Below are 57,671 nucleotides of genomic sequence, written 5' to 3' on the forward strand. Positions count from 1 at the left end.
AAAAACAAAATGAAATTCTAAGAAAAACAAAGAAAACAAGAGAAAACGTTAGTATATAGAGGGAGTATAAAAATTTTAGCTTTGGGATAACGATATAAAGGAATAGCCACGTCCGGCGCATGAGCCCAGCAACTAGGCGACTTCACAAATCGCCCTCCGGTAAGTTATCATCGGTTCATGATTAAGAGGAAGGCCGACTAAAAATGGGCTTGCCACCCGACGTCGGCATACTCCTGTTGCAGGAGCATGATTCCTAAAACTTTAGTTGCTTCGTTCCAGTCGCTACGTTGCTAAACGGGCGTCCTGCGCCTTTGTTCAAAGATAAGAAAGTATAAAATTTATTACTTTGGCATAACGAATTAACCGAATAAGCCACGTCCGGCGCATGAGCCCAGCAACTAGGCGACTTCACAAATCGCCCTCCGATAAGTTATCATCGGTTCGTTACCTCACCGTGATTCCTTTATCTCAGTTGCTTCGTTCCAGTCGCTACGTTGCTAAACGGGCGTCCTGCGCCTTTGTTCTTTCGTAGGTGTTTGAAATTCTATATAAATCGTTTTAATTTCTTTTGGTTTAAATTTACCTAAGGGAATCGTTTGACTGTTTTGGAAATATTGTTCATCAATCGTCTCTTCCATTGTAGTAAACTGCCAAAAGTGAATATTTTCTCTGCAGATTAACTCACCACCATTTTGAATAGCCTGATTAACTGGATTGAAAAAGCGTATGATCATCCCCTTTCTATTACGTGCTTTCTTACATGAACTGAATACGACTTGCTTCACCTTTGTAGCATCAACAAAAGAATATGTTTTTGGAACTTGAAATGACAATGGATGCATGACAAAATATTTTAGCGTATTAGTAAATTGGTTCACGTTTTGTTGTTGGTAATAGGGAAAAGCTATGGCATGTTTTTGGTATTCACAGAATACACGTGCTGCGTTAAATGTGTGCTTAATCTGAATGGAGCACTTAAACGTTAATGTTTTTTGTAATTGGCTATCCGGAGTTTCAATATATTTGAATTGGTTACCGGAAGCAACGCCTGGACGTCGCTTGAGATCAGGCTTACCGAGATATCCTACTGCACGGAATAAGGTAAGCGCAATTATTTTCTCTTTGGACCCGATGATTTCATACTCTTTTATACCTTTTGTAAAAGCAGTAATACTTTTTTGTTGGTCATGTAAGTTGACGAAACTGAGCATAGGATAAAGACCAGTTGGTTCTTCTTTCCAGTTCCTTTCCTTCCAATCTTTTAAGTTAGGGTCGACAACAGGACGATAAATAGTTCCAAAAGGTGTGTCAGCTATACTATGTTCCGTCTTTACCCCGCCATTTACAAGTAATCGCATACGGTGATCCATTGCTTGGTTGTTTATTTCCAAATGAACATCCACTGCTTGTTTGTGAGCTTCTAACTCCAGTGTGCAACAGTAGGGAATTGATGTAGTAGCCTTTCTTTGTTCTCGTTCAGATTGGTTTTTCGGAATAATAAAGCAACCGTTTAGTTTTAATGAGCTTTTCCAATTTCCTTTGACGATAGAAACGTTAGCTCTATCAAATTTAAATTGCAATTTCCAGTCGTTTGCTGGTGGTGAGTAGTCGTAGTTGTCACCGTCATCTCCTGCATCCTCCATCATTAGGAAATCTGGGTAAAGGATGTTGCTTTCTTTATCAAAAACTTGAATACTTCCATTTTTGAAACACACTTGATAGTACTCATTTTCAATCGTATTTCCGTTTTCCTCTAGTTGCTTAGAAGCAGAGGTCGTTTCTATACTAGCTTCGTTTAATTTAATATCAAGTACTTCATAACCCAGTGGTGGTAGTTTTAAAGGCAAAACAATTTCAATTTCGTAATAATATGACTCTGGAGAAGGATGAATGTTTTTTCGAATAGGTGCATTCGAATGCTTGATTATTTTTCTGATGTCAAAAGTGACCTTTTTCCCTTCATGGTAAATCGTAAAAGCAGTTTGTGGTAGCGATAATGTAATGCCAATAACTTGCTCTCTTTCTATTGGTAATGTGTTAAAGACAGTAATTTGATTTTCTTTTAGATTTTTTCTTGATTCGCTAATTTTTCTTGTTAAGTAATCTACTACAGAATAGGACAGTTGATCCGCCTCAATGAACCGTTGTAAAATAGCTTGGTTCGTTTTATCACTATTACATCCACCTGCACTGTCATGAGCATGATTACGTAACGTCAATTTCCAAATTTTATCTACTAGTTCTTGCTTATAAGGTAGCCCTAGCTGATCTGCTAACATCATTAATGGTTCTAGTTGGTAAATCAGTCGGCGTTCTATTTTATCGTTTAAATACTTATGATCGTAGCGAGATGAGTAAATGGAGCGATGAATTTTGGAAACTTCTGCATTCAATAATTCTCCCTGCACAATTGGTAAAGTGTTAGCTTCTTCATTAATTTGTGCAAACAACTGATCGTAATTACTTTCCACTAATTGCTCATCTGTAAGCTGATCATTATAATACGCAATCCGTTCTTTTAAATTGAAATCGACATAGCGTTGATCGCCACCAACTGGTAACGCAATATGAGAGGATGTACTATCTTGCTTAATTTGATCCAATAATGGTTTAGTATAGTCTATTTCAATTAGCTGCACACCCACGAAATAACCATCTTTTATATTGTAGGTTAACAGTCTGGAACCATCCTCCGATTGCCAAAGGAATTCTCTTTGACTCAATTGATCGGATGATAATCCTCGCCAAAAAACAGCTTTATCAATGCCCATCTGGGAAAAGATTTTCGGCATATCAATGGATTGCCCGAACGCATCAGGTACATACCCTAAACGATCTGCTCCTCCTAATGCATCCCCTGATTCTAATCCGAGTTGCAAGTTACGAACAAGCGACTCACCACGAATGATCATTTGATCTGATTGTGTGTACCAAGGACCAACTTTTAATTTTCCTGTTGTAATAAGGGAATTGAATGTTTCCCTTTTATCTGGGTGCACTTCCAAATAATCTTCGACAATGCTCATTTGTCCATCCAGCATGTAATAGTCGAGGACTCCCTCTTGTAAAGCTTTTATTACTTCATCTACGTGATAACAAAGTTGTATAAATGATTCATTACTTGTAAAATACCACTCATAGTCCCAATGGGTATGAGCGATGACGTGAATTTTAGTTTTCATTTCAACAACACCCTAATCTGTTAATTGCCTTGAGTAAGTAATTTATTCTTAATAACGGTAAACATTTCTTCAGTGGTGGAAGCTTCTAGGATTTTTTTAGTAAATGCTTCATCAATTAATGCTCGAGAAATAGTACTGAGTAATGTTAAATGTTCTTGGTTCTTCCCTTCAGGAATTGCGAGTGCAAACGTAATATGAACAGGTTGATTATCCATGGATTCCCAATCGATTGGGTTTTTGAATTTTACTAATATAAGCCCAGGTTTTTTAACTGTTTTATGTTTACAGTGAGGAATAGCAATGGAGTTTTTAAATCCAGTTGTAACCTCTTCCTCGCGTTTTTTAAGACCTTTATAATAAGCCTTAGCGGATTTAACAATGCCCTGTTCCTTTGCGAAGTCCGCAATGAATTGCAACGCTTCATCTTTTGTCTTTGCTGCAGTTTGAAAAGTAATATGTTGCATATCTAAAATAGATGTAGTCATGATTTATTCCACCTTTTTCTTTGTGAATCCAATAATAACAGCTGTTACGAGAACTCCTGTCATGACACTAAATATCCATGTGACAAATGGAATAGGTTGTTCAATATAACCAATAAATGTGCCGAGCGGAGAGCCAATTCCACCATAGAATTTTGCACCTAATCCTGCAGCAAGGCCTCCAGCCACTGCTGATCCAGCAACAAAGGCAGGGATCATTCGGATTGGATCTTGGGCAGCAAAAGGTATTGCACCTTCCGTTACACCAACCATACCCATTCCAAAGGCGCTGTGAGCAGATACTTTTTCGGTTGGCGAAAATTTCTTTTTAAATAAAATGGAAGCAAGCCAAATGCCGAGCGGAGCGACTGAAATAGCAGCTTGAGTAGCTGTTTGTGGTACAAAATTGGCGCCTTCAATTCCGTATTTGGCAACGGTGTCAGTAAAGACTGCTGTCCCAAAAACAAGTGCTGTCTTGTTAATTGGGCCACCAAGGTCAAATCCGACCATTGCTCCGATAATAACACCTACGATGACTGGAGCAGCCGCATAATTTTGATTTAGTGTCGTTAACCCTTGATATAAAAAATCCATCATTGAAGCCATTGGAGTGCCAATCACATATAGAACAAAAATAGATATAATTAATGTACTTACTAATGGAAGTATCATAATAGGTACAATAGGTTGAATCATTTTAGGATAAGGAATCTTTTTAAGAACTTTTACTAAATAGCCAGCTGCGAAAGCTACAAGAATAGCAGCTAGGAACCCTCCGCCAGCTTCTGCGCCAAGCATTTCTGCATCGTTGGCAATATATGTTCCAATCATGGCAGCGGCAATAGCTGGTTTTCCAGCTATGGAGTTAGCAACAAATCCAGCAAATAATGGGATCATCAATAGAAAACCAACTTGTCCAACACTGAACAAGTTGGACATTAAATCTCCTATAAATGTCGAAGTATCAAACCCCCAGTTGACAATTCTTCCTGCTTCATCCTTTTGGAATGCGTATACATTGGCAATAGCTAAAATAAGTCCTGACGCAATAACCATTGGGATCATGTAGGAAATACCCGCCATAATATGCTGGAAGAAGCCACCTTCCTCCGTTTTACCCATTTTGGCTATCCCAGCTTTTGTTCCTTTTTCTCCGTAAGTCGTTGCTTGATTTAAAGCCCTTTCAATTAAAGTCTCAGGATTTTTAATCGCTTCAGCTGCCCGTACTCTTAATACACGTTTGCCTACAAAACGGGACATATCTATATTAATTTCCACAGCTAAGATTACTACGTCCGCTTCCTCAATTTCTAGAGGGGTAAGTTTGTTTTCGACACCGATGGAACCTTGTGTTTCCACTTTCATTTCATATCCTTTGGCAACCCCAGCTTTTTCTAAAGATTCTGCGGCCATATACGTATGGGCTATTCCAGCAGAACAAGCTGTAACACCAACAATTTTCTTTTTAGACATGGTAGCTCACCTTTCAGAGTTTGTATTGGTACTTATGGAAGTTATACGACATTATACGTGGTATTTCTTTTCTGAGTCTCCATGTATCTAGATACAATAAGAAAGACATATAGCTATACTTTTATTATATGGAGGTTGCATTATATTGTATATATCTACAGGTTATTCTGTATAAAGTATCTTTTTTATGCATTTTCATGAAAGTAATTTCAGTTTAGGGAAGAAAGTGATGGGTGGGAGACTTAAAAGGTGATACAAAGAGAAAGTAGGCGATTATGAACAGGGTAACAGGTAAGCAGTAAGTAAGAGGTAAGAGTAAGCAGCTCCGTCATAATTGCGAACAAGCTAGAATCAAGTCCTTTATGGCGATTATGGCGTATTCTGAAAATATACCCGTAGCTGGATGATGTTTGTTATAATAATAATAACTTCTAAACATGAAAGGTGAGACAATGGAAGCAATAAAGCTAACCAATTTAGAAAAATCGTATCGTAGGAACAAGGCGGTTAAAAATATTACACTTGAAGTGAAGAAAGGAGAGCTTTTTGGATTCCTTGGACCTAATGGTGCTGGGAAGACGACGACGATTAAAATGCTAACTGGATTGTTGGAACCTTCCAGTGGAACTGCTGCCATTACTGGTATTGATATATGGAAAAATCCGATTGAGGCAAAGAAGCATATTGCTTATGTGCCAGATCAGCCGAATATTTATCCGAAACTAACCGGTTGGGATTATCTTGAATTTATCGCTTCCGTTTATCGCATTCCCAAAGACGTCTTTCAAGAAGAAGCGAGGAAGCTTTTGGATATGTTCGGGTTAACGAATCGGGCTCATGATTTAATTGAAAGTTATTCTCATGGGATGAAGCAGAAAATTGCCATTTGTGGTGCTTTAGTACATCGTCCAGATGTGCTGTTTTTAGATGAGCCGACAGTAGGTCTGGATCCGAAAAGTGCCAGAACATTAAAGAATTTATTACGTGAGCTGTGTGATAATGGGATGACAGCCTTTTTATCAACACATATTCTGGAAATTGCTGAGCAAATGTGTGATCGTGTGGGGATTATTTTTGAAGGAGACATTATTGCATTAGGAACGTTGGAAGAATTAAGAAGTCGAGGCGAATATGCAGATAAGAGCTTGGAAGATATTTTCTTAGAATTAACAGGTGGCGAAGACCATCAGGAAATCATTCAAGGTTTAACGAATCAAGGTGACAGCCAATGATGAAAGTCTTGCTTGCTAATCAATGGAAGATCTTTATTAATACATTTAAATCCCAGTCTAGCAAGTCGTACGTTGGGTATCTCATCACATTTCTTTTAATTGGATTCTTTTTAATCTGGGTTACGAATAGTATTGTTGCATTTAGCGGGTCTTTATCGGGTTACATTTTTGAAGGCGTATTAGCATACGGTATGTTAGCAGTAATCGGATTTCTTATTTTGTTTGGGTTGCCGCAAGTATTTAAACAACTTTACTCAGCAACGGACTTGAATTTATTATTTACGATGCCTATTCCGACGAAATATATTTTTTGGACGAAATATATTCAGAGCTTTGCAGGTATACCCCTAATATTTTTTATTATCGTTATTGTTCCGATGTTCACATACGGAGCAACGGTCGGTGTGCATATGTTGTACTATCCTGTTTTTTTCCTTGTTTTGCTAGCGGTGATGGTGATTGGATTGTCGATTGCTTACTTGTTTAACTTATTACTTATTCAAATCATTCCAGCTAGCCGGGCAAATGAATTTATGACGGTTATGAGTGTTCTTTCTGGTGTATTTGTATATTTATTAATTCTGCTTCCAGATATGATGGCTGAACGTTCTTTAACGGAAATGATTTTAACTGGACTTCCTCTTTTTCCAGAATGGGTGCCCCTAACTTGGGCAAGTAAAGCTATCTCCGAAGCAAGTGCGGGGTCTTTTGGTTTTATTCTACCGTTAACTATGATGGTTACATTAGCAATTATATCTGTTTTATTTGCGTCCATATTTGTGGAAAAGGGTTTCCGAACGGGTTGGATTAAGCTAAGTGAAGGGGGAGGAAAAAGAAAGAAGAAAATTTCTGAAAAAGTGTCCAAGGCCGAACCAAATCATCCCGTTATTGCGATTGGTAAGAAAGAATGGTTGATGATGAAGCGTGATATGAGAGAGTGGCTAGTTTTTCTACCGTTACTTTTCTTTTTTGTCGGATATATCTTTACGGGAGTGATAAATGGAAGCGGCAGTTTGACTGATTTACGAGGCCCCCATGAAGTGACATGGCCCATAGCGCAAGTTATCTTTTTGTTGATTTATGCTATGTTTAATGGGCAGATTGCTAGTTCTTCTGTTGCTCGGGAAGCAAATAACCTTTGGATTTTGCGTATTCTTCCGTTGTCCGGAAAAGAAATAGCGCTTGGAAAACTGTGGATTAGCTGGCTCATCCCTTTTGTCGTGTTAACGGTTGTTGAGATTACTGTTGGTCTGTTTTTGGGCTGGACGGTGCTTCCATTTATTGCTGGGATAGCTATGAAAGCTGTTATGACTATTGGTATTAGCGGGATAGGTCTGTGGTTTGGAACCATTGGAGCGAAATATAATCCGGAAAATCCACAAAATAGGCTGAAATTTGGATCGTCATTACTTTTAATTATCGCTTCATATGTGTATCTGCTTTTAGCACTTATTCCATATGTTTTGCTACTTATTCCTACAAAAGCAAAAGAGTTAGCACAAGAGGTTGCAAGCGACAGTAGTGGCGTGTTTGGTCTAGTGGCAAATTTCGTTCATACAGTATTAGTATGGAAAGAGGCTAGTCCTGTACTGGTAACTTTGTTAGGGATTATATTATTGATAGTCGTTTCGGCTGGTATTGGTGCTATTTTTATGTCCCTCAGCGCTCGGAAAATGGAGCAAGGTATAGAAATTGAAATGGTGCAACATACGAAATCATTAAGGTTATAAGGATTTCTAAAATAATGAGGGACAAAAAAGAAAGGGAGCACACTGCTCTCTTTTTTGTTAGTATATAGAGGGAGTATAAAATTTGTTGCTTTGGGATAAGGGAATAACGGAATAGCTACTTCCGGCGCAAGCGCCCTGCAACTAGGCGACTTCTCGAATCGCCCTCCGCTAAGTCATCATTGGTTGTAGCTAAGAGGAAGGCCGACTAAATACGGGCTTGCCGCTCAGGCGTCGGCATACCCCTTGTTTTAGTGGCATGATTTCTAAAACTTTCGTTGCTTCGTTCCAGTCGCTACGTTGCTAAACGGGCGTTCTGCGCCTTTGTTCTTGAAAACTGTTTCGGTGTTGGCATGCTGAGATACAGGACGCCTCTTATGGTATATCTTGCAGAAAACGTAATGAGCTTGTAGTGTAGAAGTAAAAGAACAAGAAAAAATATTATTGACTCTTTTGCTTATTTTCAAACATTCTAGCTTTATATTTGTCTCCCCATTCTTTCATTTGCGTAATAATGGGTTCTAAAGTCATGCCAAATTCAGTCATTGAGTACTCGACTCTTGGAGGCACTTCCGGATATACTTTACGGCAAATTACACCATCTTGTTCTAGTTCGCTTAATTGTAAGGATAGCATGCGTTGGGTTATACCAGGAATTAAGCGACGTAATTCGTTGAAACGCTTTTTGTCATTTAGCAAATGATACAAAATAACGCCTTTCCATTTCCCGCCGATGACATCTAACGTTGATTCTACCGGACAGCCTTCTGGGCAACCGTATCCGCTTTTTCTGTTTCTCATCTACCCACCGCCTGTTTTAGTTTTAAATCATTTGCAGAAATGCATTTCTCGGGGATTGTGATACCGTAATAATCTCATATTAGAAATAACCTTATAGGTAACACTAATGTTACTATACAACATAAATGTGCCTTCTTACATTATTTTGCGTTTGTTTCTATAATAGGAACAAATAAATTAAAGGAGATGATCGCATGAAGGCAGTCGGATTATTGGAATATTTGCCAATTGATCAGGAAGATAGTCTATTTGATTTTGAAGCAACTAAACCAACCGCAAAGGATACAGATTTGCTAGTTAAAATAAATTCCATTTCTATTAACCCGGTGGATGTAAAAGTCCGTGCACCAAAAGAAAAGAAAGAAGAAATGCCTAAAGTATTAGGATGGGATGCTAGCGGAGTGGTCGTGGAAGTAGGAGAAGACTGTAAATTATTTCAGGTAGGGGATGAAGTTTACTATGCTGGTGCTATTAACAGACCAGGTACTTATAGTGAATATCATCTTGTAGATGAACGGATTGTAGGAAAAAAACCAAAAACATTATCCTTTGCAGAAGCTGCTGCAATGCCGCTAACGACCATAACTGCTTGGGAAGCGTTATTTGAAAGATTAGCAATTAACTCAGAGAATAACCAGAAAAACAATTTACAAAGCATTCTGATTATTGGTGGCGCTGGGGGAGTAGGTTCGATTGCGATCCAACTTGCTAAGTGGGCTGGTTTGGAAGTGATTGCTACCGCTTCTCGTCCAGAAACGGTAAATTGGGTTAAACAACTTGGCGCTGATCATATCATCAATCATAATAAGGCTTTGAAAGCACAAATAACAGAGAAACAGTTGCATGAGGTAGACTATATTCTTTGCTTAAATAATACGGATCAGCATTGGGAAGCTATGGGAGAAGTAATTAAACCTCAAGGAAAAGTATGTTCCATTGTGGAAAATGAACAACCGCTTGATTTAAATGTATTAAAAAGTAAAAGCGCCACTTTCGTTTGGGAATTTATGTTTACACGTTCATTATACACAACACCGGATATGATTAACCAACATCTTTTATTAAATAAAGTAAGCGAATTGTTAGATCAACGTGTACTAAAAACTACGCTGCAAGAAAAGCTATCTCCGATTAATGCGGCAACGTTACGTAAAGCGCACGCTACTGTAGAATCAGGAAAAATGATTGGGAAATTAGTCGTTGAGGGATTTGAAACTAAGGAAGGGTAATGAATTAGCTTGGCTGCGGACTTCTTAATATATGAGAAGCCCACAGCCAGATTTGCCCTACCAAAGCAAATTACTTATCCCATAAAACTAGCAGTAAAGCTCCACACCCCCTATGGGACTAACATCATGGTGAGGGATGGGCACACCATGTAAGCCAAACACCCGACTGTTCATAGGTATTTAGGTCATACTCAGGCGGGTCTAACACACAATGGTGGATAAAATATCCCCACTGTTGGAAGCTTTACTTTAAGCCTTTGCCTTCTCCAATAACTTAATTATTTTATCAAATCCGCGATCTTTGGCATGCTCTAATGGGGTAACCCCTTCCTTATCCGTAATCGAAACATCTGCACCATGTTCAAGAAGTAATTGGACAATCTGTTGATGCTTTTTGCCACCATCACTAAGCACGATTGCTTCCATCAATGCTGTCCAATGCAGATTATTAATATGGTTTACGTCAGTGTCTGAGTTGGTGAGTAATTCCTTTACTACATCTACATGCCCCCGTTCAGCAGCGGGAATGAGTGCTGTTCCACCAAAACGATTGGTAAGTGTTGTGTCAGCTCCAGCTTCTAAAGCTAATTTTAAAATATCCAGCAAGCCTTCTGCTCCGGCGTAAAGCAGGACATTGTCCGAACGATCATCCTGTTTGTTAATGTCGGCGCCTTCTTCAATGAGCAATTTTACTGTCTCCACTTCGTTGTTGTATGTAGCGGCGAGTACAGCTGTAGTTCCTTGATCATTGGTTGCGTCAATATTTGCACCGTTTTGGAGTAGTTGTTCTACTTTTTCCTGATTTCCCTTTGCAGCTGCTTCTATGAGTGATTGATTCAAAGCAATCTCCTCCTTGTTATTTGTTTGTTGTTCATCTGAAGAAAAGTCGTTCCTGTTTTGACATGCGACCAAAAAAATGACGGTAACCAGTAAAGCTCCCAAAAGCATATGTTGTTTCATCAGTCTGTTAACCTCCTCATTAGTTAAGTTTATTCTCATATTCTTGGCAGTAAATCTCTACTTCTACTTTAAGAAATGGGTTCTAAGGGGATAAGTGCAAGGCTTAACTAGAGCAGAGGGTGGCAAAAGAAAACCCCTATTACAGATTCACTTTATTTTAAAGCTGTCACTAAAGGCCTGCTTCAATTCTGTAATGAAAACGATTTGAGCTCCAACTACTAATCAATTACCTGATTCATTCCTCTAACCATCAGTGGACGCTAATAGAAAATTCGTACTGATTGAGTATTTATTTTATCATGATTTAAACCATAGGAAAATTTAATGTCTTTCTATTAGTGGGTATGTTATAGTGATTTTGAAGAAAGTAGTGTATGCAAATTGAAATGTATAGAGGGAATGATTGAATGCAAATCAGGAAGTTACAGGCAGGTGAAAACCCACCGCTGGAACTGTTATTAGAAGCAGATCCACAAAAAGAATTGATAGAAGCATATCTTTCTAGAGGAGAATGTTTTATAGCCGAAATAACTGAAAAAGTGGTTGGGGTTTATGTTTTGCTTCCAACTAGGCCTAGTACCATTGAATTGATTAATATAGCAATAGCTGAAGAAGAACAAGGGAAAGGATATGGAAAGAAGCTTATTGCTGATGCTATACAGAAAGCGAAAGAAAAGAAATGCAGAATCATGGAAGTTGGCACAGGAAATTCGAGTATAGGTCAGCTAGCTATGTATCAAAAATGTGGTTTTAGAATAACTGGTGTAGATAAAGATTTTTTTGTTAAGCATTACTCAGAACCTATTGTTGAAAATGGAATTCTGTGTACAGATATGATTCGCTTATCTATCGATTTAGGTTAAAAGCACAGACATGCAAGTTACAGGGCGTATGGAGAAAATAGTTTACGTATATAAGAGGATGTATCTGTTATATTATTTTGATGGAGGTAATAGTAATGGATAAATTTATGGAACGTGCAGTAGAGCTGGCAGTGGAAAATGTGCTAGCAGGCGGACAGCCATTTGGAGCGGTACTTGTGAAAGATGGAGAGATTAAAGCAGAGGGGGTAAATGAACTACATCACACGTATGATATAAGTGGTCATGCAGAGCTATTAGCTATTCGAAAAGCGCAAAAGGCATTACAAACAAATGACTTATCAAGCTACACGATGTATGCAAGTGGAGAGCCATGCCCGATGTGTTTAACGGCGATGTATTTTGCAGGAATTAGCAAGATATATTACTGTGCTTCTGTCGAGGAAGCTGATGAAGTAGGTTTAGGAGCTTCCAAAAACATCTACGAAGATTTACAAAAACCTAAAGAACAACGCTCTTTATTTCCTGTGCATATGCCTTTACGTGGTGGACAAGAAAACCCGATGGAGCTTTGGAAGCAGCGAAATGTATAACGTATGTCAAAACAATATACAATGTGGAAACGATAACCTCCTCTTATTCCATTGCCGAGGCCGCATGAGAGTCTTATGAACTATTCCCTTAGGTATAGGTGATAGATTCTCTACTCGAAATCAAAGCGCATCATCTGTTACAGATGTGCGCTTTGTTTTTCAATATAGTATAGTGGAAATCCTCTATCTTATATTCGTGGAAGGTCCATCAAAACGGGATAACCTAGTAATAGGAGAGTGGTTTCTATAAAGTCTTGCATTTGAATTGGTTCTATTGCGTTGACCTTAAAATTCATTACCTTTTTTATTATCCTCTCATCTATCATTGTCTCCTAGCAAATCGGCGCTAATGTGAATGGGAGTTTAGGCTCTATGGATAACCTTAATTATCTCCTGCTTGTATACCGTTGGTTCAAAGCCATGTAACTTATCCCATACAAAAAGTACTACAAGACCTCCTGCTTCAAGTATTGGAGAATCGATACTACAATAAGTTGAAGAGGGGGATAACAGCACTTAAATGCCCGATTCGTTTAGAGGGCTTAAGTCATACCATCACAGTACTACAAGCAGTGGTAGATAGTTGAAAATTGGCTTTATTCGCTTATTCAATCCGTAGTGTAATATCATAAATAGCTTATGAATCTACACTTATATCGCCATATTGATCTCGCAACTTACGCTTAAGAACTTTTCCACTTGGATTTTTAGGGAGTGTGTCTGTAAATAAAATGTATTTCGGTACTTTAAATGTAGATAATCTTTCTTTGCAAAATGTTTGGACCATCTCTTTTGTTAGCTGTGTGTTTTTTTTCGGAATAATGATCGCTGTTACCGCCTCTATCCAGTAAGCATCTGGTATGCTAATGACAGCAACTTCCGACACGCCTTTCAAGAGATAAATGGTTTCTTCTACTTCACGGCTTGATACGTTTACTCCTCCTGTGTTAATCATATCTTTCTTGCGATCGACTATGGTTATATAGCCTTCTTCATCCATTACACCTAAATCGCCGCTATGGAACCAGCCGTTTCGGAATACTTCAGCTGTTTTATCTGGATCATGTAAATAGCCTTTCATCGCATGTGGTGTTCGATGTACGATTTCACCTACCTCACCACGCGCTACCTCTTGGTCATTATCGTCAACAATTTTTGTTTGTACATTTAATGACGGAATTCCAGCTGAACCGAGCTTTCGAATTTGATCCTCTGGTTTTAGCACCGTGGCAAGTGGTGCCACTTCTGTTTGACCGTAAAAATTCCAAAAACCTACGTTAGGTAAGCGCTCTGCTAATTCTCTTAATACTTCTCTTGGCATAGTTGCTGCGCCGTAGTAGCATTTTTTCAGACTAGATAAATCCCGTATTGCAAACTCAGGATGACGCAATAACGCAATCCAAATGGTTGGCGGACAAAAAAGCTGCGTCACTTTTTTCTCTTCGACTGTTTTTAAAATAACTTTAGGATTTGCTCCCTCAAGAATAATACCACTACCCCCAACATAAATGCTCGGGCCTAAAAACACGTGAAGTTGCGCACTGTGATAAAGTGGCAAAGCATGGATAATTGTATCCTGCGTTTCCATTTTCCCATCCACAACACAACTAACATACTCACTTACAATATTTTTATGTGAAAGCATAACACCTTTAGGTCGGGATTCCGTTCCACTTGTATATAAAACATGACAAAGGTCCTCTTCTCCGATGTCAACTTCCATCAGTGATTTTGGCTGCGTTTTTCTTATGTCACTTAGTAGTTTCCAACCTTCTAGCGATTGTTTGTCTGTGTCCATCATATACCGGTATTTAATATCCACGCTTGAGGAAGCTTCGGCAAGTATATTTGCATATTGTTCCGAAGCAATAAGTCCAGTAACCTCTGCATGTTCTACAATATACGCAATATCTTCTAAGCTTAACATATAATTAATTGGAATCATTACAGCTCCTATTCGAGCAAGTGCGAAATTAACAATTACAAAATCTAAGCTGTTTTTGGACATGACCGTAATCATATCTCCTTTTTTCATTCCATGTGCTAAAAATGCATGTGCTGTTTGGTTCACTAAATGATCCAAATCTTTATACGTTAATGCTATCGATTTGTAAGAGATTGCATTTTTATCTGGCATTCGATCAGCTGTACGAGAAAGGATATCTCCGAGTGTATTTCTTCTTGCCCGTTGCAACAGTTTCTCCAAATCAATATTTGTTCCCGTGTTCAATGTCTCCCTCCTCAGAAAATTATGGTGAACAGCTCTTGGGAAGTATTCTTTTAATTATTTTAATTCAGATAATTGATAAAAGCAATAGCTGAATGGCGTCTTCACTTTAGGTATAAAAATGAGCGATACCTCTGTTGTATGTGCGCTTCGTTCTCCTTCATAGCTTGGCCACTTTTTAAATAAGGTAAGACAGTATAAAATGAGGTGCTTGGGGATAACGAAATAACCGGATAACCACGTCCGGCGCATGAGCCCAGTAACGATTCGACTTTAGAAATGCAGCCGCCCTACGATAAGTCATCATTGGTTCGTGGTTAAGAGGAAGGTCGACTAAATACGGGCTTGCCGCTCAGGCGTCGGCATCCCCCTTGTTCTAGTGGTATGATTTCTAAAACTTTCGTTGCTTCGTTCCAGTCGCTACGTTGCTAAACGGGCGTTCTGCGCCTTTGTTCATAATGTTTTTAATGATCGCACTGTATCCGTGAAAAAGACGATGGTTAGGACACCAATCAAGGAGAATATGTTTGTCAAAGATCCATCAAAAATATGAATATACCTATAAATACAAGTATGATGCCTAAATAAAACCCTGGATCTGAAAATTGGTCAAATAATTCTCCCTGGTCAATAGTTATCGTCTCCTGCATTTTTTATCCCCTCGAATAAGCTCGTCTATTGTTATACCAAACAGATCACTAATGCGAATTAAATTTTGAATATCGGGATAACCTTTATTTGCCTCCCACTTGTACACTGCCTGTCGTGAGGCATGTAACTCATTGGCTAATTTCTCCTGCGACCAACCGCGTTTTTTTCTACATTTTTTCAATTTTTCTCCAAAATAGTTTGCTTGCTGTTCCATAAACTCACCTCTCTGCTTATAAAAAAGGATTAATTATTATGTGGGAAGAAACTTATGGTTTAAGTTGTTAACTAGCTGTTTACATGTAGAAAGAACGCGGATGAAGACGCGTGTCGTAACTATAAAGAGAAATGAGTAATTCACTAATTTAAATCTGTAGCACTCATGAACAACGAGGGAGTTCTATTAATTAAGTACCAATATTTGGCGTAAATAGGATAAAAATTACAATTAATCATTTGGTTTTCTGCACCGTGATGTCATTTGATACAATAATAAGACCAATCGCTTGTTTAGAAAAAATCTAGCAACTAAATAAGAAATAAAATATTATTGCTGCCGTATTAGTGTTTAATTAGTAACTATACTGTAAAATAGGATTTGTATGAAAGTGACTTACTTCCTGCTAGTGCTTGGCAAGGTGGATTCATTTTGTGTTTCGCGATTGTTTAATTCATCCAATTTTTGTTAAATTTTGTAAAAAGGTTCCTAAAAATATATTCATCACTTATAATCTAAAGTAGAATACAGTCGGTTAGGAGGTATTGCGTCTGAATTGTTGTTGTAAACGTGGAGAAACGAGAGAATTAATTATAGAAGCAGATATTGGAGCAGACCCGATTTGGTGTAAGCATTGTCGGTGTAATTTAGATATAGAAGATTTGCCTATTTCTCAAGGATTAATGGACGAATTGGAAGCTTGGAGCACCCAATATGGCAAATGGATAGATTGGGAAAATGAACAATTATTACCACATGCTGTGCAACAGGAATTTGCATATAATGAGGTCGGGTACACTTTATTACATAAATTACAAGCTGAATTACGCTCGGCTTATTCGATTCAGTTTATCCCTGGATCTACGGTAGATGAATACAAAACTCTATAATCGGTTTGTTTGCATATGATTTACAAAAAAGGTGGTGTTTATCATGGAAATGACCATGATGATTTTGGTGGTATTAGCTCTTGTCTATTATGGCTTTCGAATCATTCAGGTAATGATAAAATTAAGGCAACGGATCGCCATCCCAGCAACGAAGGAAGAACGAAGTGCAATTCGAAAACATCCGCAAAAAATAACTGCTCCGCCGACTGTTGAAGGTCAGAAAAATGGCTTAATCATAAACGCTGCGCTCGTACTGTTTATTATTGCTATGTTCACGATTGTCTATATTACGGATGTATTTTCTTGGCATCAATATTTGTTTATGCTTCTCTTTTTGGCATATTCCTATTTTATGCTGCCATTAAATTTATTTGCGGTGAAACATGATGGGATATTAATAGGTATGCGGTTTATTCCGTGGAAAAGAATAAACACCATCTACGTTGTACCGATTGATAAAAATCATAGATATTACGGTTTTTCGCAAGCGGCGAACCAAGGGTATGTCTTAAAAATTAAAATTAAATATACATTTGGGTATGCATCTTTTGTGATTACTTCTGAACAGATACTGAAGCGGATCTTAAGGTTTTTAAAAGAACACGTCAAGGTAGAAGAAAAAGTAGAAACATCGGTGACGCAATCAAAATAGAATGATTACCAACTGTACTTACTTAATACTACATGTGTAAGGGTATTGTTCATCCGTAAGTACACCTAATGGAATTTGACCCAAGGAAGACAAAGAAAACGAGAGACAGAAAGATCAAAATTCGGAGGGTGTATATGAAACTAGTTATCTCTATCACCGTTATTATATTCGTACTTTTATTTTCAGTCCTATATGGATGGATGTTAATTAGCGAGAAAAAAGAGAATAAATTAAAGAAGGGAGGTATTTTAGGGTTAACGATAGCCGCATTTTTTCTAGCGTTACTAATCACGTTAGTACTTGGATTAGGTCTGTTTACGTTATTTGGCTCGATAAAAATAACTAATACACTGTTTGGTTTGGAATTGAACATGAAGCAGATTGGCGTGGTATTTATTGCGTATCTGATATTTTTATTGACGGTTGATAATGTGATCGATTTTTTAGTGAAACACATCATTGGGGAGAATTTATTTTACCCCATTTTCTTGTTATTAATCCGAACTTTTACTTTACATATGATCGGATTAATCATAGGCATCCAGCAAACTAGTAGTTTTATTATTGCAGGGGTAGTGGCTTTCATTATATTTTTAATAGAAATATATGCTATATTACGCCAAGGGGCTAAAGAAGAGACCTAAAAGTAGCAAATCATTGCTTGCAGACTTCTTAGAAAGACTCGCTGTGATTTTGTTAAGTGCGCTTTAATGTTAAACCGAAAGTTATCGAAACATATTCGTCCCTGCAATTACAAATAATTAACTTATTTTGGGAAGCTCCAACCGCAGTTACCCAAAAAAGTTAAGGTAAATGTGTTGTGCCAACGTTAAATGTTATGATGGTGACCCGTTGTAAACAACTTCTGCAAAACATAGCGTATTCTATCAGCATATGGCTATGGCATTAATTGCTAATGCAAGGATTTGGCTTTTAGCGGTTGCATTCTGTAATAAGTATCCATCCTTTGTGCGTTTTAACATTCCAATATCATTCTCGTTGTCTCCAAAGGCTATGGTGGGATCATACAGGACATTTCACAAATTTTGCAATAGCAGTTTTGCCAGTTTCCTAGGGAGGTAAAATCAACATCCTACGCTTATTCCAGATCACCGGCTTTTGGATTACAGCGATGAATGTTTACTTGAATATATAATACTAAGCTTGCTGTTTATCAAGTATCCAAATAATTTGGACGAAATAATAAAAGACGTTGTCACAGGTGTACGGAGAATGAAGAGCAATTTTCACCAGAAAAAAGCTGTATGAAGGCGAGATTATTTAGAGAGGAACGATATAAATAATTGAGGTCACTAAAACGGATTACGAAGCCATGTAACGAAAAAAGTGATTTCTTCTCGTTACATGGCATGTGGATGAAAGCTTAGCTTCCTACAGAAACGGTTTCTGGTAATGTACTTCCACCGTCAATAACAATTTGTGTACCTGTGATATAACTTGATTCATCAGATGCTAAGAAAGCAGCAAGTTCGCCTACTTCTTCAATTTTACCTAGACGTCCTAAAGGAACTCCGCTAGCGATACCGTCAATAACCTCTTGCGGATTATCAGGGTTTGTTTCCTTTGCCATTTGTTCAGCCATCGGTGTTAGGACATAACCTGGCAGAATAGCATTTACGGTAATGTTATCTGGAGCTACCTCACGAGCCAAAGATTTGGTAAAGCCAAGTACAGCAGCTTTAGTTGTTGCGTATGCGGTTTCACCAGGATCAGCAACCATGGTACCCGTTACAGATGATAGGTTTACAATTCTACCTTGCTTCGCTTTTTTCATATGAGGAAGAACAGCCTTGGTCACATTCCAAACCCCATTAATATTAATATTGAAATGAAAATCCCTCGTTTCGTCATCCATATCCTCAAAGTTTGCTAACCGAACGACCCCAGCGTTATTGATTAGTGCATCTACACGTTGGTATTTTTCTATTACTTTTGCAATGCCAGCTTTCACATCTTCATTTTTTGTAACATCTACTTCTAAAGCCATTGTTTCGTAGCCTTGCTCGGCTAATTCTTTTGCCGTATCGTGTACCTGCTTGGAAACATCTAATAAGACGGTAATAGCACCATGTTTAGCTAGGACCTCGGCAATTCCTTTTCCATTACCCATTGCTGCACCAGTTATAATTGCTATTTTTCCTTCCATTTTCTTCAAATTGATTACCTCCTCATTATGATGAATGTATCCACACTTCCAGTATAACAAATAGGCGTGATTGTATATACAGTTATTTATTAAATGTTTGTTAATGTTTTCCTATTAAGTTCAAAAAGAAGCTTGAAAACAAATGAAGCGAGAACGCTCCTCTGATTCACATATCTTTCACATGCTAATTACACGTTGTTATCGTATAATAGAGTTGGGGTATTAGCTATTGAAAAAGAAATTGAATTAGAAGCACGATGGAGTATGGATCATTTTTTAAGGGGAAGAGAGTTATCATGATTTTAGGAAATAAGCAGGAAGAATCAAAGAAAAATTGGGTCAGCATTTTAGCAAAAACAGTAAAATCAGGAATTATACGCTCGAACCTTATTCCTATGTTTGCTGGCTTTACTTTGGCTTTATATACGTATAACATAAGCTTTATGGAAAAGCTGCCAGAAGTTATTTTTGCTTTGCTCGGAACAGCTTTAGTTATTGGAGCAGCAGGAGCTTTTAATAACCTTTATGATCGTGATATAGATGCGCTTATGGAAAGGACAAAACAAAGACCCACTGTAACTGGACAAATTAAACCAGTTATTGTGTTTTTGCTTAGTGTGATCATGAGTATAAGCGGAATTGCATTGCTTGCATTAACGACTTGGTTAGCAGCTGTGTTGGCTTTCTTAGGACTGTTTTTTTATGTGGTTCCTTATACGATGTGGAGTAAACGGAGAACGGTATATAATACAGAAATCGGAAGTATATCCGGTGCGATGCCACCATTAATTGGGTGGGCCGCTGTTTTTCCGGACATTACACATCCAGCAATTGTCGGCTTATTTGTAGTTATGATCATTTGGCAAATGCCGCATTTTTATGCGATTGCTATTCGTAATCATAAGCAGTATGAGGCTGCAAAAATACCAATGCTTCCTGTCGTAAAAGGTGTGCAACGAACGTATATTCAAACAAACGTTTATTTAGTCATTATGATTATGATTAGCTTTTTATTTGGAACGTTAAGTATAGGATTAATGTTAGTAGCGCTACTATTAAGTGCAGGATGGTTAGCGCTTAGTATGTTTCGTTATCATAGAGTAAATGCAGAAAAATGGGCTACTTCCATGTTCCTTTACTCACTTGTTCATATGACGGTACTTTTTTCAACCGTTATTATATACTCTTTAATGGGGATTATTTTTGAATTATGATTGGTAATAAGAATTGATTTTGTTTTTTGAAGGCGAATTCTTCGAAAATGACCGAAAGGATTAGCTCCCAGTTGAAAGTCTAGGCTTGTTATCTTCAGCCAGGAGTGTAATAAAAGAAAGCTTCACTGGTTGAAAGATTACATAGTAATTTTGTCCAAGCTGACATGAGCGCTTCTGTTAGCTTGGGTTTTTCTGTAGAATTAAGAACAAACTAGCTAAAATAAGAAGCTTAGTTGATGGTAATAATGGGAATATAATTTATACTGAGGCAAAATAATGATAAAGGTACATTATATAATCCTGCTATCATAGTGTTCTGCCTGAGGAACCATACAATCAACCATATGAAGAGGGAAATAACTTTCCATTTTAGGTAGATAAAGTAATTCTTTTATCAGTGGGGGGTCATCATTCCTTACTGATGGTTAGTAGACCAAGGTATGACCTAAAAACCTCTTACGAAAAAGGGCATTTAGGTGCTGTTATCTCCCACTTAGGATTTTGTAGTACAGATTATTCAACTCCTCAAGTGGGAGTCTTACAGTACGTTATTTGCGGGATAAAAAAGGAAAGGTGTAAAAATGGACAATCTAGCTGTATCAATTGTTATTCTTTTCATTTTAATTATTGCCAATGGTATTTTTGCAATGACGGAAATAGGCATTGTTACTTCAAGAAAAATAAGGCTAGAACAGAAAGGAAAAGAAGGGAATAGCAAGGCGAAGACAGCTCTTTATTTAGCTGAGAATTCCAGTGAGCTGCTGTCAACGATACAAATTGGTATTACGCTCATTGGAATTATATCCGGTGCGTTTGGTGGTGCTGCAATTGCGGATAATTTAAGTGTTCATTTAAGCAAGATTTCCTTATTAGCACCATGGAGTACAGAGATCAGTATGGTTTTAGTAGTTACGTTTACGACATTTTTGACTCTCGTCATCGGTGAATTAACACCAAAGCAAATTGGTTTAACAAATCCGGAAAAAGTAGCGCTTGCCGTCGCCAAACCAATGTACTTATTTTCTAAAGTTGCTAAGCCGCTTATATGGCTTTTAGATAGGTCCACAACACTTGTATTAAAGGCTTTAGGGGTAAAAAGAAATAAGGAGCCGGATGTAACAGAAGAAGAAATTCAACAAATGATTGAGCAAGGTGTCCATAGTGGAAGCATTGAAGAAATTGAACACGAAATGGTTGATCAAATATTTTATATGGGTGATCAGCGGCTTAGCGATATCCTAACACCACGAACGCAATTAACCTGGATTGATATAGAAAGTAGTTTTGAGGAGAACATGCAAGTCATTAGTCAAAGTGAATTTTCGCGTTTTCCAGTTGGAAAGGGTAGTTTGGACCACTTTTTGGGTATTATACATACTAAAAAGGTTTTTTCGAAACTGCAATCAGGAGAACCTTTCTCGATTAATGATTGTATTGAGCAAGCATTAATTTTACCAGAGCATGTGAAAGTATTTAAGGCTCTAGAAACATTGAAAGAATCAGGCTATCACCAGGCTGTCGTAGTAGATGAATACGGAGGAGTCGAGGGCTTTGTTACATTAAATGATATTATGCAGGTCATTGTTGGTGAAATCCAAACAGGAGGTAGCAGAGAAAGGGCTACGATCATGGAACGAGATAGCCAATCCTGGCTGGCAGATGGACAAGTACCGTTTGATACGTTTTTACGCTATTTCGACTTAGAAGATGAAATAGATGAAGATATTGTAAAGGATACGTCATTCCAGACGTTAGGTGGATTTATCACGAATGAAATAGGTAATATCCCCAAAGAAGGGAATACTATTTACTTAGCTGACTTAAAACTAGAAGTAGTGGATATGGACCGTGTGCTTGTTGACAAGCTGTTAATTACTCAAGTTCAAGAAACGGAAGAAATAGAACAGAGAGATAACGAATAACACAATGCATCCCATGTCTGCAAAACTGAACAAGCAAGGAGATTCGAAAATGGAATATTACCAAAGGCAAACAGAAGACGTTCTAAAAGAAGTAGGTTCTACACAAAGGGGCTTAACGCAGCAAGAAGTGGAATCACGACTTGAACGGGATGGGTACAATGAAATAGAAGATAAGGAAAAGGTTCCAACGTGGAGACTTTTTTTAGAAACCTTCAAAGATGCAATGGTTATTGTACTACTAGCTGCTGCAGGAGTGCAGATGTTGCTTGGAGAATGGGTGGAGTCACTCATTATTTTCCTTGTGCTATTAATTAATGCGGTTATTAGTGTCGTACAAACAAGAAAAGCAGAAAGTTCATTGGAAGCACTTAGAGATATGTCGGCACCAGAAGCAAAAGTGATGCGAGATGGCATAAAACAGACAATCGCTGCTAAAGAACTCGTTCAGGGAGATATTGTTTACTTAGAAGCGGGAGATTACGTCCCTGCTGATGGTCGTGTATTGGAAAGTGGCTCATTAAAGGTGAATGAAGGGATGCTTACTGGTGAGTCAGAAGCTGTAGAAAAATCGACCAAAGTGATTGAGGAAGAGGCTGCTTTAGGTGATCGTCGCAATATGGTGTATAGCAGCTCATTAGTTGTTTATGGTAGGGGTACCTTTGTTGTAACTGGTACAGGTACGAAAACAGAGGTTGGTAAAATTGCCGACATGCTGTCTACTGCTGAGCAAAAAGAAACCCCATTACAGCAGAAATTAAATAGCTTTAGTAAGAAGTTAGGGATGGGTATTCTCCTCTTATGTATAGTTATATTTGCTGTTCAGGCAGCCCGTATTTGGTTAGGTGATAGTGAGGCTGATACGACAACAGCATTATTAAATGCATTGATGTTTTCTGTAGCTATTGCAGTAGCAGCGATCCCAGAAGCACTGCAGTCGATCGTTACAATCGTATTATCCGTTGGAACGAATAAAATGGCGAAACAGCATGCGATTATTCGTAAACTGCCTGCTGTAGAAACACTAGGGTCAACAAGTATTATTTGTACAGACAAAACAGGAACACTGACACAAAACAAAATGACCGTTACCGATCATTTTTTACCGTTCAGCAAGCACGAGCGTTTACCTGAGGATCCGAATGATTGGCAGCAAGCAGAGCGGTTGCTTGTATACATCGCAGCGCTTTGTAATGACTCGTATATTAATCGGGATAAACAGGAAGTTGGCGATCCAACAGAAACTGCTTTAATCAACTTTGCAAACAAGCATGCACAGAACTATGAAGAGTTACGAAAAAAATATCCTCGAGAAGCTGAGTTACCATTTGATTCAGATCGCAAACTGATGTCGACCGTCCATACTATAGATGGTACAAAAATGCTCTTGGCTAAGGGCGGACCAGATGTGATGTTCCATCGCTCCAGTTATGTGTTCGTAGACGGAGAAGAGCAGCCAATGACGGATGATTTACTGGATCGTTTTGAAGGAGCAAATGAGGAATTTTCCAATCAGGCATTACGTGTGTTGGCTTACGGCTATAAACGTTTACCAGATAATAAAACAGAAATAACTCATGATGAAGAGTATGATTTCGTATTAGTCGGACTAACGGCAATGATGGACCCGCCTCGAGAGGCTGTTTACGGCTCCATCGAAGAATCCAAGGCAGCAGGTATTCGGACAATTATGATTACTGGCGATCATAAAACGACAGCACAAGCAATTGGTCGAGATATCGGTTTAATGGGAGACAATGATATTGCCATTACAGGGAAAGAACTGGATAAGATGTCAGATGAAGAGTTAGAGGAGAAGATAGAGCAAATTTCGGTTTATGCTCGTGTGTCCCCAGAAAACAAAATTAGGATTGTGCGTGCTTGGCAACGAAGAGGTGCAGTTACTGCCATGACAGGGGATGGAGTCAATGATGCTCCTGCTTTAAAACAAGCAGATATCGGGATAGCTATGGGAAGTGGTACCGATGTTTCGAAGGACTCTTCCGCGATGATTTTAACAGATGATAATTTCGTATCGATTGTGAATGCTGTCCAAGTCGGCAGAACGGTATACGATAATATTAAGAAAGCCATTGGCTATTTGTTTGCTGGTAACTTAGGTGCAATCATTGCTATTCTGTATGCTGTTATCTTCAATTTACCAAATCCATTTACAGCGTTACAATTGTTGTTTATTAACTTAGTGAATGACTCCTTGCCTGCAATAGCGCTAGGAATGGAAAAATCAGAACCAAATGTGATGAAACGCAAGCCACGGCCGACTGGTGAAGGGATTTTTGCTGGAGGAACACTACAAACCGTATTAACTCGGGGGATCCTAATTGCTATTGCAGTTGTCATTTCCTTCTATATCGGGTTATCTCATTCTAATGAAATGGGAGTAGCGATGGCGTTTACCACATTAATTATTTCGCGTACATTACAAACTTTTGCTGCACGTTCGAATACGGAGACGTCCATAAAAATTGGTTTCTTCTCCAATAAATATGTCATAGGTGCTGTATTACTTGGGTTTGTATTATACGGTATTACGGTACTTCCATTTGCAAGAGGCGTATTTAATATACCTGCTGCATTTAGCTTTATAGATTGGACTATTGCAACAGGTTTAGCTGTCGCAGCGGTGATTTGTATGGAAGTAGCGAAAAAAATTTTTAGACGGGCCTAGAGGTTCCTGTTTATAAAGTCCTTAAATAGGGTGTTCTATTCATTCAAATTCCTATAATATAAAAAAAACAGCTGGGGTTACTAAAATGAGGCACCGGCTGTTTTTCATAGCGTGTAAAAGGAAGTATAAGCTTGAGATAGAAAAAATGTTTAACTAGGAAGAGAGAGGGGACAATAAACATTGTTACAAGATAATTGGTTTACAATACAAAAAATAGCTGAGGATACATTTGCAATTAGTGAGTACGGTCATTGGGAAAAAGTGCATTCTTTTTTAATAATAGGTGAGGATAAAGCTGCATTGATTGATACTGGTTTAGGAATTGATAGCATGAAAAGAATAACAGACCAATTGACAACGAAACCGATTGAAGTAATCACAACGCATGTTCATGCAGACCATATTGGCAGCCACGGAGAATATGACGCGATTCATGTTCATGAAAGAGATCAAGATTGGCTCATTCATGGAATTGAGGGCTTAACACTACAACAGATCAGAAAAGATATAGCAAGAGATATTACGCTTCCAACCCCGCCTACATTTAATCCTGAAACATATACGCCATTTCAAGGACTTCCCACCAATATATTGAAGGATGGAGACATGATAGAGTTAGGAAACAGGAAGCTAACAATCTATCATACCCCAGGACATTCACCGGGGCATATCGCCATATTTGATGAAAGGCAGGGGTATTTATTTACGGGGGATTTATTGTATGATCAAACACCTATCTATGCTTTTTATCCATCAACAAATCCAGTTGATTTAGTTTCCTCTTTAGAAAAAATTTCAAACATAGATGGGGTGAGGAAGGTGTTTGGCTCTCATAATACATTAGGATTGGATGTAGCCATAATACAAGAAGTGAAGCAAGCAGTAACTTATTTACGAAAACACGATCTTGTAAAGTTTGGAACTGGGGTTCATGAATTCAATGGTTTTTGCATACAATTTTAATAAAGATTGGAATGACGGTTTACTTCAGTTGTGTTAACGTGTATGACGGAAGTTATTAGCAATTTGTCCTGTTTTCATTTGGACTAAAATCGGGTATACTGTACATAGATAGCCAAATGAATAAAAACCGCCTGGTGCTGGAACACCAAACGGTTTTGTGCATAGCCCTTAAAGGGGGCGACTCACATTTTGAGAAAAGTAACCATTAAATGCTTGTCAGGCTAGGGTGGTTACTTTTTTTCTGACAGAATAGCTACAATGAGCGTCCCGAAAGAGATCATTAAGACCAACCCTTCGAAAACTGTCATATAGGCCTCACCCCCTTTCTGAAAGGGATGAGCCACCACCCAAAAGCCTTATGCACTAATTGCATTATATCATACGGTGGTTTTACAGCTAAAGGGTCATAAGACTTAGACTTCAAGCGTTAGTTGATGGCTGCCAGTGGGGTAAATGAAAAAAGTACTTCCGTTGGATCAATATTTAAAGTGCTTTATTGCCACAAAGGCGGTTAAAATAAGGCTTTAGAATAAATACGCTAAAGAGGCACACATGGAGGTGTAAGGATCACCTCGTACACTTCATTGTGAAGATGTGAACATTAATTATGATTCATGTCAAGGCGTTAACGTTAAAAATCAATTACAAAATCCGAACGTTACAATTTTTACATCAAAAAGTCATAAAATATACATTTGAAATTCTTCATCGTTTCATTTAGGATATAACTATATATAGTATTTAAATAATTTGTTAATACTATATATAGTTGAGGTGTGTAAAGAGGTTGTCTGTTTATACGCTTAAATAAGGTTCGCAGTTATCCCGTATATAAGTGCTGTAAGACTCCCGGCTTTAAGAATTGAAGAAATCCATACTACAACATGTCTAAGTGGGAATAACAGCACCTAAATGCCCAAATCTATTATCTAACAACCCGTAGGGGATGAAAGAAAACCCCCCTGATTGAGATTCACTTTATCTGCTTCTGCTGCCTTTAACATACCTTTATTACATAAAAATTTATGATTCATTTGGAAAGGACGAGGAGAAATAAAATGATCGAAACAAAATCTGCTCCTATAAGTGAAGACCAAGAATTAATGCTAGCTTTTCAAGATATTGTATCAAGCTCTAACCAAGATTTGATTCAAGAAAATGCCAATGTTGATGGGCGATCTCCGTGTGGGCAAATGAACAAATTTGCTAATGAAAGTGCTAAATATTATGCGAAACAACAAATGTTAAGTGAAGAAGCGAAACAAGCTGTAGATGAAAACTACATCCATATCCATGATTTAGACTACATGCCTACAGGAACGGCGACTTGCTGTCAAATTCCTTTAGGTAAATTACTGGAAAGAGGATTTAATACTGGACATGGACATATGCGATCACCACAAACGATTTTAAGTGCGATGGCATTAGCAGCGATTATTTTTCAAAGCAATCAAAATCAACAGCACGGGGGACAGAGCTTTCAAGCTTTCGATTATGATTTAGCTCCATTTGTAACGAGGTCGTATAAAAAACGATTGCATAAATTGCAACAATACAAGCTTCCGCTTTCCCCAAAAGAATTGGAGGAATTAGCTTGGGCAGAGACAGATCATGAATGTTATCAAGCTTGTGAAGCGTTTATTCACAATTTGAACAGTCTTCATTCCCGAAGTGGTGGACAGGTTCCATTTACTTCTATCAATTATGGTACAGATACAAGTAAAGAAGGCAGAATGATTATTAAGAATTTGTTACTAGCTACTCAAGCAGGACTTGGAAAGGGAGAAACACCAATTTTCCCAATTCAAATTTTTAAAATGAAAAAGGGGATTAATTTTTATAAAGAAGATGCGAATTATGACTTATACCAACTTGCTCTTAAAACTACAGCAAAGCGGTTATTTCCGAACTTTAGCTTTATCGATGCACCATTTAACTTACAGTATTATGAAGAAGGAAACCCTGAATCTGAAGTAGCGTACATGGGATGTCGTACACGTATTATGGCTAATCGCCATGGTAAGGAAAATAGTATTGGCAGAGGAAACTTGTCATTTACAAGTATTAATTTAGTGAAGTTAGCTCTTAACACACAATCTTTTGAAGCTTTTATACAAAAATTAGATGAATACGCAGATATTGTTATCCGGCAATTGTATGATCGTTATCTATTTCAAACACGCAAACTTGTGAAAGACTTCACCTTTTTGCATGGTGAAGGAGTTTGGACAGGAAGCTCTGAACTAGGACCAGAGGATAGATTAGAAAAAGTGTTAAAGCAAGGAAGTTTAAGTGTTGGTTTTATCGGTTTGGCAGAATGTTTAGTAGCATTAACTGGTAAGCATCACGGAGAATCCGATAAAGCGCAGAATTTAGGTGAAGAAATTGTTGCTTTTTTACGGCAAAAATGTGATCAGGCATGCGAGCAATACGATTTAAATTACTCATTGATTGCGACACCAGCAGAAGGGCTAAGTGGTCGTTTTACTAAACGGGACCAAAAAGAATTTGGTAAGATTAAAGGTGTTACAGACAGAGATTACTATACAAATTCTTTCCATATTCCTGTGTATTATCCGATCTGTGCCATGGAGAAAATAAAACGAGAAGCTGTGTATCATCCGTATACGAATGCAGGTCATATTACGTATATTGAAGTAGATGGGGATATAAGCAAGAATTTAAAGGCTATGGATACACTTGTTAAAACAATGGCTGAAAGTGGAATTGGCTATGGGAGTGTTAATCATCCGGTTGATCGTTGTAAAAATTGCGGATATACAGGGATGATTGATAATGAATGCCCTAGTTGTCAAATAACCGATGAAAAGCAAATTGACCGAATTCGACGCATTACCGGCTACCTCGTAGGAACGATGGATAAGTGGAATACAGCAAAGGCTTCTGAAGAGCATGATCGGGTGCGGCATGTGTAATGGATACAGCAAGCGTGTTATCTATTTATCATGATTCGGTTGTCGATGGAGAAGGATTACGTGCTGTTATCTTTTTTGCAGGTTGCCCTCATTTCTGCAAAGGATGCCATAACCCGAAGTCATGGAATTTGCGAAATGGCAAAGAAATGCATGTAAATCAAATTGTGGAAGAAGCGCTGAACCCATTAAATGATATTACATTAAGTGGTGGCGATCCGTTTTACCAAGCAGAGGCTGTAGCTAAAGTAGCTAAACAACTTAAAGAGCATGGTAAAAACATATGGGCTTATACGGGATGGACATTAGAACAATTATTAGAGAATAAAGATCCGCACCAGTTAGAGTTACTGCAATATGTGGACGTACTTGTAGATGGTCCATTTATTCTAGCAGAACGTGATTTAACGTTAACGTTTCGTGGAAGTAAAAATCAACGTATCATTGATATGAAAACAATGCAGGATCATTCCATTATGGATGACTAATATACAAACCAAAAATATAGTGCATTTTTACACTATAGAAAAATATAAAGCTTAAGGTTCTCACCCAAAAAGGTCATGGGATCATTTTACGCACGACGTATACAGTTATTGAACAAACCACGATTAAAGTGTTTTTTGCAAGTGTGATTTTAAAAACCTACCTTTTTGGGAATTAACCAGCTTCAAGATGTATTCTAAGAAAACTACGCTTGCGCCATAAAGATTTGGCGGTAAGCCGAGTTGCTCTAAATTGTATGAAAAAACCAGGCTAGTGCGAATCAGCACTAGCCTAGTTTCGTGGTTTAATTTATCCAAATTAAAAGTTAAGTTTTAGTCCCCGCGCTTTGAATTCAATTTATATCAAATGTTGAGGTTTGTAGGTGCTTATAAGGATTTCATTTTTATAAATGAAAGATGCTAGCTGGAAAACGTCTAAGCAGGAGATAACAGAGCCTGCACCTAACAATCTGTGAAAGATAAGATTGAAGCTGAAATTCAAATTAAAAGGCAAACGACATTTTTACTATGTATATCCTTTCTAAAAACGCATAAAATATGCTTGAACTTTTCTGAAAGGAGTTTGTGCCATGAATCAGTTAACGCAAACCGAATTAGAGAACTTGCGTAAGATTATTGGAGGTCATAGGATGATCGCTAATAAATTGGAAACTTACGCACAATCCGCAACAGATCAAGAGCTGAAATCTATTTTGCTTCAAGATGCACAGGCTGCTAGACAAGCGCAGCAACAGTTATTACCATTTTTACAATAGGAGGGTTCTCATGTTACAAGATAAAGACATTGTGAATGATTATCTAAATGGATTAAATTCGAGTTTAAAGAGCTATGCCGATTATATAGCTCAAGCCAATAATGCACAGCTAAGACAAACGCTCATTAATTTGCGTAATGGGGATGAATCTCGCCAACGATCGCTTTATAGTTATGCGTCGCAAAAGGGATTTTATAAGCCAGCCATGCCCGCATCGCAACAAGAAGTACAACAAGTGAAAACGGAATTGTCTTCCGGTCAATAAAAGTACTCACTTCAATAACATGTATACGTTTGGATGTAAGTACTTTTCTTATTCATGGTGCCCCGCCCATTGTAAGCCATGGCGGTAGCATTCTTGCATGCTTTACTGATTCTCTCAAGCTATGCAGATGTAATTAAAAATGATTCAAAGTCTTAAGTACAATATTCTTCAATAGAAGTTAGTCATATTTTCTTTATGTAAAAACCTTCCTATGCTATGATATTTTTAAATAGGAGGGTTTTTCTTGATCTATATTGGATTGACAGGGTGGGGAGATCATTACTCCTTATATGCTGAGCAAATTAAAGCAAAAGATAAATTAGCAGAATATAGTAGCCATTTTCTTGTTGTTGAAGTGGATGCATCATTTTACGCAATTCAGCCAGTGAAGAATGCAGAAAAATGGGTAAGAGAAACACCTGCTAATTTCCAATTTGTCGTAAAAGCGTACCAAGGGATGACGGGACATAAACGGAAAGAAGAGGATTCGGCTTTTGAGACGAAAAAAGAGATGTTTAACTCATTTATAGCATCGTTACAGCCGTATCAAGAGGCGAATAAGTTAGCAATGGTTTTATTTCAATTTCCACCTTGGTTTGATTGTACGAAACAAAATGTGACCTACTTGCGCTACTGCAAGCAAATGATGGGAGATATTCCCGTTGCTTTAGAATTTAGAAATCAAACTTGGTTCAGCGATCGTTTTCGCCAAAGCGCATTGTCATTCATGAAACAAGAAGGCTGGATTCATTCGATTGTAGATGAACCACAGGCAGGAGAAGGTTCTATCCCGACGGTTCCAGTAGTAACCAATGAAGCGCAGACGCTTATCCGTTTTCATGGTAGAAATGCTGTTGGTTGGAATAAACCGACGAGTATTGATACAAATTGGCGTGATGTGCGTTATTTATATAAGTATAATCAAGAAGAGCTTATAGAATGGAAAAAAGTGATACGGAGATTAGAAAAAGAAACGAAGGACATTGTTGTGTTATTTAACAACAACTCAGGTGGCGATGCTGCGGAAAACGCCAAGCAATTTCAAAAGCTTTTAGGCATTAAATATGAAGGGCTTGCTCCGAAGCAATTGGGATTGTTTTGAACCTAAATAAGCGCCTTCACTAAAAGATACTATTTTTGCACTATAAGAAAGTAAAAGTTTTTTAGTTTATAGTATTTGATTTGTCAAATTAAGCGAGGGTTTTATATGAAAAAGGAGTTCCTAAATAGAATACATATTATTGGTTCTGTAGGAAGTGGCAAAACAACGTTAGCGAAGGCGCTTTCCGCAAGTTTACATATCTCCTATTATGAATTGGATAATGTAGTTCGAAAAAGGTCAGATTCTGGTGATATAAAACGGACTGTATCTGAAAGGGATATGTACTTAAAACAAGTTATTCATTTAGATAGGTGGATTATTGAAGGGGTTCACCATACATGGGTCTCTCCGTGTTTTCAGCATGCGGATTTGATTCTATTTTTAGATACGAATTATTCGGTAAGGAGATTTCGAATAATAAAGCGATTTATTTTGCAAAAACTTGGTAGAGAAAAAGCGAACTATAAACCATCGATAAACATTTTAAAAGCTTTGTTGAAATACAATAAGGTTTTTGAAGAAAAAAGCAAGGATGAAATATTTGCTATGTTAGCTCCTTATAAAAGGAAGTTAATCATCCTCCATAATACAAAGAATATACAACGTTCATTTAACGAATTTTTTCATCTTCCTAATAGCAATGAACACGACGCAAACAACAAGCACAAGGCAACATAGAAGTAAAGTAAACTGTAATAGTTGTTGTTGATCTTTTACGTAAATGGCGATAAATGTCCATATATAAACAAGTGGTAAGATAAGGTCTTGATTACGAAGGGTAATTCGAGCCGCTATTCCTGTCACAACCAAAATGACAATGACCGTCCAAACGAACTCACTTAACCCTAAAAATGAAGTTATTCCTTCACTTTTTGCATAAGTGAATAGGTTAACTACACTAGCTAAGGATACCCATCCAAAATAAATCGAAAATGGAATGCGGTCAAGTAAGCCACTGAAAGAAATTGTCCATACGACGCGGTACATCCAAATAAGCGTGCCTAATAATAAGAGGATAACAATCGTTGATAGTAGTATGTTGTCACGAGTGAATGTTAAAATCCACAAACTATTTAAAACAAAATTAATGGGAAGAACAAATTGAAACTCTTTGTATAAGGCAGCTTTGTCCCCTTGAATAAAGAATCCTCGAATGATCCAAATAAACAAAAATAAGTAGATAACACCCCAAATAGCAAAGGCATATCCAGCTGGCTGAATAAGCGTTTCATACTGATTGGCTATTTGTCCTACATTGCTCCCAACGAAATAATTAATCCCAACCATCATAGCAAAGAAAATAAGATACATCATTATAATAAATTTTGAAGCTTTCATGGTATAACCTCCTCCTTAAGGTCATCATATACCAATGTATTTCCTTTTATGCTATCGCTGTAAACAAATTTAAAAAATAGTGTATTGTAATGTCTCGAAATTAAGTATAATTGACTCTCCTGATATTTTTTATAAAGGATTAGAAAAACTTGGCTTACGTCAAATCTTTATGACAGAAAAACGTTATCGTTTTCCTTATAATATAAAAAAACAGTGGGGAAAACCCCACTGACTATTTTACCGCACCACGTGTTACGTTACCAATGATCCATTTTTGAGCGATGAGATAAACGATGATCATTGGCAATAAGGCAAGTAAATAAGAAGCAAATGCTAAGTTATAGTTTGTACTAAATTCCGATTGGAAAATATATTGCACTAGCGGCAACGTAGCATCTTCTGGGTCTGTCAGGATGACCAATGGAAGCATGAAGTCGTTCCATGCATATAATGCAGTAAGGATGGCTACAGTTGCATTCATTGGTGAAAGCAGTGGGAAAATCACTTTCCAGAAAATTTTCCAAGAACTTGCACCATCCATCACAGCTGCCTCTTCCAGTGCTACTGGAATCGACTTAATATATCCCACATAGATAAAGACATTAAAGGATAGCTGGAACACGATATAAAGAAAAATGAGTCCGATTAGATTATCCATACCAGCAATGGCTGTTTGTCTCACTAATGGCAGCATAATAATCGGGAACGGTACGAACATAGCACTTACAAAGTAATAGAATAGTCCTTTATAAAATTTTTTATGCATATTCCTAGCAATCGCATAGGACACAAGAGAGTTTGTTAACACCGTTAATACAACGACAGAAAACGTAACAATAAAACTATTTGATAATGCTTGAAAGAAATTGGTCATTTCAATCGCATCAAGAAAATTTTGAAAACGCCATTCATCTGGTAAAGAAAGCAATGGTTTTGCCATTTCCTCCGGTGTTTTCAAAGCAATATTAATCGTTAAATATAACGGGAAAAAGATCAGTAATGTTCCAATAATTAAAAGGCTGGTAACAAGCCAATTTTTCTTTTTTCTCATTGTTGCACCTCCCGATTTTGTAAGAATCGCAGTTGAATAATGGAAAGGACAACGATGACAATAAAGTATATAACCGCGTTAGCGGATTGGTAGCCAAATTGCCCGCCTTCAAATCCACCTCGATAGATTAATACGGAAATGGATTCCGTTGCATATCCTGGTCCACCGCCAGTTAAAGCAATGATATGGTCAAATACCATTAAAAATGTTTTCAATGCAAGTACCATATTAATCGTGAAAAATGGCGCGATTAGTGGAAATGTAATCTTCCAAAATCTTTTCCATGGCGAAGCTCCATCAATTGCTGCAGCCTCATAAACGTCTTCAGGGACGGTTTGTAAGCCAGCTAGGTAAAGAATCGTATTAAAAGCTGTCGCTTGCCATACAGCCATGATGACAACGCCAACCCAAGCATGGTCAGGACTGCCTAAAATATTGGTTGCTAACGCCTGAATACCTAGCGCATCGGAAAATTGCGGTAAAAAGATCGTGAAAATAAATTGGAAAATGAATCCAACGATAAGAATACTCAATATATTTGGTAAGAAATATACTGCTCGTAATGTCTTTTGGAATTTAATATTTGCATTTAGGCCAAGAGCGATTAATAAACTAAAGATATTTACTAAGACTGTTGATACAATAGCAAACTGAAATGTAAAGCCATATGCGTTTAAGGCACGCATATCTTTAAACACATTAACATAATTAGAAAGCCCGATAAAATCCCAATCACCATACCCTCTCCAATTCGTGAAGCTATATAATATTCCTTGAAGGAGAGGAAATGTATGAAAGATAAAAAACAAAATCACGGCAGGGATGGTCATTAGCAAAAATGCACGTTGTCGACTTTTCAATTCATTCACTTCCTTAATACCTTAATTGGATTTGGTCCCACTCTCGATCCAAGTCTTTTAACAATTTGGAAATGTTACCTTGATAAAGAAATTCTTGTATCATGTTTTGAGCGCCCATTCCAGCCGGATAAAAATGGTCTGGAAAACTACTTATTTTTCCTTCTGAAAAGTTATCTTGAATGCCTTCCATAATTGGATCATCAGAAAGGACGTCTTTACGAACAGAAAAGGCAGATTGTTCTTCCATATATTGCTGCTGTTGCTGTTCTTCCATCATAAAAGAAATAAATTGCTTTGCTTCTTCAGGATGCTTGGATTCTTTTAAAGTGGCAAAAAGCACATCAATACCCGAAACTAACTTGTTTTTACTGGGATTATTCGTAATAGGCATTGCAAATACACCGAGGTCAAGTTCAGGATTTAACTTGATTAGCTCTGGAATCGCCCAGTTTCCTTGGGAATAGAAAACGCCTTTTCCTTGTGAGAATTCACGGTTTCCATCATTGTAGCCGATCCCAAACATGCGATTATGCCCGTAATCTTTTAATTGTAATAATTTTTCTGCTACTTCTTGATGGGTACCTTGAAAAGTTACTTCTTTATTTATTTTTTTCTCGGCAAATTGCTTCGGTTGCAGATTCCCTGCCAACGAATTCCAAGCTGGCATTGTGGTCCATGAATCCTGGAAAGTGAAGTAAATCGGTATTTCTCCAACTGCTTTTGCTTTATGTAGCACTTGAATGAATTCATCCCATGTTTTTGGAACATCTTCTCCCAGTTCTTTTAACTTGACCTTGTTGTAAATCATCGTATTGGCGTTAGCCGCAAAGGGCACACCATGTATTCCTTCCTTTTCAGAGCCTTCTAGATCAGAAATGGTTTGTAAATATGCTGGCTGAATAGGGTCCAGCATAGGCTCACCTTCATAGTTTACTAACATATCAACACTTACTAATTCCCTATATAAAGCGTTACCAGCAATGGCTAGCATATCTGGCATATCATTTTTTACTAGTCTAGTTCGTAATAAAGTCTCTGCGTCAGGTGGAGCGTATAAATTAATCCGAATGTTAGGATGTTGCTCTTCAAAACGCTCAATCATCGATTCGTATGTGGCTATATTTTCAGCTTTATTGGAAAATAGCTCTAGTTCCACAATACCTGCTTCCTGGGAAGAAATGTCACTACAGCCGACAAGCAGGGCAGCTGTAGTGAGTGAGATGACTAGAGAAGAAATCAACCGCATTAAAAATCTCCTTCTTTCTAAATGAGCCTATACACAAAGGCTTCATATGGATTTAAGGTAAACTCGCTAAGTGTATGCATGGTATCCGTTGTCTCGTTTGTAATGAGTATTTCTTTCCCTGCTGATAAATTAGGTAATTCACATGTTTGTTGTTGAGCTGTGAAGTTACATACTATAAGCAATGTGTCATCTTGATAATTTCGAGTGTAAGCAAATATTTCTTCACTATCCTCTAATAATAATTCAAATTTTCCATGCACAATGGTTGGTTCTTGCTTACGCAATGAAATTAGCTGCTGATAGTAATAGAAAATAGATTCTGGATCGGCAAGCGCTGCTTCTACATTAATGTTGGTATAATTAGGATTCACTTTTAGCCAAGGTTCTCCAGTCGTAAATCCTGCATGCGGATTGCCATTCCATTGCATTGGGGTCCGGGCATTATCACGACCAATTGCATAGATTGCTTCCATCAGTTTTTCTTTATTATGTCCTTGTGCCAAGCGCTCGTTATACCAATTAATCAGTTCGATATCTTCATAATCGTCAATAGAAGGGAATTGGACATTTGTCATGCCAATTTCTTCGCCTTGATAAATATATGGTGTTCCTTTCATACCGTGAAGTAGAGTTGCTAGCATTTTCGAAGATTTCTCACGGAATTTCTTATCATTACCGAAGCGGGAAACAACTCTTGGCTGATCATGATTATTCCAGTACAAGCTATTCCAGCCTTCTTTTTCAAGTCCATATTGCCATTTGCTTAAAATTTCCTTTAAGTCGGTAAGCTTCCAAGGCATGTTGGACCATTTTCCATCAGGACCATTCCAAAGACCCATATGTTCGAAATGAAACACCATATTTAATTCTTCACGTTCTTCCCCAGTGTAAAGCTTAGCGTCTTCTACCGTTGCACCCGGCATTTCTCCAACAGTCATGATGTCATAATCGGCTAATACTTTTTCATTCATTTCATGCAAAAACTCATGAATACGAGGTCCATTCATATGAAATTCAAATGCTGAAACAAGTTCTTTCCCTAGATCAGGTTCACGTTCTGGCATCGTTTGATCCTTGGAAATTAAGTTGATTACATCCATACGGAAGCCATCAATCCCTTTATCTAACCACCAGCGCATCATTTGGTATACATCATTACGTACTGCTGGATTTTCCCAATTTAAGTCAGGTTGCTTCTCACTGAACATATGGAGAAAGTATTCTCCAGTTGCTTCATCATATTTCCAAGCAGATCCACTAAATGCAGATTCCCAATTAGTTGGGGGCTGCCCATTTTCTTTGCCTTTTTTCCAAATATAATAATCTCTTTTGGGATTATCCTTGCTTGATCTAGACTCGACAAACCATGCATGTTCATCCGATGTATGGTTAACGACTAGATCCATCACGATCTTTAGTCCACGTTTATGTGCTTCTTCGAGTAACGCATCAAAATCTTCCATTGTTCCAAATTCGTGCATGATTTTTTGGTAATCGCGAATATCGTATCCGTTATCATCATTTGGAGAATCATAAATAGGAGATAGCCAAATAATATCAATTCCAAGCTTTTTCAAGTAGTCTAGTTTTTGAATAATTCCCTGGATATCACCAATACCATCACCATTACTATCATGAAAGCTGCGTGGATAAATTTGATAAACCACGCTTTCTTTCCACCAATTTTTCTCTGTCATAAAATCATCTTCTTTCTTCTAGGTTAAACGTTTACTCTCTGCGCAAAAAGAAAAGGTGAGAACCTCTTTTTATGAGATAATAAAGTATAAAATGAGGTGCTTGTGGGTAACGAAGTAACTGAATCGCCACGTCCGGCGCATGAGCCCAGCAACTAGGAACTTTAGAAATGCATCCTTTGATAATGCCTCATTGGTTCGTCTTTAAGAGGAATCATGACTAAAAACGGGCTTGCCGCTCAGGCGTCGGCATACTCCTTTTTTAGTGGCATGATTCCTTTATCTTTAGTTAATTCGTTCCATTCGCTACGTTGCTGAACGGGTGTTTGCGCGCCTTTATTAATGTTTGGACACCGATTCTCTTTCAATTATTTTATGTTTCAGGTTGAGCGATTTAATATCTTTGCCCATAATAGAATGGCATAAAAGTTCTGCAGCACGGTACCCCATTGTATCGAACTCTTGCGATACGGTGGTTAAGGCCGGTACGGTCATCATTGCTAACTTTGTATTATCATAACCAATAATGGATAGATCATTAGGTATACAAATCCCTTGTGCATGTGCTTCAGATATGACACCTGCAGCCATTTCATCACTAGCTGCAAAGATAGCAGTTGTTTCTGGATGATGCGCCATAATCGAACGAAACGCATGTTTACCATCTTCAAAATTAAAGGCTTGATTCCAACTGATTTGTGTCGCTTTACAAGGTGAGTTTGCATCAGCTAACGCATGTTTAAATCCTTCTATTCGTGGAGTACCTGCGATTGAATCATGAGGCGGTCCACTAACCATAGCAAGTTGAGAATGGCCGTGCTTGATTAAATATTGCGTAGCATCATAGGAAGCCTGCTGATCATTAACTTTTACTTCTGGTATACCTTCTATTTCCGATGTTCCAGCTAATGTAACAAAGGGTACAGCCATTTGCTTCACCATTTTTTGAAAATCAGACGTTAGCCTTTCATTGGCAAAGATAACACCTTCGACCTGCTTTTCATATAACAATTGTAAATAGTGTTCCGTTTTATCTGGATCAGATAACGTGTTACACACGATAACACTTTTGCCAAACGCCTGCGCGGCTGCTTCAATCCCATGAAGAAGCTCTGCGCTTACCATCCCTGATACTGCTGGAAACAATACACCAATTGTTCCGCTTTCATTGTTAATTAAACCGCGGGCAATAGCATTTGGAAAGTAGCCCATTCGTTCAATCGTTTGCATTACATGCTGTTTTGTTTTATCGGAGTAGCCTTTTCCCGTATCATTTAATACCCGGGAAACAGTCGCAATGGAAACATTAGCTTCTCTAGCAACATCTTTAATCGTTGATTTTTTCATACTATCTTCCTTATAGAGTAAACGTTTACTTTATTTTAGCGGATGATAAGTACAATGTCAACTCGAGAAGAAGGGTGACACTTGTGGTGCTATGGGATCCTTTCCCCTTGTTCATCGAGAAAGCCACTCGAATCACGACTGAGTTCGCTCATTCTGCGCGAAAATTGGCTTGCCCTCTCTATAATCTTGTTTGCGCTCCATCAAGAGAATCGTTTACGAAAACTTTCCTTGTTCCCATTTACCTTTCTCTAGACTCCACTCCTTTGCTATTGCATTTTTTGGCATTTTGATGTAGCATAAGTAAAAATCAAGTATCTATAAAAAGCAATGAAGAGGGCAAGCATTATTTTTACAGCGTCAGAGAGGGGAGAAAAGGTGAGAGCTCCCTAGTGATGGGAAATGATGTACCACCTCATAAGCTGTGTTGGGGAAACAAAGTAACCAATACCGTAAAGCTACGTTACAGCACATTAAGCCAAATAGGTAGTATTGCCGTTTGGAAAATGGGGTGGAACCACGGATAACACATTCGTCCCTTTCTAGGGATGGATGTGTTTTTTTTAATGGTAAAGCATGAAAAGGTAGGTGACTGCATCATAACTGCACTGATTGATTTTGTTTAAAAATGTAGGTGCAAGAGGATATAGCAATTGCAATAGGGTTACTTTATTTTTATGAAAAGGAAAATAAACAAAAGCAATGAAGAGGGCAAGCATTATTTTTACAGCTGTCAGAGAGGGGAGAAAAGGTGAGAGCTCCCTAGTGATGGGAAATAATGTACCACCTCATAAGCTGTATTGGGGAAACAAAGTAACCAATACCGTAAAGCTACGTTACAGCACATTAAGCCAAATAGGGTAAGTATTGCCGTTTGGAAAATGGGGTGGAACCACGGATAACACATTCGTCCCTTTCTAGGGATGGATGTGTTTTTTGTACCATAGGAAACTAAAAAATGAGGTGCTTGTGGATAACGAAATAACCGACTAGTCACGTCCAGCGCATGAGCCCAGCAACGATGCGACTTTAGAAATGCGTCTTACGATAAGGTCTCATCGGTTCGTCGCTAAGAGGAAGACCGATTATAAACGGGGTTGCCGCCCTGACGTCGGCATACTCCTGTTTTAGTAGCATGGTTTCTAAAACTTTAGTTGATTCGCTCCAGTCGCTACGTTGCTAAACGGGCGGAATGCGCCTTTGTTCAATAATGAAATTTCAAGGAGGTTATAGGAGATGTCAAATTCCGTAATTCAAGTGCAACTAACAGATGGAAAGGTGAACAAATATCAACAAGGGATTACTATCTTAGAAGTGGCTGCGTCTATCAGTTCAAGCTTAGGTAAAAATGCGATAGCAGCAAAAGTAAATGGAAAGATGGTAGATGTAAACTATAAGCTAATGGAAAATGCTGGAGTTGAAATTTTTACTTTAGAATCAGAAGAAGGAGTAAGTGTGTTAAGACATACGACTGCGCATGTACTAGCGCAAGCAGTAAAAAGATTGTATCCTAACGTAGAGCTTGGCATTGGTCCAGTGATTGAGCATGGATTTTATTATGACTTTAAGCTAGAGGGCACATTTCATGAAGATGAATTACAGCATATCGAAGCTGAAATGCATCATATAATAAAGGAAAATTTGCCGATAATACGAAAAACCATTTCGTATGAGAAGGCAGTCGAATTATTTACCGAACGAAATGAACCATTCAAGTTAGAAATATTAGAGCATCTTAGTAAGCACGAAACGATTACTATTTATCGCCAAGGAGAATTCGTTGATCTTTGCCGAGGTCCCCACCTTCCAAGTACAGGGTGTGTTAAGGCCTTTCAATTATCACATGTTTCTGGTGCATATTGGCGTGGAAATAGTGACAGAGATATGCTGCAACGTATATATGGTTTTGCGTTTAAAAAACAGGGAGAATTGAAAGCACATCTGGAATTTATAGCTGAAGCAAAGAAACGGGATCATCGTAAATTAGGAAAACAATTACAGTTGTTTATGTTTTCTGAAGAAGCACCTGGAATGCCATTTTATTTGCCAAAGGGACAAATTATTCGCAATGAGTTAGAAAAGCTTTCGCGAGAGATACAAAACCAAGCAGCCTACAATGAGGTGCGTACTCCATTGATGATGAACCAGCGGCTATGGGAGCAGTCAGGTCATTGGGATCATTACCATGAGAATATGTATTTTACAGAAGTAGACGATACGAAGTTTGCAATGAAGCCGATGAATTGCCCTGGTCATATGTTGATTTATAAAAGTAAGCTCTATTCTTATCGCGACTTACCGATTCGAATAGCAGAATTTGGTCAGGTCCATCGCCATGAGTATAGTGGGGCGCTGAATGGTATGTTACGTGTACGAACTTTCTGTCAGGATGATGCCCATATTTTTGTTAGAAAGGATCAAATCGAAGCGGAAATCGCGCAGGTATTTCAGTTAATTGATCAGGTTTACCAAACATTTGGTTTTTCTTACACAGTAGAGTTATCTACGCGTCCAGAAAAGTCCCTGGGGGAAGATCATTTATGGGAAGCATCTGAACAAGCGCTCCAAAATGTTTTACATCAGTTAGCCGTTCCTTACCAATTAAATGAAGGAGATGGTGCATTCTATGGGCCAAAAATTGACTTTCATATTAGGGACGCTCTTGGGCGCAGTCATCAATGTGCTACGATTCAATTAGATTTTCAAATGCCGGAGAAATTTGATCTATCCTATATTAATGAAAATAATGAAAAGGTTCGTCCTGTCGTAATTCATCGCGCCATATATGGTTCGATCGATCGGTTTTTCGGTATTCTAATTGAACACTTTGCTGGTGCTTTTCCTGTTTGGCTTGCACCCGTTCAAGTTCAACTCATCCCAGTTTCCAATGTACATTTGGAATATTGTAAAGCAGTGGAATCTACTTTAAAACAGGATGGAATCAGGGTTGAATTAGATGAAAGAGAAGAAAAGTTGGGCTATAAGATAAGAGAAGCACAAATGCAAAAAATACCCTATACAGTGGTGATTGGTGACCATGAGGAAGAGACTGCTACAATTAATGTAAGGAAGTATGGAAGAAAGCAATCAGAGAAGGAAACATTAGATGACTTTTTGAAAAAATTGAACCAGCAATTAAGAGAAAGAGTATTATAACACAGGAATGTTTTGACAGTTTAAACTACAGGATATATAATATAAGAAGAATAGAAAAGGAGGCTTATTAAAAGTATGAATTCAGGTAGACTACGTTTCGTAACTTTGAACAGGTAATTTCATATGTTCAAAAGCTCTGCCAGTGATTGCGGAGTAAGCGGGATTAGTCTGTCCTTTTTTAAAAACCTCATTTTCATAGAACGGATGATGGGAAAGGTGTCTCGTAACACCTTTCTTTTTTGTGCTTGAATAGCTTGTACAAATAATGCCTATCGTTAGCCATGGATTTGCTGCTATTAAATAGTGGTGGTTATATATTCAAATATAGGCTTCGATTTGCATTACATCTCTGGGGAAACTAAAAATACAATTCTGAATGGAGACTAAATAGCCTGGTTAACGTATACGATACGTATCATGATGACCTCCTTCCTTTTACTTTAAAAATCACTGGCAATAGCTGGTGTTTTTTTATGTAACAAGTTAAGTACGATTAGGAAAGGAAGAAGTATGATGACGAAGAAAATGCATAAGTATAGCGGGAAAAAACTAAGTAGAGGGGAACCCCCCAATTACTTAGGACAACATTTACTCCATAAAAAACAAGTATTATATGAAATGATCAAGAAAGCTTCTGTCAGCAAGCAGGATACCGTATTGGAGCTAGGTGCAGGCAAGGGGGCATTAACGACCATCTTAGCACAAAAAGCAGCTACAGTGTTGGCGGTAGAATATGATAATACGTTTGTTCAAATATTAAAATTGAAAACAGTCAAAAATAAAAACACGCAAATCATTCATGAAGATATTTTAAAAATAAATTTGCCTAAAAATAAATACGTTGTGGTAGCTAGTATTCCATACGCTATTACGACACCAATTATGAAGATGTTACTCAATCACCCTTCAGGAGCGCTTGACCGAGGAGTCATTATTATGGAAAAAGGGGCGGGCAAGCGATTTACTGCAACGTTTATAAGGAATGCTTATGTACTAGTTTGGCGGATGTGGTTTGATCTTACCTATGTGAAAGATATTTCAAAAGATTGCTTCGCTCCACCACCAAAAGTAGATTCTGCGATGATCAAAATAACGAGAAAAAGCCAGCCGCTCATTGAAAATAAGCATTATATGGCTTTTCTAGGCCTTGCTCAATACGCACTTAAGCAGCCAAAAGCAAGTATGGAAATGGTTTTTAAAGGTGTATTCACTGCTCCGCAAATGAAACATTTGAAAAGAAATTTGGGCGTGAAATCTCCTACAATGATTGGATCGCTTACAGAGGAGCAATGGCAGGTTGTATTTTATACGATGATTCAGCATGTTGCACGGCCGCTATGGCCTAAGCCAACTAATCCGAAAAAAGGTTTGCATAAACGAAGCAGGAGTAAAAAGCGTTGAGTGTTGAGTCGTCTGTAAAAGTATATAAACAAAGGCGCAAGGCCCGTTTAGCAACGTAGCGAATGAAACGAATCAACGAAAGATAAAGTGAACCTTCCACCAGCGGGGTTTTCTTCCTCCCCGCTGATGGTTAGTACCACCAGGGTATGACCTAAAGGCCCTGGAACGAATGGGATATTTTGGTGTTGTTATCTCCCGCTTCGACTTGTTCAGCTCATATCTTCCATTCTTAGACCGTGGGGGTCTACAACGCCTTTTTACGGGATAAAGGAAACATGCCACTAAAACTGGGGTATTCTGGGCGGCAAGCCTGTTTTTAGTCGGTCTTCCTTTTGCGATGAACCGATAAGACATTATCGTAGGACGTATTTCTAAAGTCTCATCATTGCTGGGCTCACGCGCTGGACGTGGCTAGTCGGTTATTTCGTTATCCCCAAGCACCTTATTTTATAGTTTCCTACCTTATAAAAAAGCAAGTAGCACCTAAGGGTAAGCTACTTGTTTTAATAACTTTGCCATGCTTTTTCGTATTTTTCAATCAAGGTAGGGCGGATTAATGTATTGACGTCTAGAGCTATTTTGTTGCCTTTTTTATCCACAATATGTTGATCAATGTCCTTGCCAAACGTTGCTAGTCCATTTAATACATCGTTGGTTAGAAACTTAGTATTAACAGAAATATCCATATCCTCTAAATCAAATTCCTCGCGCTTTGCCAGTATAAACCCCCAATCGCCAAAGCTAGGAACGTCTACATGGAGGTTGTCTGTATATAATTCAGCTGCTTGAATGGTTTTATCAATCGACCAATACACTTCTGTAGCAAAAGTCGGGCTTGTTGCCTGTACCATCATAGCGCCTCCGGGACGCAAGTGATTACGAACAAGCTGATAAAATTCAAGGGTATAGAGCTTATTTAAGGATTCATTGTTAGGGTCGGGCATATCAACAAGTATAACATCGTATAGCTCTTGATGATCTTGTAAGTATTTAAAAGCGTCTGCATTCACAATCTTTACCCGTTCATCTTCAAAAGCCTGTTGATTTAGCTCCGTAATCTCATGGTGATTTTTGCCAAGGTGGGTTACTTTGGGGTCTAAATCAACAAGCGTCATGGATTTTATGTCATCGTATTTTTGTAATTCTCGTAATGCTAGCCCATCTCCGCCCCCTAGCACAAGAACATTTTCAACCGAAGAAGCAGCAGCCATAGCGGGGTGGACGAGTACTTCGTGATAGCGATATTCATCTGTTGAACTAAATTGCAGTTGTCCATCTAAAAAAAGGCGCAGGTCTCCTTGCTCTTTTGTTAAGATAACTTGTTGATAACCGGTTTGTTCGTTATAAATGATCGGGTCATTATATAATTTTTGTTCAAAGAGAAAGGCAGTCTTCTCCCCGAAGATAACGCCAAGAACTAACACCATGAATATAATAATGCCAGCGATAAAATGTCGCTTAAATGTCTGAATCTCTTTCTTAAAATAGACTAGAATCCATAAGGCAACAATGACGTTAATAAGCGCTACAATAAAGGCAGACTTAACTAATCCGAATTGTGGACGGAACAAATAAACGAAAAGCAAGCCACCAATGAGTCCACCTGCGTAATCTGAGAATAGAACTCTTGCCGTACTTTTTTGTAAGGTGACGCCAATTTCATTTGCTTTACGAATTAAAATTGGGAGTTCAACTCCTGTAAGTGCGCCAACTACTAAGGTGATAAAGTAAAGAAAGAAAGCATCCATTCCCGAACTTAAAAAGGCAGTAACTCCAAATAATACAAAGGTAGAAAAACCACCTATTAAACCGATTGCGAATTCAATCCAAACAAACGATAAAATTAAATTCTTGGTTACTTTTTCACTAAGCGTCGCACCAATTCCCATACCGGTTAAAAAGAGTGAAATGGTGAGAGTGTATTGTTTTACACCATCTCCCAGTAAGTAAGAGCCAGCTGCTCCAAATAAAACTTCAAAAATGATTCCACATATAGATACGATTCCAGAGGCCCAATAAATGGCTTTGCTTTGTTTAATGCTTAAATGATTCACACGTAAGTCTCCTTGTAAAAAAATCATGTTAACGGTTCATGAGAGGCTTAAAGGTTCTTAGAAACATAACTTATCCCGCATATAAAGTGTTGTAAAACTCCCAACTTCAGGAGTTGGATAATCTGCTGAAACAAGTCTAAGTGGGAGATAACAGCACCTCAATGCCTGATTCGTTTTAGAGACCCTTTATGTCATACCATTACGGTACTACCAAGCCGTGGGGGATGAATGAAACCTCCACTGATGGAAGGTTCACTTTATACATACACTTCTACGTGAGAAGAATAGGTGTTAGAGCTTTTAATGTATGTCTATTCGATAGACCAAAATACTGCCCCACACTATCCTTGTTTCACTTGGTAGAAATAGCATATGTACCTTACTATTTTTACATGAATCAAAAATTTGAACAAGTTTGTAAAGGTACGTTCTCCTGGATATTGATCCGGTACATAGAAGAATGCTATAAATGTATCATTGGCATAATGACTGACTAAGTTCAAACTTGCAAACGATAATGGAACGTTCTACTTTATGCTTTTACGATGGTATATAATTAAATTAAGTATATTTAAAAGGATGGTAACGAATAGAAGAACTGCGGCAATGATTGCTACAGCCCCCATTGTATCCATAAGAGCAGACCAATCTTCCAGCTTTACTAGATGATAGCTATTGAAAATTTGTAAGCCTAGCGAAATAGCACAAGCACTAATGCTTATAATGGAAAGAATGGCCCAATTTTGATAGGTTTGTTTTTTATATTTCATGAGACTAACAATAGGAAGTATCCAGGCAATTAATCCAAGCACGAGACTACCAATATTATGCATATCTGATTCTCCTTTTCCCTTGTCTAATTTTATCCCGCATATAAGGTGCTGTTAGATTCCACTTTAGGGGTTGGGTATCTATACTGCAACAAGTCTAAGTGGGAGATAACAGCTCCTAAACACCCTATTTCGTAAGTGACCTTTAGGCATACTTTGAGCTACTAGCAAGTCTTAAGGGTGAACGACAACAAGATCCACTTTATCTTTTAAAAAAACTTCAATTCATGCAATATTCATAGATTAATCTTATGAGAATGTTTAAAAAAAGGCAATCGACTAATAGGCCGATTGCAATCATTACAATTTGTTTTACTCTCATAGATTAAGGTATTTCTTAGTATCACATTAGCCTTTTTTAGAAGACAAGAAAGTATAAAATTTGTTGCTTTGGTATAAGTGAATAACGGAATAGTCACGTCCGGCTTAAGCACCCAGCAACTAGGCGACTTCACGAATCGCTCTACGATAAGTCATCATTGGTTCGTACCTCACCTGATTCCTAAAACTTTAGTTGCTTCGTTCCAGTCGCTACGTTGCTAACCGGGCGCTCTGCGCCTTTGTTCTTTCGTGGGGGTTCTTAAGTGATAGATGCCCCAATTACAAATCCAAGTCCAATGGATACACTCATGCTGATAATTCCAACAGCTATATTACCTTTTTGTAACTGTTCTTCCACGGAGAAATTACGCGTGAACAATTGGAACAACAAGTAAGCTGCCATTTGCAGGACGATCCCTACACCACCCCAGATGAGTGTATCAATGATATTGGCACTATTATAGATAGAGAAGGCAAGTACAATACAAATTCCAACGATTTTTCCGCCGATTGATAAAGCTACAGCATGATTCCCTTTTAAAACTTCATCCCAATCTTTGTATTTCTGTGTCATCAGTTCAAAAATAATTAAGCCTATAAGTACAATAAAAATAGCCACGAAAAAGTATATCAAAGTTGAAGCAAATGGTTCCATGAAGTTCATCCTTTCTTTTCTTTAATTACTCGCATTATTTACCAGCACCTGGGCCGCCACCTCGAACAGAGGAAGAACGGATCGATTTTGAATCACTCGATTTCTTATATAAACCGCCCGAAGATTGGTAGCCACCATAACAGTCTCTGGAATTTTTACATTTATTTTGACGCTTCTTCCCCCAATCATCAACGTCTAAAACTTCATCCAATAACCAAAGTGCAAATAAACCATTAAAAAAGCTCGGATTATAATTATCCCGTACGAATTGCTGTTCGGCAATTTCAACTGTTGAATCTTCCGGGTGATCTTCATCTTCTGTTACGATTACAAACAAGTTATCATAAATAAGGGCTTGCTTGTTATCGCTTCTTTCACTTAACTTTTCGGGTTCTTCATGCTCCTGAAGCTCGTTTACTACCTCATCCATGCTTTTGTCCTCAGCTATGTATATTTCAGATATATCAGAGGAATTCTCTTGACTAGAAACAACGTCTTGAAATGTATAATTTTGATTAATAAATTCAGCAATATCATGTTCAAACAGAGTTCCTTCTGAGGTATTGGCCTGACTTCCACAAGCGGTTAGAAAGAGCAATAAAGATACCAGGACAAAGGAAAGTGAACGCTTCATATTCTCACCTTCTTTTTTTGAGAATCTAAGTAAAGGCGCTCAGGAAGACACCATCCTGAGCGCCTAACTTATCTTATTCGTTAACGTTGCATAGAATGTGTATAAATTTACCCTACATATAAGGCGTGTGGAGTCTCCCACTTCAAGGAGCTCTAGATACAAAAAATGGTTTGGGTAGGAGACAACGCCACCTATGCCCGATCCACTGAGCCTGTAAGATGTCGATCGCGAGAGGCGACACTATTTCATTGCAGTAGGATATCGATGCAAACTCCTGCTGAACAAAGGTTTTCTTTATCTGTTATATTTCTATCTGGAGGTTATTCTTTGCCTAGTTTTTTCTTTAGGGCAGCAAGTTCATCATCGACATCACTTTTCTCCAGTGCTTCGAATTCGTCATCAAGGCTTCGGCTGGAACTTTGCATGTCCTCGCTTGTTTCTGCTTCTGCTTCATATTTAAGCACTTTTTCTTCCATGCGTTCAAAGCCTTGTTTGGATTCGTCGCTACCAATACCAGATAAGGTACGGTTCATTTTTGTTCTTGTTTTTGCAGATTCTGCCCGTGCTTTCAAGGAATCCTTTTTCAACTTCATTTCCTGATATTCTGCCTTCATTTCATCTAGCTTCTGGCGTAATACCGTAGAGTCTTGTTTTGCACGCTCATAAGATTCTTTTAAGGAATCAGCTGTTTGCTGATGTAATTTTTTATCTTCCAACGCACGTTTAGCAAGGTCATCATTTCCTGCTTCTACTGCTTTCAAAGCTTGTTCTTCACGCTTTTTCACCATTTTTTGTGCATCTTCATATTTACGGTGCATCATTTTTTCGTTTGCAATTTGTTTGGCAACAGCAGCTTCTGCCTCGCGAATATCTTCTTCCATATCACGCATAAATTGATCGAGCATTTTTACAGGGTCTTCTGCTTTATCTAAAGCAGCGTTTAATTCAGATTCTACAACAGTTTTCATACGTTTGAAAAATTTAAACATCATCATTCCTCCATTTATATTTATTATTATTAACTACTAGCGATAATTTTTAATTCATATTCTTCAATTTCATAGCCAATGCTCGCTTCGATTTCATTGCCCCATTTTTCTAACGAAAGTGACTTTCCGTCTGAATCGTCATAAAAATCGTAGTATTCACAAGTTAGTCCAGTTAAGTTTTCACTTCGACCGGCTCCCACTACGCGAGCTTTCCCAGATTCATCCAAGTAAAACGTTGTTCCTTCGTAGGAAATTTTTTTAGGAATAGGGTCTTGAATAGGTAATTTAATTTTCTCATATATACCAAGATTAAGTTCATCATCCATTTCTACGCTTAACCATAACGTTTTATGCGTACCTTCTAGTTGATATGCATACCATTTGAATCCGTGATCGTCATAGTCGATTTTCCCTACGACTTTATAGTCTTCCAGGTCAAATGTGACAATATCATTTATTTGCAAATTAAACATATTTCTTTCCACAATTGGCTTAGTTGTTTCTTTTTTGTTGCCAAATAAACGCCCCAATATACTCATGTATTCACCTCAGCTTTTCTTAGCATATCTTCATTATACTAGTACGAATAAAAAATGTATAAGTTTCACGTTTGAAAAAATTTATTAAATTTTTTTGCGGAATGATTCTTTTGTCTTGAACCGGAAAAAACAGGAAGTGGAATGAGGCGCGCAGGGTGTTAATAAAGACCTATGAATTTTGCTGTGACGTTAATTCATCGATTAGTATCTATGATATTAAAAAAGCTTAGCGAAAAACCTAACACAATTTTTTCAGTGGTTCAGCTTTGTATATTTGTAATTGAATCCTGTTTAGTACCAAATTTTCGAACTCCGGAGAATTAATTGTAATCTTCCAACAACCTAACTGTAAATAATACCAATTTTTTTGTGAACTGCGAGCGATTTGACTGTGGACATCGGCGAATTTTATAGAGTATACGGATAACTAACAACTGCACCGCCAATGAGCCGATGTGTCTCTAACAATGGGGGTGCAGTTTGGTGGCAGGTGCAGACAAGCCAAAGTAACGTCTTTTAGATTAGAAAAACTTGGCTTACTGCCCAATCTATGGTGGAAGCTATAGTTTTTCTTATACTATAATCCAAAAAAATCTTATACTTTCCTATAGTGGAACAAAGGCACGGGGCGCCTGTTTAGCAACGTAGCGAATGGAACGAATCGTGGATTTAGTTGTTGTTACCACCTGCTTCGACTTGTTCAACTCACATCTTCCATTCCGCGGGGGGGCTACAACGCTTTTTTACGGATAAATCAATCATACCACGAAAGCAGGGATATGCTGACGTCTGGGTGGCAAGCCCGTTTTTAGTCGGCTTCCTCTTAGCGACGGACCGACGATGACTTATTGTAGGCGATTTGGTGAAACGTATGTTGCTGAGCGCTTGCACCGGACGTGATTAGTCGGTTATTTCGTTATCTCCAAACAACTCATTTTATAGTTTCCTATACAACAATTAATGACAAAGCATCGTTATGATAAAATAATGGAAGTTAATCACTTAGTAGGTTATTAATCTTCTACGCGAATTCCCATGCTCTTAGCTGTTCCTGCTATCATCTTCATGGCACTTTCTATACGGGTTGTGTTTAAATCAGGTAATTTAATCTCAGCAATTTTCTTTAGTTGAGCTTGTGTGATCATACCAACCTGTTGATGACCAGTTGTATTAGCGCCTTTAGTGATAGTAGCGTACTTTTTCAATAGAAAGGCAGCCGGGGGAGTTTTTAATTGGATAGAAAATGTGCGATCGTCATAGATAGTTATTCTAGCTGGAATAATTTCTCCCGATTTACCTTTAGTCCGTTCATTATATACTTTGCAAAATTGTAACAGATTAATTCCCGTTGAAGCCAAATCCTTTCCAACCTTTGCTGGGTTCGCTTCACCTGCTTCTAATTCAAGTTTCATAATTTTAGTTATATGTTTCATCGTCTATACTCCTTTCCATAAGTAACTAAAAAGGAGTATAAGGTCTATCGTAACGTGAGAGTCAATAGGTATTACAAGTATTTTTAATCATTTTCAATTCATGATCTATTTCCACTATGCATTTTTCAGAAAAATGTTAAAGGATAGCGGTTTATTAAAATAATTTGGGGTGATCGCCAACCATACCTAATTTTGGAAGGGGGAGAAAGAATGGTTCCTATTTTTGGGCAAGTAGTCGATCAAGAAACTCGATGTGTTCACTATCATTCGCCAAAAGATGTTATTGCCATTAAGTTTAAGTGTTGCCAAAAGTATTATCCTTGCTATCAATGTCATCAATATGCCGAAAGTCATCCCATAGAGGTTTGGCCAAAAGATCAGTTTAACCAGAAAGCTATTTTATGTGGTGTCTGTAAAACAGAATTTACGATTGAGCATTATTTGCATATCAATCAGTGTACGTATTGCGGTTCTGTATTCAATGAAGGGTGCAGGCTGCATCATCATTTTTATTTTGCTTAAATCACGATAGGACAGACGATATGTATCATATCTAACCAAGCTTCTGTTCTTAAAATTGTCCTTTGTACCAGTTGAAATATCCCAATTTAATAGAGATAGCTACGATGATTGCGAACAGAACAATCATGCCTCCTAAAAAAAGCCAATCGATAAAAGTAACCCGATACTGCCGATAAAAGGAACGATTCTTTCCCCACTGAAGCCTTTTGATTCCATGGCAATGGCTGTTCGTTCGGCTTTCCGAATAGCGCCGGCAAGTAATGGGATAGCATAGCGCTTGTACTGCTGTATGGTTTCCTTTAAACTAGAGGCTCGATTGACTCCTCTTACTTGATGGGCGGCGCGAATTTGTTGTAGCTCATCTCGCATCAAAGGTAAAAAGCGATAGCCTGCAAGTATTCCATATGCGAGTTTAGGCGGCAGTTTGCATTGTTGCATAAGGCTTAGAATAAAATGGACCATGTTGGTCGTGAAAATAAACATAAACGATAAAGCAGCAAATGCTAGCATACGAAAGGTTAAAGATAGGGCAACGGTAACATTTTCTTTCGGTAATTCCCAAAAGAGAAATTGCATCGTTAACTGAGGGTTATTTGGTTCATCTGCAAAGGCGACTGCCGTCCAAAGCATGCCAATCGATAAAAGACAAATAACTAAAAAATAAACCAGATATATTTTCCAAGCAACTTTTCCAAACAAGAAAGTGAGCAGTATCGTTAGAATACAATAAACAAGTGGTGTAAATGGATCAAACACGAATGTTAATAGGCAAACAGAAATAACGACAGTAATTGCTTTTATACTTGGATTGATGTTATTTAGCAATGTAGTCATGGGGCCCCTCCATATGCCGTTTTAATTTAATTCGTGTCGGATAATTCAAATGCCATTTGTTTAAACACGGCCGTTCCCATAGCCGATCAGGAGTTTCATCTATGACGATTTGACCGTTTGCCAATACGATAACCCGATCCGCATATTGATCGACAATGTCCATATCGTGTGTCACCATAATAATCGTTGTTCCATTTTTGTATTGTTCTTTTAATAACCGCATCAGTTCACGGTTAGAGGCAGCATCCTGTCCAAAGGTCGGTTCATCTAGGAACAAGATGCTTTGTTCATCCACAATCATCGTCGCCACACTGAGGCGGCGTTTTTGACCTTGACTTAATGTATAAGGATGTCGATGCTCCATCCCTTGCAATTGGCAACTTTCTAATGTATGGAAGACTTTTTCTTTAATCGTTGCTTCGGAATATGCTCTTAACCGTAAAGTATAAGCAATTTCTTCAAACACACTATCTGTAATAAATTGATGTTCTGGATTTTGAAATACATAGCCAATTTGTTGCCGTAATTCTTTTGGTTTCCAATGTTTAAGTAAACGATGGTTAACATATATATATCCTGTAGAAGGGGGCTCAATTCCTGCTAACAGCCGAGTCAACGAGGTTTTTCCACTGCCGTTCGCTCCGGTAATTGCAATAAACGACGGTTGCTGCAACGTACACGTAATTTGCTGTAATATTTGCCGCTTGTTTTTCGCCAGATTCAAATGATGTGCTTCAAGCACGGTATTTGTATTTTGGTTTCTGGCAGTCGGTTGATCCAAACATTCCTGATCTAAATAGGAAACATGTGTGGAAAAATTGCTATACGTTAGTGGGATAGACGTAAAAGAAGCTTGCTTGTTTGCAGAAGCATTTAATACGAGCTCCGTAATTGGTGGAAGAGCAATCCCTAGTGATTGCAAAAGCGGAGCATTCTTCGTAATTGCTTCTGTTAACGAACCATCAAAAATACACTGTCCCTGTCCTGATAATATACAAGCTCGTTGTATAAAAGAGACCCAGTCTTCTAGCTGATGTTCAATAACAATAAGTCCAATTTTCTTTTCCTGTTGGATGTTTTTCATCGCTTGGATGAATTCTTGCTTAGCAAACGGGTCTAAGTTAGCGGTAGGCTCATCTAGGATAACGAAGTCTGGTTCTAGCGCTAAAACACAGGATAGCGCTAGCTTCTGTTTTTGTCCTCCTGAAAGAGACTGGATGGTAGCTTCTCTATATTCCTTTAAATGAACGAGATGTAATGCTTCATCAATTTTGGCTGCGATTTTTTCCCTTGGCGTATTTATATTTTCCAGCCCAAAAGCGATTTCATCCTCTACAGTTAACATACAAAATTGACTCTCGGGATCTTGAAATACGACACCGACATGCTTGCTGATTTCCCCAGGTTTTGTAGCTTGTACATTTTTATCGAAAACATGGACTTTTCCTTCCATTATTCCATCGAGTTCTCGAGGATAGATCCCATTTAAGCAACAGGTTAACGTGCTTTTTCCACTTCCGCTCGGTCCAAGTAAGAGCATCGTTTCACCAGCATTCAGATAAAAGGATAGTTTGCTGATAATGGGTTGTTCATGTCCTTCAAACCAAAGAGAAAGCTCGTTCACGTGTATCATGATACTGACCTCTCTTTATGCATTTGTTTACCTAGAGCGAAGCTGGACAGTACACCCGTTTTTGCAAGTGAGTCACTAATTGCTTTTCCAAGCATACCAGAAATAATTGCCCCGCTCAGCATTCTAACTACGAGCATGCTTACTACATAAGGCGTGCTTAAAGCCGCATAGCCACTACGAAAATAGCCCCAAATAAAACTAAAGATTGCTGCGCCTACACCGGCAAGCATCAACACCCACAAGGAATAGCGTTTATACCTTGTAGCAGCAAAAGCTGCCTCAGCGCCAAGACCTTGAATGATCCCTGTCACAATAATAATTGGCCCCATCGCGTTCCCTAATAGCATTTCAACAGTAGCTGCAATGGTTTCGGACAAAAACGCAGCCCCAGGCTTCCGTAAAATATAAGCTGCAATAGATGGATACGATAAACCAGATACCAAAAATAAAATCGTAACCTATAGGTCCCATAAAGGATGCAAGCAGCTTTCCTATAGGGAGAAAAGCTAAATAAACAATTCCAAATACGACCGATAACACTGCCATGACAATGATTTCTTTTAATCGCCAATTACTCACTTTTATCCACATCCTTTTTAGATGGACTATTAGCGGAGATCGTTACCGTCATAACCGTGTGAGAAGAGTTGCTCTTTTCCATATTGGTGAATACTTGTTCTAAACCATTAAATACATCCTTTCCTTCTCCATCTAAACGAGTGGCATAGTGAATCGATGATACGTGGATACCTTCCTGCTTCATTGCTTCAATTTGACTGTAAACTATATCCATATAGTTGTCACCGCCCAATGGATAGAGAGAAAATTTTCCAGCTACATTTTGTTGAATCTTCCTGTTTTTTGCTTCGTTTAGTCGTATATTATCTTCTGCTAAGAAAACCTCGCCAGCGGAATCTCCAGGACAGCCTATGGAATATGTTCCGCTAAATACAACATGATGTCCCGTCTGGGCGGCATGGAGAAACAAGGCCTTGGTAACATCGAATACATGAGCGATTTTCCCTCTGACACATGTGCCGACGTCTGTTGTTTTTACCCACACCTTTGATGTATCTACTGCTTCTAATGCTTTCATAATGACATTTACAAATTGATCTGTCATTGGGTAAAGCGCAAAATCACATCCTGCAATTCTAATTTGGTTGCAAATAATGGTTTGATCTCGATCTTTCATTCGTCCTTCCTCCCTAAAGTTTATATAAGCTGTACCTCTTTGATGGCACTAGCGCTAAGTAATACTTCCTGATCCATGGCTACCTCATTTCGTCTTAGAAAAACAGTGTGTAGTCCTATTTTTACATACAAAAAAACTGCATTCGCTGGGAATGCAGTCTTCGCCAATTATCATGTAACAGAATTTCTTAAGTGTAAGTTGGTCACGACTGCACTTCCCCACGCTAGTATTATCTAGATCGGGTAATAAGGGTCGGAATAGTTCCTCTCAGCCATCTAAAATAGCTCCCCTAGTGCAATTAGCTATGCAATTTTAATCATATGTTATAGTGATTATAGTATAGAACGATAAAGTGCACAACCAATTCGTCCGAAGTGTACAAATAGGTTGCTCGATAACCCATAACTAAATCGCCGCAGTCCACCATTTCCCTTCCAGATGAGAATAGTAATCTTTAGATGATCATTTTTTCAATAGTGTTCGGATTTTAGCATCTTAAGTGGGTATTTATACTTGACTAATTCATTTACCGGACAAAAAAGTCATATTCTCCCAACTAATCTATTGGCTTTCTTGTGTTATAATGGGATAAATAAGTCGTTAAAGGAGGTGAATATAAAATGATGGAATTAATAAATGAGCTCATTAATGACGTTTCACCAGTTTACTTTTATTTAAGTATCTTATTGACGATGGCGTCTGCATATTCGTTTTCGGCTATTCAATTTGGGCAGATGATGGATACGCATCACTTGCAAATAAGAAAGAATCATAATGAACGTTATCGCTTATTACCGATACAAGAACTATTCGGAATGTGCGATGAAATCTTTCAATGGGTCATTAAAAAGGCAAATCGAATCGCTGCACCGGATGATGATACAGGCCACTCTTCCTTCTCGTTACGAGCTATGGATTTAATACAACGAGGAGGAAAAATATGCACGATCATTTTATATTCACTTTTCTTAAGAAATACGGTGTTGTTAGTTTAGCTTTACTTGTTCTGCTTACTGGATGCCAGGCAGAGGGAGGAATGATGGGTTTTCAAAATCCATTTCCCCCAATGATTAAGTATGTTGCTGGGCTGTTTGGTGATGATTATGGCTTCTCTATTGTTCTTATAACGGTGCTTATTCGTTTACTTTTAATGCCATTAGCATTTAAGCAAATCAAAAATGGTGCAAAAATAAAAGCAAAGATGAACCAAATGAAGCCAGATATGGACTCCCTTAAGCAGAAATATAAGAACAAACAAGATGCTGCCTCGAAAGCGGAAATGCAGCAAGAAATGATGCAGCTGTACCAAAAACATCAATTCAATCCATTAAGTTCCATGGGCTGTCTGCCGATGTTGTTGCAATTCCCTGTCGTCATTGCGTTTTATCATGCGATTCGAAGCTCTCAGGAGATAGCAACGCACTCCTTTTTATGGTTCGATTTGGGGCAAGTGGACATGATTTTACCATTTGTTGCAGCAGCTGTTTATTTCTTGCAATCTCGTGTATCTTTGATAGGTATAGAGGAAAAACAAAAAAAGCAGATGGCTATAATGGGTTTAATATCTCCGATTATGATCGGGTTTATTTCGTTTAGTACACCAGCTGCACTTCCGTTATATTGGGCAGTTAGTGGTACGGTTCTCGTTTCACAAACCTTACTTGCTAAAAAGTTATATTATCGTGAGGATGCAAATACGGATCACACCATTAGCAAGCAGGTAGAAACGTCATCGTCATAATACTGGGGATTGTCGTAATAGTATATGATGGTGATTAAGCTAATTACCGAGGGAGAAAAACGGATACAGCATATAAAACACGCTATAGAGGAAACTGAAAAAGAATAATTTGCGGGAAAACTTGGATTCGGCTCTTCCGATTAGATTATTTTCTAATTGAAAGAGCCGCTTTATTTTGTTCAGAAATAGTTGTCGAAATTTTAATTGATAACAAAGACGAGAAGAGAAAAAGTAATATAAGATTTATCATACTTTTCAACAAGATTAATAAAATAGTAGTACGCTAACAACCTGTAATGTCTTACAATTGTTAAGGAGCGTTAAAGCTACAATAACGATCGTATTCCTTGGATCGGATGACGTGCCTTTATTTTTAAAGTAAAGGGTATGGAACCGAGAAAAATTTTCGCCAGTTAAATTAACCGCACATCCTATTAAACCATTCTTTTGCGTGATATGGGGTCCTCAGAAAATTTAAAATAAATGTTGTGATTTGACTGGATTTTCGTTAAAATTAAACGAATAAAAATAAAATGTTGTTCGTTTAAAAAGGT

Annotated in this window: 51 protein-coding genes, 1 riboswitch and 1 other annotated feature; of the genes, 23 read left to right on the forward strand and 28 right to left on the reverse strand. The window is 38.0% G+C overall.

Features of this window, described 5'->3' with window-relative positions; genetic code table 11:
- Positions 1–497 precede the first annotated feature (497 nt).
- From D1839_RS00005 to D1839_RS00015, 3 genes are read right to left on the reverse strand one after another with little or no spacing between them, the layout of a single operon-like run.
- A complete protein-coding gene (locus D1839_RS00005; protein WP_120377850.1) occupies positions 498–3,182 on the reverse strand; it encodes a glycoside hydrolase family 38 C-terminal domain-containing protein in 2,685 nt (894 codons plus the stop codon).
- Between the two features lie 20 nt (positions 3,183–3,202).
- Positions 3,203–3,667: a PTS sugar transporter subunit IIA gene (locus D1839_RS00010; protein ID WP_120377851.1), complete on the reverse strand. Its 465-nt coding sequence runs from the start codon at positions 3,665–3,667 to the stop codon at positions 3,203–3,205.
- 3 nt (positions 3,668–3,670) lie between these two features.
- Entirely contained in the window at positions 3,671–5,137 is a 1,467-nt protein-coding gene (locus D1839_RS00015; RefSeq protein ID WP_120377852.1) for a PTS fructose transporter subunit IIC, read from the reverse strand.
- Between the two features lie 452 nt (positions 5,138–5,589).
- On the opposite strand from D1839_RS00015, the gene D1839_RS00020 reads away from it, so the two are divergent.
- Together D1839_RS00020 and D1839_RS00025 are read left to right on the forward strand one after the other, a co-directional pair.
- Positions 5,590–6,369, forward strand: coding sequence for an ABC transporter ATP-binding protein (locus tag D1839_RS00020; RefSeq protein WP_120377853.1), 780 nt, complete (start codon positions 5,590–5,592; stop codon positions 6,367–6,369).
- Positions 6,366–8,099, forward strand: coding sequence for a putative ABC transporter permease subunit (locus D1839_RS00025; protein ID WP_120377854.1), 1,734 nt, complete (start codon positions 6,366–6,368; stop codon positions 8,097–8,099). The genes D1839_RS00020 and D1839_RS00025 overlap by 4 nt, the downstream gene beginning before the upstream one ends.
- 438 nt (positions 8,100–8,537) lie before the next feature.
- Here D1839_RS00025 and D1839_RS00030 read toward each other — a convergent pair whose 3' ends face one another.
- The gene (locus D1839_RS00030; protein ID WP_120377855.1) at positions 8,538–8,897 is read right to left on the reverse strand and encodes a winged helix-turn-helix transcriptional regulator; all 360 of its coding nucleotides are present in this window, start codon (positions 8,895–8,897) and stop codon (positions 8,538–8,540) included.
- A gap of 194 nt (positions 8,898–9,091) precedes the next feature.
- Between D1839_RS00030 and D1839_RS00035 the strand changes: the two genes are divergently transcribed.
- On the forward strand, positions 9,092–10,126 hold the full coding sequence (locus tag D1839_RS00035; protein ID WP_120377856.1) for a zinc-binding alcohol dehydrogenase family protein: 1,035 nt from the start codon (positions 9,092–9,094) through the stop codon (positions 10,124–10,126).
- Positions 10,127–10,375: 249 nt separating this feature from the next.
- On the opposite strand, the gene D1839_RS00040 is transcribed toward D1839_RS00035, so the two are convergent.
- A complete protein-coding gene (locus tag D1839_RS00040; protein ID WP_199689860.1) occupies positions 10,376–11,086 on the reverse strand; it encodes an ankyrin repeat domain-containing protein in 711 nt (236 codons plus the stop codon).
- Positions 11,087–11,493: 407 nt separating this feature from the next.
- Between D1839_RS00040 and D1839_RS00045 the strand changes: the two genes are divergently transcribed.
- Positions 11,494–11,949 (forward strand): GNAT family N-acetyltransferase, encoded by a 456-nt coding sequence (locus D1839_RS00045; RefSeq protein WP_120377857.1) that lies wholly within the window; start codon positions 11,494–11,496, stop codon positions 11,947–11,949.
- Between the two features lie 95 nt (positions 11,950–12,044).
- On the forward strand, positions 12,045–12,500 hold the full coding sequence (locus tag D1839_RS00050; protein ID WP_120377858.1) for a nucleoside deaminase: 456 nt from the start codon (positions 12,045–12,047) through the stop codon (positions 12,498–12,500).
- A gap of 637 nt (positions 12,501–13,137) precedes the next feature.
- On the opposite strand, the gene D1839_RS00055 is transcribed toward D1839_RS00050, so the two are convergent.
- Together D1839_RS00055 and D1839_RS00060 are read right to left on the reverse strand one after the other, a co-directional pair.
- The gene (locus D1839_RS00055) at positions 13,138–14,730 is read right to left on the reverse strand and encodes a fatty acyl-CoA synthetase (RefSeq protein WP_286164669.1); all 1,593 of its coding nucleotides are present in this window, start codon (positions 14,728–14,730) and stop codon (positions 13,138–13,140) included.
- A 631-nt stretch (positions 14,731–15,361) separates the two neighbouring features.
- The gene (locus tag D1839_RS00060; protein WP_199689861.1) at positions 15,362–15,592 is read right to left on the reverse strand and encodes a helix-turn-helix domain-containing protein; all 231 of its coding nucleotides are present in this window, start codon (positions 15,590–15,592) and stop codon (positions 15,362–15,364) included.
- A gap of 545 nt (positions 15,593–16,137) precedes the next feature.
- Here D1839_RS00060 and D1839_RS00065 point away from each other — a divergent pair.
- The 3 genes from D1839_RS00065 to D1839_RS00075 all read left to right on the forward strand — a co-directional run bounded on the left by D1839_RS00065 (position 16,138) and on the right by D1839_RS00075 (position 17,778).
- The gene (locus tag D1839_RS00065) at positions 16,138–16,482 is read left to right on the forward strand and encodes a hypothetical protein (protein ID WP_120377859.1); all 345 of its coding nucleotides are present in this window, start codon (positions 16,138–16,140) and stop codon (positions 16,480–16,482) included.
- A gap of 43 nt (positions 16,483–16,525) precedes the next feature.
- Positions 16,526–17,134, forward strand: a complete 609-nt coding sequence (locus tag D1839_RS00070; RefSeq protein WP_120377860.1) for a hypothetical protein — start codon at positions 16,526–16,528, stop codon at positions 17,132–17,134.
- Between the two features lie 134 nt (positions 17,135–17,268).
- The gene (locus D1839_RS00075) at positions 17,269–17,778 is read left to right on the forward strand and encodes a hypothetical protein (RefSeq protein ID WP_120377861.1); all 510 of its coding nucleotides are present in this window, start codon (positions 17,269–17,271) and stop codon (positions 17,776–17,778) included.
- A 243-nt stretch (positions 17,779–18,021) separates the two neighbouring features.
- Here D1839_RS00075 and D1839_RS21235 read toward each other — a convergent pair whose 3' ends face one another.
- Positions 18,022–18,165, reverse strand: coding sequence for an HAD hydrolase family protein (locus D1839_RS21235; protein WP_120377862.1), 144 nt, complete (start codon positions 18,163–18,165; stop codon positions 18,022–18,024).
- 353 nt (positions 18,166–18,518) lie between these two features.
- Positions 18,519–19,301 (reverse strand): SDR family oxidoreductase UcpA, encoded by a 783-nt coding sequence (gene ucpA, locus D1839_RS00085; protein WP_232231427.1) that lies wholly within the window; start codon positions 19,299–19,301, stop codon positions 18,519–18,521.
- Between the two features lie 296 nt (positions 19,302–19,597).
- On the opposite strand from ucpA, the gene cyoE reads away from it, so the two are divergent.
- The 4 genes from cyoE to D1839_RS00105 all read left to right on the forward strand — a co-directional run bounded on the left by cyoE (position 19,598) and on the right by D1839_RS00105 (position 26,086).
- On the forward strand, positions 19,598–20,515 hold the full coding sequence (cyoE, locus tag D1839_RS00090; RefSeq protein ID WP_120377863.1) for a heme o synthase: 918 nt from the start codon (positions 19,598–19,600) through the stop codon (positions 20,513–20,515).
- 581 nt (positions 20,516–21,096) lie between these two features.
- Complete coding sequence (locus D1839_RS00095) at positions 21,097–22,437, forward strand: hemolysin family protein (protein ID WP_120377864.1); 1,341 nt, start codon at positions 21,097–21,099, stop codon at positions 22,435–22,437.
- A 49-nt stretch (positions 22,438–22,486) separates the two neighbouring features.
- A complete protein-coding gene (locus tag D1839_RS00100) occupies positions 22,487–25,123 on the forward strand; it encodes a cation-translocating P-type ATPase (RefSeq protein ID WP_120377865.1) in 2,637 nt (878 codons plus the stop codon).
- 180 nt (positions 25,124–25,303) lie between these two features.
- Positions 25,304–26,086 carry an MBL fold metallo-hydrolase gene (locus tag D1839_RS00105; protein ID WP_120377866.1) on the forward strand — a complete coding sequence of 261 codons (783 nt, stop codon included), beginning with the start codon at positions 25,304–25,306 and terminating at the stop codon, positions 26,084–26,086.
- A gap of 230 nt (positions 26,087–26,316) precedes the next feature.
- Here the strand turns inward: D1839_RS00105 and D1839_RS21240 are convergent, their stop codons facing one another.
- Entirely contained in the window at positions 26,317–26,394 is a 78-nt protein-coding gene (locus D1839_RS21240; protein WP_353616247.1) for a putative holin-like toxin, read from the reverse strand.
- A gap of 750 nt (positions 26,395–27,144) precedes the next feature.
- Here D1839_RS21240 and D1839_RS00110 point away from each other — a divergent pair.
- From D1839_RS00110 to D1839_RS00135, 6 genes are all read left to right on the forward strand, one after another.
- Complete coding sequence (locus D1839_RS00110) at positions 27,145–29,022, forward strand: anaerobic ribonucleoside triphosphate reductase (RefSeq protein WP_183030175.1); 1,878 nt, start codon at positions 27,145–27,147, stop codon at positions 29,020–29,022.
- Entirely contained in the window at positions 29,022–29,507 is a 486-nt protein-coding gene (gene nrdG / locus D1839_RS00115) for an anaerobic ribonucleoside-triphosphate reductase activating protein (RefSeq protein ID WP_120377867.1), read from the forward strand. Before D1839_RS00110 ends, nrdG begins: the two co-directional genes overlap by 1 nt.
- A 587-nt stretch (positions 29,508–30,094) precedes the next feature.
- Positions 30,095–30,280, forward strand: coding sequence for a hypothetical protein (locus D1839_RS00120; protein WP_120377868.1), 186 nt, complete (start codon positions 30,095–30,097; stop codon positions 30,278–30,280).
- Positions 30,281–30,290: 10 nt separating this feature from the next.
- Positions 30,291–30,545, forward strand: a complete 255-nt coding sequence (locus D1839_RS00125; protein WP_073007057.1) for a spore coat protein — start codon at positions 30,291–30,293, stop codon at positions 30,543–30,545.
- 244 nt (positions 30,546–30,789) lie between these two features.
- Entirely contained in the window at positions 30,790–31,647 is an 858-nt protein-coding gene (locus D1839_RS00130; RefSeq protein WP_120377869.1) for a DUF72 domain-containing protein, read from the forward strand.
- A gap of 105 nt (positions 31,648–31,752) precedes the next feature.
- Positions 31,753–32,325, forward strand: coding sequence for a hypothetical protein (locus D1839_RS00135; RefSeq protein ID WP_199689862.1), 573 nt, complete (start codon positions 31,753–31,755; stop codon positions 32,323–32,325).
- On the opposite strand, the gene D1839_RS00140 is transcribed toward D1839_RS00135, so the two are convergent.
- The 6 genes from D1839_RS00140 to D1839_RS00165 form a co-directional block, all read right to left on the reverse strand.
- A complete protein-coding gene (locus D1839_RS00140; RefSeq protein ID WP_120377870.1) occupies positions 32,254–32,985 on the reverse strand; it encodes a TspO/MBR family protein in 732 nt (243 codons plus the stop codon). The genes D1839_RS00135 and D1839_RS00140 overlap by 72 nt on opposite strands.
- Positions 32,986–33,217: 232 nt before the next feature.
- On the reverse strand, positions 33,218–34,036 hold the full coding sequence (locus D1839_RS00145) for a carbohydrate ABC transporter permease (protein ID WP_120377871.1): 819 nt from the start codon (positions 34,034–34,036) through the stop codon (positions 33,218–33,220).
- On the reverse strand, positions 34,033–34,866 hold the full coding sequence (locus D1839_RS00150; protein ID WP_334296571.1) for a carbohydrate ABC transporter permease: 834 nt from the start codon (positions 34,864–34,866) through the stop codon (positions 34,033–34,035). Before D1839_RS00150 ends, D1839_RS00145 begins: the two co-directional genes overlap by 4 nt.
- Positions 34,867–34,909: 43 nt before the next feature.
- Positions 34,910–36,142, reverse strand: a complete 1,233-nt coding sequence (locus tag D1839_RS00155; RefSeq protein ID WP_120377873.1) for an ABC transporter substrate-binding protein — start codon at positions 36,140–36,142, stop codon at positions 34,910–34,912.
- A gap of 17 nt (positions 36,143–36,159) precedes the next feature.
- Entirely contained in the window at positions 36,160–37,839 is a 1,680-nt protein-coding gene (locus D1839_RS00160; RefSeq protein WP_120377874.1) for a glycoside hydrolase family 13 protein, read from the reverse strand.
- 336 nt (positions 37,840–38,175) lie between these two features.
- Positions 38,176–39,183, reverse strand: a complete 1,008-nt coding sequence (locus D1839_RS00165; protein ID WP_120377875.1) for a LacI family DNA-binding transcriptional regulator — start codon at positions 39,181–39,183, stop codon at positions 38,176–38,178.
- 690 nt (positions 39,184–39,873) lie between these two features.
- Positions 39,874–40,098: a binding site (T-box leader), on the forward strand.
- A 318-nt stretch (positions 40,099–40,416) separates the two neighbouring features.
- On the opposite strand from D1839_RS00165, the gene thrS reads away from it, so the two are divergent.
- Entirely contained in the window at positions 40,417–42,336 is a 1,920-nt protein-coding gene (gene thrS / locus D1839_RS00170; protein WP_120377876.1) for a threonine--tRNA ligase, read from the forward strand.
- A 513-nt stretch (positions 42,337–42,849) separates the two neighbouring features.
- Complete coding sequence (gene erm / locus D1839_RS00175; protein ID WP_120377877.1) at positions 42,850–43,737, forward strand: 23S ribosomal RNA methyltransferase Erm; 888 nt, start codon at positions 42,850–42,852, stop codon at positions 43,735–43,737.
- Positions 43,738–44,240: 503 nt separating this feature from the next.
- Here erm and D1839_RS00180 read toward each other — a convergent pair.
- The 7 genes from D1839_RS00180 to rplK all read right to left on the reverse strand — a co-directional run bounded on the left by D1839_RS00180 (position 44,241) and on the right by rplK (position 51,192).
- Entirely contained in the window at positions 44,241–45,791 is a 1,551-nt protein-coding gene (locus tag D1839_RS00180; RefSeq protein WP_199689863.1) for a polyamine aminopropyltransferase, read from the reverse strand.
- Positions 45,792–46,318: 527 nt separating this feature from the next.
- Entirely contained in the window at positions 46,319–46,624 is a 306-nt protein-coding gene (locus tag D1839_RS00185; RefSeq protein ID WP_120377879.1) for a hypothetical protein, read from the reverse strand.
- A 577-nt stretch (positions 46,625–47,201) separates the two neighbouring features.
- Positions 47,202–47,597 carry a DUF350 domain-containing protein gene (locus tag D1839_RS00190; protein WP_120377880.1) on the reverse strand — a complete coding sequence of 132 codons (396 nt, stop codon included), beginning with the start codon at positions 47,595–47,597 and terminating at the stop codon, positions 47,202–47,204.
- Between the two features lie 34 nt (positions 47,598–47,631).
- Positions 47,632–48,231, reverse strand: coding sequence for a DUF4247 domain-containing protein (locus tag D1839_RS00195; protein ID WP_120377881.1), 600 nt, complete (start codon positions 48,229–48,231; stop codon positions 47,632–47,634).
- 320 nt (positions 48,232–48,551) lie between these two features.
- Entirely contained in the window at positions 48,552–49,220 is a 669-nt protein-coding gene (locus tag D1839_RS00200) for a PspA/IM30 family protein (protein ID WP_120377882.1), read from the reverse strand.
- A gap of 29 nt (positions 49,221–49,249) precedes the next feature.
- The gene (locus tag D1839_RS00205; RefSeq protein ID WP_120377883.1) at positions 49,250–49,759 is read right to left on the reverse strand and encodes a DUF4178 domain-containing protein; all 510 of its coding nucleotides are present in this window, start codon (positions 49,757–49,759) and stop codon (positions 49,250–49,252) included.
- Between the two features lie 1,013 nt (positions 49,760–50,772).
- Positions 50,773–51,192: a 50S ribosomal protein L11 gene (gene rplK, locus D1839_RS00210; protein ID WP_120377884.1), complete on the reverse strand. Its 420-nt coding sequence runs from the start codon at positions 51,190–51,192 to the stop codon at positions 50,773–50,775.
- 210 nt (positions 51,193–51,402) lie between these two features.
- Between rplK and D1839_RS00215 the strand changes: the two genes are divergently transcribed.
- Complete coding sequence (locus tag D1839_RS00215; RefSeq protein WP_120377885.1) at positions 51,403–51,714, forward strand: CHY zinc finger protein; 312 nt, start codon at positions 51,403–51,405, stop codon at positions 51,712–51,714.
- Between the two features lie 132 nt (positions 51,715–51,846).
- On the opposite strand, the gene D1839_RS00220 is transcribed toward D1839_RS00215, so the two are convergent.
- The 5 genes from D1839_RS00220 to D1839_RS00235 are packed head-to-tail and all read right to left on the reverse strand — an operon-like array spanning position 51,847 to position 55,376.
- Positions 51,847–52,548: an energy-coupling factor transporter transmembrane component T family protein gene (locus D1839_RS00220; protein ID WP_199689864.1), complete on the reverse strand. Its 702-nt coding sequence runs from the start codon at positions 52,546–52,548 to the stop codon at positions 51,847–51,849.
- Positions 52,529–54,181 carry an ABC transporter ATP-binding protein gene (locus D1839_RS00225; RefSeq protein WP_120377886.1) on the reverse strand — a complete coding sequence of 551 codons (1,653 nt, stop codon included), beginning with the start codon at positions 54,179–54,181 and terminating at the stop codon, positions 52,529–52,531. Before D1839_RS00225 ends, D1839_RS00220 begins: the two co-directional genes overlap by 20 nt.
- A complete protein-coding gene (locus D1839_RS00230) occupies positions 54,178–54,558 on the reverse strand; it encodes an ECF transporter S component (protein WP_199689865.1) in 381 nt (126 codons plus the stop codon). Before D1839_RS00230 ends, D1839_RS00225 begins: the two co-directional genes overlap by 4 nt.
- On the reverse strand, positions 54,530–54,760 hold the full coding sequence (locus tag D1839_RS20245; protein WP_199689866.1) for an ECF transporter S component: 231 nt from the start codon (positions 54,758–54,760) through the stop codon (positions 54,530–54,532). The genes D1839_RS00230 and D1839_RS20245 overlap by 29 nt, the downstream gene beginning before the upstream one ends.
- Positions 54,753–55,376 carry a YkoF family thiamine/hydroxymethylpyrimidine-binding protein gene (locus D1839_RS00235; protein ID WP_120377887.1) on the reverse strand — a complete coding sequence of 208 codons (624 nt, stop codon included), beginning with the start codon at positions 55,374–55,376 and terminating at the stop codon, positions 54,753–54,755. The genes D1839_RS20245 and D1839_RS00235 overlap by 8 nt, the downstream gene beginning before the upstream one ends.
- A gap of 198 nt (positions 55,377–55,574) precedes the next feature.
- Positions 55,575–55,677, reverse strand: a riboswitch (TPP riboswitch).
- A 319-nt stretch (positions 55,678–55,996) separates the two neighbouring features.
- Here D1839_RS00235 and D1839_RS00240 point away from each other — a divergent pair.
- Entirely contained in the window at positions 55,997–56,371 is a 375-nt protein-coding gene (locus D1839_RS00240) for a hypothetical protein (protein ID WP_120377888.1), read from the forward strand.
- Positions 56,317–57,117 carry a membrane protein insertase YidC gene (yidC, locus tag D1839_RS00245; RefSeq protein WP_120377889.1) on the forward strand — a complete coding sequence of 267 codons (801 nt, stop codon included), beginning with the start codon at positions 56,317–56,319 and terminating at the stop codon, positions 57,115–57,117. The genes D1839_RS00240 and yidC overlap by 55 nt, the downstream gene beginning before the upstream one ends.
- Positions 57,118–57,671: the final 554 nt, after the last annotated feature.

Source organism: Roseburia sp. 1XD42-34, from assembly GCF_009917385.1.
In the GTDB taxonomy this organism is placed as follows: Bacteria; Bacillota; Bacilli; order Bacillales; family Amphibacillaceae; genus Virgibacillus.

Coding starts and splice junctions, on each gene's coding strand:
- D1839_RS00005 (WP_120377850.1), bottom strand. CDS start 3,182: ATGAAAACTAAAATTCACGTCATCGCTCATACCCATTGGGACTATGAG.
- D1839_RS00010 (WP_120377851.1), bottom strand. CDS start 3,667: ATGACTACATCTATTTTAGATATGCAACATATTACTTTTCAAACTGCA.
- D1839_RS00015 (WP_120377852.1), bottom strand. CDS start 5,137: ATGTCTAAAAAGAAAATTGTTGGTGTTACAGCTTGTTCTGCTGGAATA.
- D1839_RS00020 (WP_120377853.1), top strand. CDS start 5,590: ATGGAAGCAATAAAGCTAACCAATTTAGAAAAATCGTATCGTAGGAAC.
- D1839_RS00025 (WP_120377854.1), top strand. CDS start 6,366: ATGATGAAAGTCTTGCTTGCTAATCAATGGAAGATCTTTATTAATACA.
- D1839_RS00030 (WP_120377855.1), bottom strand. CDS start 8,897: ATGAGAAACAGAAAAAGCGGATACGGTTGCCCAGAAGGCTGTCCGGTA.
- D1839_RS00035 (WP_120377856.1), top strand. CDS start 9,092: ATGAAGGCAGTCGGATTATTGGAATATTTGCCAATTGATCAGGAAGAT.
- D1839_RS00040 (WP_199689860.1), bottom strand. CDS start 11,086: ATGAAACAACATATGCTTTTGGGAGCTTTACTGGTTACCGTCATTTTT.
- D1839_RS00045 (WP_120377857.1), top strand. CDS start 11,494: ATGCAAATCAGGAAGTTACAGGCAGGTGAAAACCCACCGCTGGAACTG.
- D1839_RS00050 (WP_120377858.1), top strand. CDS start 12,045: ATGGATAAATTTATGGAACGTGCAGTAGAGCTGGCAGTGGAAAATGTG.
- D1839_RS00060 (WP_199689861.1), bottom strand. CDS start 15,592: ATGGAACAGCAAGCAAACTATTTTGGAGAAAAATTGAAAAAATGTAGA.
- D1839_RS00070 (WP_120377860.1), top strand. CDS start 16,526: ATGGAAATGACCATGATGATTTTGGTGGTATTAGCTCTTGTCTATTAT.
- D1839_RS00075 (WP_120377861.1), top strand. CDS start 17,269: ATGAAACTAGTTATCTCTATCACCGTTATTATATTCGTACTTTTATTT.
- ucpA (WP_232231427.1), bottom strand. CDS start 19,301: ATGGAAGGAAAAATAGCAATTATAACTGGTGCAGCAATGGGTAATGGA.
- cyoE (WP_120377863.1), top strand. CDS start 19,598: ATGATTTTAGGAAATAAGCAGGAAGAATCAAAGAAAAATTGGGTCAGC.
- D1839_RS00095 (WP_120377864.1), top strand. CDS start 21,097: ATGGACAATCTAGCTGTATCAATTGTTATTCTTTTCATTTTAATTATT.
- D1839_RS00100 (WP_120377865.1), top strand. CDS start 22,487: ATGGAATATTACCAAAGGCAAACAGAAGACGTTCTAAAAGAAGTAGGT.
- D1839_RS21240 (WP_353616247.1), bottom strand. CDS start 26,394: ATGACAGTTTTCGAAGGGTTGGTCTTAATGATCTCTTTCGGGACGCTC.
- D1839_RS00110 (WP_183030175.1), top strand. CDS start 27,145: ATGATCGAAACAAAATCTGCTCCTATAAGTGAAGACCAAGAATTAATG.
- nrdG (WP_120377867.1), top strand. CDS start 29,022: ATGGATACAGCAAGCGTGTTATCTATTTATCATGATTCGGTTGTCGAT.
- D1839_RS00120 (WP_120377868.1), top strand. CDS start 30,095: ATGAATCAGTTAACGCAAACCGAATTAGAGAACTTGCGTAAGATTATT.
- D1839_RS00125 (WP_073007057.1), top strand. CDS start 30,291: ATGTTACAAGATAAAGACATTGTGAATGATTATCTAAATGGATTAAAT.
- D1839_RS00135 (WP_199689862.1), top strand. CDS start 31,753: ATGAAAAAGGAGTTCCTAAATAGAATACATATTATTGGTTCTGTAGGA.
- D1839_RS00140 (WP_120377870.1), bottom strand. CDS start 32,985: ATGAAAGCTTCAAAATTTATTATAATGATGTATCTTATTTTCTTTGCT.
- D1839_RS00145 (WP_120377871.1), bottom strand. CDS start 34,036: ATGAGAAAAAAGAAAAATTGGCTTGTTACCAGCCTTTTAATTATTGGA.
- D1839_RS00150 (WP_334296571.1), bottom strand. CDS start 34,866: ATGACCATCCCTGCCGTGATTTTGTTTTTTATCTTTCATACATTTCCT.
- D1839_RS00155 (WP_120377873.1), bottom strand. CDS start 36,142: ATGCGGTTGATTTCTTCTCTAGTCATCTCACTCACTACAGCTGCCCTG.
- D1839_RS00160 (WP_120377874.1), bottom strand. CDS start 37,839: ATGACAGAGAAAAATTGGTGGAAAGAAAGCGTGGTTTATCAAATTTAT.
- D1839_RS00165 (WP_120377875.1), bottom strand. CDS start 39,183: ATGAAAAAATCAACGATTAAAGATGTTGCTAGAGAAGCTAATGTTTCC.
- thrS (WP_120377876.1), top strand. CDS start 40,417: ATGTCAAATTCCGTAATTCAAGTGCAACTAACAGATGGAAAGGTGAAC.
- erm (WP_120377877.1), top strand. CDS start 42,850: ATGACGAAGAAAATGCATAAGTATAGCGGGAAAAAACTAAGTAGAGGG.
- D1839_RS00185 (WP_120377879.1), bottom strand. CDS start 46,624: ATGCATAATATTGGTAGTCTCGTGCTTGGATTAATTGCCTGGATACTT.
- D1839_RS00190 (WP_120377880.1), bottom strand. CDS start 47,597: ATGGAACCATTTGCTTCAACTTTGATATACTTTTTCGTGGCTATTTTT.
- D1839_RS00195 (WP_120377881.1), bottom strand. CDS start 48,231: ATGAAGCGTTCACTTTCCTTTGTCCTGGTATCTTTATTGCTCTTTCTA.
- D1839_RS00200 (WP_120377882.1), bottom strand. CDS start 49,220: ATGTTTAAATTTTTCAAACGTATGAAAACTGTTGTAGAATCTGAATTA.
- D1839_RS00205 (WP_120377883.1), bottom strand. CDS start 49,759: ATGAGTATATTGGGGCGTTTATTTGGCAACAAAAAAGAAACAACTAAG.
- rplK (WP_120377884.1), bottom strand. CDS start 51,192: ATGAAACATATAACTAAAATTATGAAACTTGAATTAGAAGCAGGTGAA.
- D1839_RS00215 (WP_120377885.1), top strand. CDS start 51,403: ATGGTTCCTATTTTTGGGCAAGTAGTCGATCAAGAAACTCGATGTGTT.
- D1839_RS00220 (WP_199689864.1), bottom strand. CDS start 52,548: ATGACTACATTGCTAAATAACATCAATCCAAGTATAAAAGCAATTACT.
- D1839_RS00225 (WP_120377886.1), bottom strand. CDS start 54,181: ATGATACACGTGAACGAGCTTTCTCTTTGGTTTGAAGGACATGAACAA.
- D1839_RS00235 (WP_120377887.1), bottom strand. CDS start 55,376: ATGAAAGATCGAGATCAAACCATTATTTGCAACCAAATTAGAATTGCA.
- D1839_RS00240 (WP_120377888.1), top strand. CDS start 55,997: ATGATGGAATTAATAAATGAGCTCATTAATGACGTTTCACCAGTTTAC.
- yidC (WP_120377889.1), top strand. CDS start 56,317: ATGCACGATCATTTTATATTCACTTTTCTTAAGAAATACGGTGTTGTT.